The following is a 53,907-nucleotide window of genomic DNA, read 5'->3' on the forward strand; positions in this document are numbered from 1 at the left end:
CTTTATATCCGCCCCTTGCTTATCGGAACCGGTGCACAGGTAGGTGTACATCCTGCCAACGAATATATGTTTGTCGTATTTGTAACTCCTGTCGGTCCTTACTTTAAGGGAGGTTTCTCTACTAATCCATACGTTATTATCCGTGAGTTCGACCGTGCGGCTCCTTACGGAACCGGCCGTTACAAGGTAGGCGGAAACTATGCAGCCAGTTTGCTTGCCAACAAGAAAGCACATGATTTGGGCTACTCTTGCGAGTTCTATCTGGATGCAAAAGAAAAGAAATACATCGACGAATGCGGTGCCGCCAATTTCTTCGGAATCAAAAACAATACGTATATCACCCCGAAATCATCTTCTATCCTGCCTTCCATCACTAACAAGAGCTTGATGCAATTGGCAGAAGATATGGGTATAAAAGTAGAATGTCGCCCTGTTCCTGAAGAAGAACTGGAAACATTCGAAGAAGCGGGTGCTTGTGGAACAGCAGCTGTTATCAGCCCCATTCAGCGAATTGATGATTTGGAAAACAATAAATCGTATGTCATCTCGAAAGATGGTAAGCCGGGACCGATTTGCACAAAACTGTACACAAAGTTGCGTGCCATTCAGTATGGTGACGAACCTGATACTCATAATTGGGTCACCATTCTTGATTAATATTTGTGAGGGACATAAACTTCCTCTCAGTGAAAAGAATAATAAGGTTTGCAAGCGAATTGCAAGCCTTATTTTTTTTCTCTTTCTTAGATATTCCCTACCTTTGCCCGACAAAACAAATAATCATAAGAATTTGCATGGGAAAAGGAAAACTAGAGAAATTTGCAGATATGCGTGACTATCCGCACGTGTTTGAATACCCTTATTCGGTGACCGATAATGTTCCTTTTGAGATGAAAGGGAACTGGAACCGTGACTTTTTTAAAAATGATAATCCAATCGTGCTTGAATTGGGGTGCGGACGTGGGGAGTATACGGTAGGACTGGGGCGTATGTATGCCGATAAGAACTTTATCGGGGTAGATATAAAAGGAGCCCGTATGTGGACTGGTGCTACAGATGCGCTGAAGGCAGGCATGAAGAACGTGGCATTTCTGCGCACCAATATTGAGATTATCGAACGCTTCTTTGCTCCCGGCGAGGTAAGTGAAATCTGGCTCACCTTTTCTGACCCTCAGATGAAGAAGGCCACCAAGAGACTCACCTCTACCTATTTTATGAACCGTTATCGCAAGTTCTTGAAACCGGACGGATTAATCCATCTGAAGACTGACAGCAATTTTATGTTCACTTATACTCGTTATATGGTAGAGGAGAATCATTTTCCTGTCGAGTTCCTGACTGAAGACTTGTATCATTCAGGGCTTGTCGACGATATTTTGGGTATTCGCACTTATTATGAACAACAATGGCTCGACCGTGGTTTGAACATCAAATATATGAAGTTCCGCTTACCGCAAGAAGGGGAGTTGCGCGAACCCGATGTGGAAATCGAATTGGACGAATATCGCAGTTACAACCGTAGCAAGCGAAGCGGTTTGCAAACAAGTAAATAATAAATAATCTACATTATGACCTTATATCCAAAATTGATTCTAGACGCTCTGGCAACGGTGCGTTATCCCGGAACGGGAAAGAACTTGGTTGAAGCGGAGATGGTTGCCGACAATCTCCGTATTGATGGAATGTCTGTCAGTTTCTCTCTGATTTTTGAGAAACCCACCGATCCGTTTATGAAATCTATGTTGAAGGCTGCCGAAACAGCTATTCACACTTATGTATCTCCTGATGTTCAGGTTACTATCTCTACGGAGAGCCGTCAGGCGGCACGTCCTGAGCCGGGCAAGATGCTTCCTTTGGTGAAAAATGTCATAGCTGTTTCTTCAGGCAAAGGAGGGGTGGGTAAATCTACCGTAGCTGCCAACCTTGCAGTCGCATTGGCTAAGTTGGGCTATAAAGTGGGTTTGCTGGATGCTGATATATTCGGTCCTTCCATGCCGAAAATGTTTCAGGTGGAAGATGCTCGTCCATACGCCGAGCAGATTGACGGTCGCGATTTGATTGTCCCGATTGAGAAGTATGGCATCAAACTCCTTTCCATCGGTTTCTTTGTAGACCCCGACCAGGCAACCTTGTGGCGTGGCGGTATGGCGAGCAATGCCTTGAAGCAATTAATAGGAGATGCCAATTGGGGCGAACTGGACTATTTTATTCTCGATACTCCTCCGGGTACCAGTGATATCCATCTTACTTTGGTACAGACACTTGCCATTACGGGAGCCGTAATTGTCAGCACACCGCAACAAGTGGCATTGGCCGATGCGCGCAAGGGTATCAATATGTATACTAATGATAAGGTGAATGTGCCGATTCTCGGATTGATAGAGAACATGTCATGGTTTACTCCTGCCGAACTGCCCGAAAACAAATACTATCTGTTTGGTAAAGAAGGTGCGAAACAGTTGGCGGAAGAGATGAATGTTCCTTTGCTGGGACAGATTCCTATCGTGCAAAGTATCTGCGAGAATGGTGACAAGGGCACTCCCGCCGCTTTGGACGAAACGACCATTACAGGACGTGCTTTCTTGGAATTGGCGGAGAATGTGGTGAAGCAGACTGCGAAGCGCAATGCAGAACAGGCACCGACACATATTGTAGAGCTGAAAAAATAAGCTGATACTGGAGAAGGCTGTGTAAAAATGAAACCGGCCTGTCATACTGTAAGGGGATGTATCAAAACTTTCCTTTTATCGAAGAGGATGTGTCAAAACAAAAATGACCCTTCCGAAAAGTTACAGATTGTAACTACCACACTTAAAAGAGCCGTATCAAACTCTGTTTCGAGTAATGATACGGCTCTTTCAGGTTCAGTAGAAATCTTATGGTGATGACTTTCGGGCTCTCTGCCAACACTATGGAAGTGATTTTCTATAGTAGAAAATACTGATGTTGAAAGCAAAGGTATTTCATGGCTCTTCTTGTTATTTGGGTGGGAAATACACTGTGATAATGAAATTATTGGTTTTAATCGGTTCGTTCGCTTTATTTTTTGCCGGGTCTATTTGCTTGATACCTTTAACAAGCCGAAGGGCTTCCTCATCCAGTTTTTCTTCGCCGGATTTGCGGAAAAGCCGAATTTGGGATAGATGGCCTTGTTCATCTACAGCGGCTCTAATCATTACTGCTTTTTCGTTCTTTGCATCCCAGTCTTTGTATTTGTTGTTCTCTCGGAAATAGTTTTTCCATTCATAGAAGAATGGAGTGGTAACAACTACTGTATCTTTGGAATCGGATGTATCGATATGAGTCAGGGATGAGGCGGTCTTTTCCATCTCTTGATAGCCGGACGGTGCAATCACTTGCACTCCGGGAGTTGTTTGAGCGGGAGTCAGTGTATGGCTGTCTTTTATATCACCTATTAATATATAGTTGTTGTCGTCTTCCGAAAAACTATTGATTAATTGAGCCCATTTGCTCTGTTCATCTTCAGTCATGCCGGTAGCCGTAGACAATGCTGTTTCCATCTTTCCTTTCAGGTCGCCCGGGTCGAAGTTCTGCACGAAACGTCCTTCCATGAAAGCCAAGTCGGGGTATTCTATTTCGATATTTGCCAAATAATCATTGACAAACTTCACATAACTGCCTTTTAGGGTTGACTTGTCAATCAGAATGTAGCGGAATCCACCGGCTTTTGAGCCAAAGGCCTCTGTCGTCAGTTCTGTCATCAAACATACTATGTAGTAATCCTTCAATTCAGTAAAACTATGGCGGATGATTTCGCTGTTTTCAAAGTCTGTGGTGAAGACAGGATATAGTTTGTTTTCTTGGGCAGAATAATGATAGAGGGAGTCCTGGCGCGGCACCCATGAGAATTGCATAAAATCAAAAGACGTAGTGTTTTTCGTATTATATACTTCATTGCTATAATCATCGCCTACGTAGAACTGCTCACCGTTGACTTGTTGAAGTATATTTCCTTTAAAATCTTGTTGCCATACTGTCATATTGTTTTCCAACCATTTAAAAGGAATCATTCCCATGGTGAGTTGTCCTTTCTGCGTATCGATGTTGAATACTCCTTTGGGTATCCGGTTGGGAAGCGGAATGGGAGGAAGTGCATTTCCCTGCATGTCAAAAACCAGTATCTTGTTTGTTGTCCAAGGAAGCAGATAAATACGGTTGTTCTTTTCGTCTATTTGGTCGTCATACAGCACTTTATATTCGTTGGGTCCTTGTCCGAAGCTGCCTATCTGATGGATATATTTCCCTTTTTGGTCGAATAGTTTATAGGGTACTTGACCGAAACCATGGATGCCGATATAGTGCTCTGAAACGGAGATTCCTCCTTGCCTGACCAATGCCGCTTCTGTGTTTTCCAGTTTAATTAGCCGGAGGCTGTTTGTCAGTGCGCTGAGCGGTATGATTTGTTCTTTTTCTTTTACCTTGGAAAGGTGGAAAATGGTCAGGGTATCGTGGTTGTCAACTTGGCGGGAGGCCACAATGGGGCATTCATCAAGTAATCCGCCATCTGTTTGTTGGTTGTTTGAGGGATTGGAACAGGCGAATAAGCCGAACAATAATCCAATGTATAAAGAATAGATAGTGTATTTTTTCATCCGGATGTTATTAATAGGTTGAAGGAGGTGTGTCAAAACTAAAATGGTCTATCCAATCGTCAACTGTAGAGGCAGGGATTGCCTGCCCGAAGACACAAAGCAAACTGTTTTCGGGCGAGCGAACCTCGCCCCTACGAACTAAACGACAGTATTGTCCACATTTTGACACAACCCCATAGAGAGGTATTCTTATTGTATTTTGAATATAACCGGAACGGTATATCCTACGCGTACAACTTTACCCCTTTGCTTGCCGGGTTTCCATTTGGGCATAGAATTGACCACCCGTAATGCTTCGTCATTGAGCAATGGGTTGCCGCCTCTGATAATTTCGGGCGTACTGATAGAGCCGTCTTTTTCTATCACAAACTTAACTGATACCTTTCCCTCCACCTTTTTAGCTTTTGCTTCTTCAGGATATTTCATATTAGTCATGAGGAATTTCAAGCAAGCTGCCATACCGCCGGGGAACTCAGGCATTTCTTCTACAACCTGAAATAGTTGGTTATCATCGAAATCGGAGTTGGATTTGGCTTGCGTGCCATTGCTTTTGGTGTTGCCTTTAGCGGTATTCATTGCTTTCTGATAGCCGGTGCCGTCTAATGAAAAGATGAGCGGAACAGTGTAGTATACTCTTACTTCTTTCCCTCTTTGTTTTCCCGGTTTCCATTTGGGCATAGAATTGACCACTCGCAATGCTTCTTCATTGAATATTGAGTTGTCACTTCGTACAACTTTGGCATTTGTAATGCTTCCGTCCTTTTCTATAACGAATTTCACCGATACTTTACCTGTTATTTTGTCTTTCTTGGCTTGCTCGGGATACTTGATGTTATTGCTCAGGAACTTTAAGCATCCCATCATGCCGCCGTCAACGTATTCGGGCATTACCTCAACGATGCTAAATATCGGGTCATCGTCTTGGTAAACTGCCGGTGTATCAATGGCCTTGGTTTCAGGCGCTTGAATGGCTGTCACCGTCTCGACCACCTCACTGGTGATGCGTTCGGTAGTCCGTGCCACCGTTTCAATGTTGCTGACCAAGAGTAGAGCAGCGGTCAGCGGTGCAAACAGGGCATATTTGATACGTCCTGCTGTGCGGGTTCTTCTTTTGTTCATCATAATAATGCGTTTCTTTAAATGTAATAAGTTGAAGTTATTATATAAACCGGTTTGTTTGTGTTGGTTGGCAAGTCCCAGCAGATGATACTGGTACTGCTGCCTGTTGGTTCCCGACTCCATAACGGTGTGGTCGGCAAGATATTCCAAGTTCAGTCTGATTTCACCTTTCAACAACCACATGAAAGGATTCATCCAACAGATGATATTTACTATTTCACTGACAATGACATCAATGGAATGAAGCTGACGGGCATGTGTCAGTTCGTGTGTCAGGATGTCTTGTTTCTCATTTTCTTTTAGTTCCGGCAGATAGATAAAAATCCAGTGCCAGAATGAGAAAGGATTGTTCGGCGAAGGAAGGCTTTTTATCCGAATACCATTCACTGTTTCTTCTTTGCTTATCAAAGAGAGCCGGAAGATACTGAGCAATTGGATGATGAACCGGACGGAGAGCAGCACTACTCCGGTGAAATACACCCATGTAAACAGGGACATCAGTGTGGGAGTGGAGGCAGTAACCGTGGCGGTTGCTATTTCATTATTTGTGTTTGTGTCGTTGGTGATTAAAAGTGTATAATAGTCTGCCAGTTCGTATATGGCAGGCTGCTCTTTTACCCATGTCTGTATGTTGAGCAAGGGGTAAAGGAAAGAAAGCGTGAGAAAGCTAAGCAGAGCAATCCGGCGCCATTTAAAGAATGTGTCGCTGCCGCAAAACAGTTTGTAGAAAGCATAGAATAAGGCAATGCCTGCATTCACTTTCAGCATGTAGATAAGTTCGGGAGCCATAGTATTAACTGTTGATGAGGTTATTCTTCTTTTCCTTTTTCTATCAGGTCGATAATGTCTTTCAGGTCGTCTGTCGAAATCTTTTGTTCTTTGGCGAAGAAGGACACCATTTCCTTGTAAGAGTTGGCAAAGTAGTTTTGCACTACTCCTCCCATGAATGTACGCTTGTATTCGCTTTGCTTTATCAATGGAGTATATTGATAGGTGTTTCCAAAGCGCCGTGCGGCTACATATCCTTTACGCTTCAGATTATTGACAATGGAAGCGACGGTGGTGTAGGGCGGCTTTGGCTCCGGGAATTTTGAAACAATCTCTTTCACAAAGCAATCTCCTATGCTCCAGATGTAGAGCATGACTTCTTCTTCTTGTATTGTTAGTTTTTCCATAAGTATATGAGTTAATTACGATGTTTTCGCAAACTTACGAAATTGTCGTAATTAAACAATGCAAGGAGGGTTAATTAATGCAAAGAGGGTGCATTAAATTAGTGATTGGCTATTTCCGTGCCGGTGAGACAGTCCGGCGGGATGTCCGGACAGCTATACTTATGGTTTGTTGTGCTGAGGGTTAGCTCATTTGTTGCATATCACACAGTTTCTTGTAATATCCGTCCATGGCCAACAAGTCTTCGTGCTTGCCGCGTTCCACGATGCGTCCTTCGTGCAGAACGCAAATCTCGTCTGCATTGCGGATAGTGGACAACCGGTGTGCGATGGCAATGGTTGTTCTGTTTTTCATTAATTTCTCCAAAGCATCCTGCACCATTCGTTCGCTTTCGGTGTCGAGTGCCGAAGTTGCTTCATCTAAAATCAGGATAGGAGGATTCTTCAGGATAGCTCGTGCAATGCTGATACGTTGGCGTTGGCCACCTGAAAGTTTACCGCCTCGATCGCCAATCATGGTGTCGTAACCGTTTTCGCTTGCTATGATGAAATCGTGTGCATTGGCTATCTTGGCAGCTTCAACCACTTGTTCCATGGTGGCGTTTTCTACACCGAAGGAGATATTATTATAAAAGGTATCATTAAACAGGATAGCTTCCTGGTTGACATTGCCCATAATGCTGCGCAGGTCGTGCAGGGTTGTATCTTTTACATTTATGCCGTCTATCAGGACTTCACCCTGTTGCACGTCATAGTAACGGGGAATAAGGTCTACCATGGTCGATTTTCCGGACCCCGACTGTCCGACGAGTGCCACCGTCTTTCCCTTTTCTATGGTGAGGTTGATATTTTGAAGCACCCATTGGTTCTCATATTTAAAGCATACGTCACGAAATTCTATCTTATCTTTCAGTGGACCGACGGGAATCGGAGTCGGGCTTATTTTCATCTTGTTTTCTGCCATTAGGATTTTGTCTACACGTTCCATGCTGGCAAGCCCTTTGGGTATGTTATATCCGGCCTTCGAGAAATCTTTCAATGGATTGATAACACTGTAGAGGATGGTCAGGTAAAAGATAAAGGAAGGAGCGGTGATGGTGTTGTTGTTGTGTAATATCAGTGTGCCTCCAAACCACAATACGATGACAATGAGTATTGTTCCCAAAAACTCACTCATCGGGTGTGCCATTTGCTGGCGGATATTAACGTGATTGATGGTATTGCGGTATAGATTGTTGGACTCGGTAAAGCGGGCATTCATCTTCTTTTCGGCATTGAAAGCCTTGATGATGCGCAGACCGCCAAGTGTCTCTTCCAGTTGTGACATTAAATCACTCCATTGTCCTTGGGCGATAAGCGAGCCGCGTTTCAGTTTCTTTCCTACTGTTCCCATTATCCAGCCCATGATGGGGACAATGGCGATGGTAAACAAGGTAAGTTGCCAACTGATGATGATAAGCGTCGTGAAATAAGAGATAATAAGAATGGGGTTTTTGAGTAACATATCCAATGAGGACATGATGGAGTTCTCTATTTCATTTACGTCACCGCTCATGCGGGCTATGATGTCGCCTTTTCTTTCTTCCGAGAAAAAGCCGAGAGGAAGACTGAGTAATTTTTTATAAAGTTGAACCCTGATATCGCGGACAATACCGGTACGGATGGGAATCATGGTGGCGGAAGAGAGGAAATAACATCCTGTCTTTAAGAAAGTCATACAAGCCATGAATAACCCCAGTAGCAAAAGGGTGGTGCTGGGGCCGTACTGGTTGATTAGTTCTGTGATGTAATATTGGAAATTGTTGATTACAATATCCTTGATGGAAGCGTCGGCATTCCACGGCATGAAAGTATAAGTGGCTTTCTCCATCTGAAACAGGATGCTCAGTATGGGCACGATGAGTGAGAAGGAGAAGATGTTTAAAACAGCTGATAATATATTGAATAGAGTACTTAAAGCTAGGTACTTCTTATAGGGAGGTACGAACCGACGGAGTATCTGTATAAATTCTTTCATGATTAATCTGTTGATTGATGGGCGCAAAGGTAGTAAAAAGCCATGAATAAAATGGAGGAAAGTGATAAAAGATGGGAGAGGGGGCGGAAAATTCTGTCTGAGGGTATATCAAAAATCTAAGGTAGTTCTGATATGAGAAATACTTGGTTACTGATGCGGGCGTAAATTCTTTAGACAGAAGAATATTCTTCTGTCTAAAGGAATGATGCATGTTTTTTGCAATTATTGTTTTTTATGCAATATATAATGGTCAGCCAATTCACCGGTTATTTCTTGCTTGTCTTGGTCGAGAGCAGTCAGTGTATTTTCGTCCACTTTATAATAATTCTTTTCGTCTCCATTCTGCAGGGTTATCAGATTATCTTCAATGGTATAGTTTCCCTTATCGGTGAAAGTGGCATCTTTTCTGTCGATGTATTCTGAAACAAGAGTAAATGTCTTGTCCTTGTTCAGTGTAAGGGTGATGTTTATACCCGGGCAGTCGGCAGCAGGGAAAGTGCCGGTATAAGTTCCATTGTAGTCCAATGAATTTTCTGTATTATGCATGTCGGTGAGTTCGGTGTCTGCGGCTGTGGCAGTGTTGTCTGTACTCTTTTGGTTACTGTTGCATGCGGCAATCAATAGGCAGGCGCAGACCAGCATGAAAATTTTCTTCATAATGTTTTCTTTTTAGTTTTTAGTTAATAAAACAAATTTATAGCTCTTTTGGTTTATGTCTGTTTTTTATCTCTTTCAGCCTTGCATATACGTGCATGCGGCTGAGGGTTATCTGTCGGCGATAAACAATACAAGTGGTGAGGAAATAAATGCCGGTTTGCAGCCACAGGGCATGATACTCTGTTGCAACATCGGGCAGTGTGGCCCCCATATTATTGATTCGCACAAAGCCGTTGATGCCGAAGGTAGAGGGAAATATCCATGAAATGATTCTCCAAAACTCGGGGATGGCAGAGCCGGGCCATGAGATGCCTGAAATGAATAATAAGGGCACGGATGTGAACACGTATATCATCATGCAGGCTTCGCGGTGGTGAATAAAGATGGAACAGGTCATTGCAAAGAAAATGCATGCCGATATATAGGGAAGCACGAAAGCGAAGAGTGTGCTTGGCTGTGCTATCTGTACCAAACTGAATATTTGGGGTACCAGACAAAGCATATAGACTGACATGATAATGTAAATCATGAAATAGGTGAGTGACTTGCCCAGAACGATGCGGAGTGTGCCGTGATAATGGCGGCTTAAAGGAACTAAGTCGCGGAAACGGTTGGTCTCACGGGCTGTTCCGGCAGATAAACCGATACCCAGTAGCAGTGTTTGCTGAATGATAAGTATCAATACGGCAGGAATCAGAAAACTGGCGAATCCGTTTTGCGGGTTGAAGATAGAGACGTCTTCATACTCGATGGGCGAGGCACTGACTTCATCCTGACGGTTGGTGGTATTGCCGGAGCGTTCTATCTTTATTTGTTTGTTCATTGCCAGAGATGCATTGGTGTTGGCAGTCAACATGGCTTTGTAATACAACATTCCACTCATGTCACAGTAAAGTGTGACACGGGTTTGAATCCCTTTGGAAATGTCACGGCTGAAGTTTTCGGGAATATAGATGATTCCATAGGCTTTTCCGTCCTTCATCAATGTCTTGGCCTCTTCCATATCTGCACAATAAGAAATGATGTGGAGGTCGGGACCGGCATCAACCAACCGTAGATATTCCCGGCTGAGCGTGGAACGGTTGTTGTCTACTACCACTGCAGGTACTTCGCGAATGGTTTCGTTCGTATATATAAAGGTATAAAGTAATGGGTATCCCAGTGGAACCAAGATAAAGAAAATCAATACACCTTGGTCCTTTACCACCGCTTTCAGCTCTTGCCACCAAATATAGAACAGGTCTGAAATGCCTTCCGAAACGATCTCTTTGAATTTCTTTTCTTTCATGACAGATTTGTTTTAGGGGATATATACATAGTGCAGTAACACGGTGCGCAATCTTTTCAGGATGAAGAAGGGCAATAGCATGAACAGCATGAGTGCCACTACCGAATGCCATGCATAAATCAGAGGATAGCCGTTGAGTGCCAAATTGACGTAGATGAGGAAATAATGCCGTAAAGGAAACAGGTAGGCTAATCCTTGCAATACAGGATTCATAGCCATAACCGGAAAGCTCATTCCTGAGATGGAGAAAGAAATGACTCCCCATAGCGAAGCTGTGCTCAAGGCCAGTCGCATGGTAGTGAACAGTCCGAATAGGAAAATGCCAAAGGCTTGTGAGGACAATACCAGTAACAATCCTGCCAGAAGCATAGGGAGGATGCCGCTGTTGCATGGATAATGCAGGAAACCATACAGGTATACATTATAAAAGGTGGCCATGATAAAGAATACGATGGTCTGTGGCAACAGTTTGCCGGATAGAGCCAAAGTGACGGAATTATCGGCCATTTGCATCCATTCTTTCTGGGTATTGCCTTTTACTTCGCTTCCGATGGTATAGATGGTAGTCATGAATATCAGTAACATCAGGATACCCGGTATAATGGTATTGCTCAGGTAAACGGAATAGTTCAACCAAGGGTTGTTCAGAATGTGAGAATCAATGACAATAGGTTGCAGGAAAGCCACCGCTTGGTCGTCGGTAGCACCTTTGGCACGTAAAGTGGCGCGGCCGATGGCACCGCCTGCCAGTTCGGACATGGTGCGCTGGTCTTTATAAAGCAGTGACCCGGCTACCAAGTATGAGTAGTTGGTGTAAAACGAGACTTTGGGCTGACGACTGGCTAGCGCTTTTTCCGTCGTACCTTCGGGAATAAAATAAAAAGCATAAATCTTTCCTTCCTGCATGGCTTTGCGTGCATCGGCAAAGTCGGCATAATGCGCCACAATCTTGGTTTGCTGAAAAGCATCCAGATTGCGGATAATGCTGCGGGTGGTTGCCGTGTTGTCCAAATCGACGACACCTGCCGGCATATCTGTGGGAAGTCCGTTCCACATCAGCGTTGTGAAGAAGATGTAGCAGAACAAAGGAGCTATGACCATGCAAAACAGGTATAGCGGCCTTGTGGCAATGCGGAACACTTCGCGTTTGGCTATCTGAAAGATAATATGCGTTGTTTTCATTTATTTCTCTATAATGGCGCTCATCCCGGGACGTAAACCTTCTACCTTCTCCACAGGAACAGCTTTGACTTCGAATGTCTTTAAATCAAATTGTCCGGTTGTTTTTGTTGCTTTCCATGCAGCGTATGTGCCGAGGTCTTTCATATAGGTTACTCTGAACTTCACTTCTTTATCGAATGCAGGGATAAAAGCGTTGATTTCTTCTCCTACAGTGAAGTCTTTCAAGAAATCTTCGCGCACATTGAAAGTTACCCACATATCATCCAGTCGGGCAATATTCATAATCGGAGCACCGGTTCCGACCAGTTCGCCTACCTTGGGAAAGATTTCAGTCACCTCACCGTCTGCGGCGGCTGTGAGAATTGTTTCGTCTATATAAGAAGACACTTCGGCTACTGCTCCTTTGGCACGTTCCACTTGTGCGGCGGCAGCTGCTTTGTCTTCTTGTTGAGCACCGTTTTTAGCCATTTCGTATTGTGAACGGGCAGCTTTTTCGGTGGCTGTCATCGCGTCAAACTGTGCTTTGGCTTCATCGCGTTTTTGTGCGGACATTACACCTTGCTGGAAAAGGTTGTTTACACGCTTGTACGATACTTCGGCAATCTCTACTCCGGCTTTGGCTTTCTGCCACATTTCGAAGGCAGCCTGCAACTGTTCCCGGCGAGTTCCGCGCTGTGCTTTCTCGCTGATGGCCCGGGCTGCTTGTTCGGCGGCTTGTGCCTGTGATAGCTTAGCCATTACATCGGGAGCTTCGAGGATAACCAGTGTATCGCCGGCTTTAACCTTGTCTCCTTCTTTTACACGGAATTCAAGAATACGTGCCGGAACTTTACCGGATACACGGTATTCGTCTGCTTCTGCTTGTCCCTGAATGATTTCGGGGCCTTTGCCCAATGTGAAGAAACCTATCAGAGACACGACTACAATGACTGCCGTCAGTGAAATGAATGCCAGCAAAATGTTGCTGCGTTGTGTTCTTTCTGCCATATCTTGTTCTTATTTTAATGTTCCCATTGATTTGCGTAAATATACTTGAGTCAATTTCACGTCTATCTGTGCGTCTATCTTGTCCGATTGAGCCGACAGCCATGCTGTTTGTGCTTCCAGCACATTGCTGGTGGGGATGACACCTTCGCTGAAACCTAATTTGGCGTAACGAAGGTTTTCTTCCGCTTTTTCCATATTCTTGGTAGCCATTGCCAGTTTCTTTCCGGCTTCGTTTACTTTGAAAGTGGCTTGATTGACTTGCAGTTCTACCTTTTCTTTTACGTCTGACAACTGATAGCGGGCAATATTAGCTTCGGCTTTGGCTGCTTTTACTTTATACATTCCTTCGCCCCAGTTCCAAATGGGTATTTTTACCAATGCACCTACCGCCCACATACCACGGAATTTGTTTTCGAAGCCGTTGACTAACGAAGGGTTTGTCACCATATAATTGGCTGTCAGGGCCACAGTCGGCAAGAAGTCAGCGCGGGTGACATTGACTTTCTGTGCATATATTTTAGTAGCCAGATTGAGACTCCGCAATTCTTCGCGGTTGGCGAGGGCAGTGGCAACATTGTCGGCAACCTGTATTTCATCGGCAACCAAGAGATTTTCTACATTCTCGTCCGCCAATTGAATCTCCTCATCCAAAGGGATACCGCAGAGCTGGCACAATACCATTTTAGAAAGACTCAGTCCGTCTTCCACTTGTGTCAGTTTCATTTCAGCTTCGTTTACTTTCACCTTTACGCTGAGACCGTCAGCTTTGGTAGCCACTCCTTCGGCAATCATTTTGTCTACGTCACCATCCAGTTGTTGTACGAGCTTGAGATAACTTTCAGCCAGCTTTTTTTTGTTTATCAGCGAAATGACCTGCCAATAGGCTTGGTCGGTACTAAGAATGATATCTTGCATGCCGGTGGCATGTTGTGATTTGGCCAGTTGTTCGGCATATTGGGTTATCTTGTTGTAGGCCACTATTTTCCCTCCCATAAAGATAGGTTGGGTGAGGGTGACGGCACCTGCATACATATTGCGAGTGTCGGTGTGTAAAGCATCAACCAGCCCTTGTCCTATGCCATTCAGTTTGCTTCCTATGCCTGGAATGAGTGGAGCCAACGGTTGTAGCAGGGCACCCAGTTCGGGACTGGAAGCGGCCAGTTGTTGAAATGTTTCTTGGAGAGAGCCTTGAGCAACAGTCCCGATATTGCTGAGTGCTCCTTTTTGATCGTTACTTAATAAGGAGATTTCTTTTTGGGTACGCATATACGTTCCCATAGCAGCAATCTTGGGCAAATAGTTAGTAAAGGCAGCTTTCTTCTCATAATGCGCCACATTTATTTTCTCAGCGGATATGCGTAACTCTTTATTGTTTTTTAGTGCCATAGCACGACAACTATCCAGCGTCAGCATGTTTTGGGCTGAACCCCCGACTGATACCCCTATAAATAGGATAAAACCGAAAATTCTCTTCATTTTGGTGTTGTTGCTTATGTGTTTAAAGTTGCTTATGCAACGATGCAAAGATACGACTAAAATGTGAATAGGCAATATCAGCCGAATAAAAAGATATAAAAAAAGAGAAACCGGATAATCGGCTTCTCTTTTTTTATGATATGACGGGTAAAGGAATTTATTTCATGGTAAATGCCTGCTGGCCTATCATAGTGCCTTCGGCAAAGATATATACATGGTAAGTACCTGCCGGAAGGTATTCTTCCACATCCCAATAAACGGTCACGTTTTGTTCTTCTCCTGTATATTCGATATACTTCTTGATGGAATAAGTCAGTTCACGGTTTTCATAAGGGAATGTATTGGATGCATTCTTGGTCAATACATCGTTATCCGGTTTGGCAATGCGTATATATAATGTACGCTCGCCTGTCTTTGCAGTGATGTTCTTGACGATTGTGAAGGAAACAGCTATCTTCTTCACATCTTTCACCTTTTTGGCTTCTCTTCCCCGCTTGTTTTTGGGAAGGACAGTGATGGCGGTTGCATCCAGTTGTGATGCCAAGGTCACCTTTTCATTCAGATTCTTCTTTTCTTGAGACAGGTTGCTGATTTGGCGGGTTGCCTGCGTATATTTCTGTTTTACTTCATGGTTCTCTTCTGCCAAAGCCTGATTGAGCTTGTTCAGTGAATCGATTTGGATAACATAGGTGCGCAGTACGGCACGGACAGTTTTCAGTTCCTTTTTCAGTCGCATGATTTCAGCAGCATTGCTTGTTTTTACCTGGCGCAACTCTTCTAACAGTCGTTGAGTCTTCAATTTCTCACTTTCCAACCTTTCGCGCAGGGAGTCATTGCTGATTTGTACCTGAAGTTCATCATATTGAGTTGCAAAAGTGGTGTACTCATTCTCCATCTCCAGTTTCTCAACAGCAAAGAGTTCACTCATTTCTTTATTTTCCTTTGCCTGACGGAAAGCATAGAAAGAAACTCCGCCGATGATAACAATCAGCAGAATAATGACAATAATCAGTTTTTTGCTCTTATCCATAGTGTTACATTGATTTTTTGACAAAAGTACAATATTTTGCGCATACTGCCCGAAAATAATTACGGAAATTTTTCTCTAATTCGGAATATCATTGTAACTTTGCAGTGCTTTTAAGAAGACGATTTTATTATCAACTTTAAACAAAATATAGAGATTATGTCAAAAGTAACCGTAGTAGGCGCAGGTAACGTAGGTGCTACATGTGCAAATGTTCTTGCTTTTAACGAAGTAGCAGACGAAGTAGTAATGCTGGACGTTAAAGAAGGTGTATCGGAAGGTAAAGCAATGGATATGATGCAGACAGCTCAGTTGTTGGGCTTCGACACAAACATTGTTGGTTGCACTAACGATTATGAAAAAACAGCTAACTCTGACGTTGTTGTTATCACTTCAGGTATTCCTCGTAAACCGGGTATGACTCGTGAAGAACTGATTGGTGTTAATGCAGGTATCGTTAAATCTGTAGCTCAGAACATTCTGAAATATTCTCCTAACGCTATCATCGTAGTTATCTCTAACCCGATGGATACTATGACTTATTTGTCATTGAAAGCTTTGGGCTTGCCGAAGAACAGAATCATCGGTATGGGTGGTGCTTTGGATAGCTCACGTTTCAAATACTTCTTGTCTCAGGCTTTGGGTTGCAATGCAAACGAAGTAGAAGGCATGGTAATCGGCGGTCACGGTGATACTACTATGATTCCTTTGACTCGTTTCGCTACTTACAAAGGCATGCCTGTTTCTAACTTCTTGTCTGAAGAAAAGTTGCAGGAAGTTGCTGCCGCTACTATGGTAGGTGGTGCTACTCTGACTAAATTGCTGGGTACTTCTGCATGGTATGCTCCGGGTGCAGCTGGTGCATTCGTTGTTGAATCTATCATCCACAATCAGGGTAAGATGGTTCCTTGTTCAGTTTACTTGGAAGGCGAATACGGTGAATCGGATATTTGCTGTGGTGTTCCTGTAATCTTGGGTAAGAATGGTATTGAAAAGATCGTTGAATTGCCTTTGAACGAAGACGAAAAAGCTAAATTCGCTGCAAGTGCTGCTGCTGTTCGCAAGACTAACGCTGCTTTGCATGAAGTAGGTGCTCTTTAATCCAAACAATAAATATTAGTAAAAGGGACTGTCTGATAAAATGGACAGTCCCTTTTTGATAGTATTCTATCTCTGGGTCAGTTATTATTCCTGGGGATTTAACATATCAACCAAACACCTGTCCCCGGATGTTGTCTCCTCCGGTTTTTCAACCTCTGCATACGTTTTGAGTGCCCTAAGTCGTTTCATTAGTCGGACTAAGCGTTTTCGTCCTTTCGATTATGCCTGTCTGTCGGTCGAATTACTACAGTCTTCGGCAGCAGACTGTATAGTCCGTTGCAGTGGACCGTACAGTCTGCTATAGTGGACTGTACAGTCCATTACCGGAGACTGTAATAATCTGTCGCTCAAGAAGCCTTGGTTGTCCGTAAAAAATGGCTTAATCTTACTCTTGTTTGAGGTAAGTACCTCCTTCCCTTTATTTGATATCAATGAAGATAGCGGGAATCTCCTCGTTTCCACTTGTCCAATGCTTGAGTTCGTATTCGGGGTGGAGGAGAGAGTTTGTGTCTACCCATTCATTGAGAGAGGATAAAACGGATTTGCCATTGGTGTCGATGAAGTTTACATCATATTTTGTTAGATTTGTACCGTTGGTGACTCCGGTGGATAATCCTTCGTAATACCTGTAAAAGCAGTTTTCAATATAGCTTGAGGCATCTTGTCCGGTAATTATACCAAATGAGGTTTTATTAGAAGTATAGCAATCTACATAGCAATTAGAGACGGTTAGTGAACCGCTGCTGGAAGCTAGTATTCCTTTGCCATAAATTCCTCCTCTAGGGCCTCCGGATTTTGGTCTGACAAGTGTATTCTTAACGAAGAAACTATTTATTATTTTTCCACTTGCTTCTCCCGCTGCCCCTCCAATACATTGCGACTCTAGATGACAAGACACAACAGAACAGTTTACTATCGTCCCAGTTGAAAAAGCAGCTATACCACCTGCACGGTTACTAGATGTTCCTGCTGAGTTTAGAACTGAACAATTTATGATATACCCTTTATTATAACCTGCTAATATTCCGACATCTGATTTAGTTGTAGTATTGTTGTTTTTTGCTCCATTTATGCAAAGATTCTTAATGATTGCGTCTTCTGAGGTATATCCAAAGAGAGCACTTTTTTTATAATCGACTTGTGGTGTTAGATTATAGATAGTAAATCCTTGTCCATCAAATGTGTCATTAAAAGCATTACCATTTATTCCTATAGGCTTCATCCGTTTACAATCTTCGTCCGTCAATTCAATATCGTTCAGAAGTCTATAAGTGGTAATGCCATCTTTTGTGATGCCGAAGTCGCTCAGCGATTTACCATTGTATTCCTTATTGTTGATTAACAAACTGAATGCAATCAAATCTTCAGCAGAAGAGATTCCGATATTCGATTGTTCATCAAGAACTTTGATATTACATGCGTATTCGTAATTGCTTAAGAAGGCTTGTGGTTTTAGTTCTTTGATGAAACTTTTATGATTGGTGATAAGCTCGACTCTCAAACCGGTATTTTCGCTTGGAGGAATGATAAAGGAATAGCTTTCGGAAGAATCTCCGGCAGTGATGGTCGTATGGCTTTGCTCTGCATTGAGTTTCAGGTCTGCTGTGGCAGGAATAATCTTGTCAACAATGACAGGTGCCGTCAGTCTGATTTCTTTTATTTCTCCTTGTAATTCTTCGCTGATGTGAAAAGTGAGCCGGGAAAAGAGATGTTTAAACTGAAATTTGATTTCTTGGCCAGCCTCAAATTTGTCTTTTATGTAAAGGATATCCTCCAACTGCCCTTTCGAGTATAGGTCATCATACAGGTTGTCTGTATAAGTCGGGTATAGAGCAACAATATCGGTTGTTCCTGATAAATCAGTCCATACAATGGGCAAGTCGCTTTCCCATGTATTTCCCGAATAGGTGAAAATGCGGTTCTCTAATTGTAGACTTCCCGTGGCATTCAGCAGTGTCCGGCTGCCTGAAGGCAATGAAGTGGGAGGATTGTCTGTCAGGCTGTTAGTAAACCGGCAGCAGTTGCCTGTAATGATGCTTCTATCGCTTTGGATAAAATCGGTAAGGTTATCGGAACAGGCGCATACGACTGATACCGATAACCCTAATAGTAAATGAGTATATTTCAATTTGTTCGTTTATTTAGTCTGATTGTTGTCATGCTTCCTCCGGGATAGAAAACTCCTTGTCGGCAAACAGTTCCATTAATCCTGATATCTGTTTCAGGCGTAATAGTTCGTCGGCATCCATTCCGATATATTTCTTAATCCATTCATCGCTCATTCCGGCTTTAGTGAGCTCTGCTACAATGTCGACCATAAGTTCGACACTGTGGGTGCCGCGGGCACGGTTGTGGCGGATGGTACTTGCCATTCGGTTGGATAAGTCTTTCTCAATAACCACCACCGGCAATAACCCTTTTTCGCGTTCAAATACTCGTTTGGAAGTTCTGAGAACGCAGTAGCGGTGATAACCGTCTACGAGTTCGTAAACATCTTCATCCGGAATATAATAACAAACGCAAGGCATGGTGTATCCGTCTTCCCAAATACTAAGTTCGAGCAGCTTCATTTCGGGGGGCGCTACATGGTTGGGATTATAACTGTTGGCACGTACCTTTTCTACCGGTACACGGCGTACATGATATACAGGACTTTCGTATTCTTTTTTCATCTCATTATATTTTTGTATTTTTGCATCACTTTATCTCTTCTCTGTTTTTCCTTTTTGGTCAAGGCAAATCCCATGTATTTGCAAACGTGGTCATTCTTCAGAATACATATACACATACGTTTGTAAGTTGGAATTTCTTTGAATTCAGGGATGTCTATATCGTCCAGATAGTCCATTTGTACAGGCAGCTTGTCTGTCTTATAGTTGGTCGTTTTCTGCACATGTATATTTACGCCTAATTCATTTAATTTGCGTATGGTTTCCAGGCTGAGGCATCCTCCCCGATACTTCCAGAATTCTCTGCTGACTTTTAGTTTTTCAAGATAAGCGTTTTTCATATCTTCGGGGAGTGTCTCCAAAAGAAAATACATATACTCTTTCCATGTATAGCCTTTGGGCAGTTTTATGGTTTGCCACCCCATGGCACGGGTTCCTCCGTAGATGCCTGTAAAGTTCACGCCATTTACCCGGCCCAACATTCTTCCCCATGTGTTAGGGTCGATGGCTTTGTAAAGTTTCAGAGTTTCCTGAGCTGTACTTAAAAAAGGACTGGCAACACGTTGCTTGTCCAAGGGGACTCCTGCTTTATAATATAGTTCATAAAGTTGATTAAAGGGCCATTTGAAGCGTGCATAGGCCACCCATATATCCTCGGTGCGCCAATCATAGATGGGGTAAAGGTTAAAGAGGTCGTAGCCTATTCTGCGTGACCATTTTAAATTATGATATGTAAACAGGCGATTGTTGCTGTAAATCGTTCTCCAGCGGTCGAGGCTTTCTTGTGTCCGGATACCTACTAGACAGGCGGTGCGTACAGCATCCTTCTTTTTGTGATACCATCTTCCGAATTCCACTTGAAAATTATAATCCCACATTTCGTCGTTATAAAAAGGGAAGTCTTCCTTCTTATAGCAATTCTTTGGCATCGGACGCACCCAGTTGGCGTGCATCTCTTCATCCCAAGGGCGCCAGAACTGTTGATACATGGATGCACAGGTAACTACCTTGAATGGCACACATACATGGTAAATCTCCAGAATATCCAGATTCTGTCTGAATGTTTCTTCTACATAATCTGTTGTCATTTGGTATTGTGCCTCATAATCCATATGGAAGACACCAATTTTTCTATTCAGATTATGTTCTCTGATGTAATCAATGCATAGGTTAAGCAAGACTCCGCTATCCTTGCCTCCTGAAAAGGAGACGTAAATATTATCAAACTCAGCAAAAATAAATTTTAGTCGTTTCTGTATCAGCTCGTAAACATTCTCTGTGTTAGTTCCCTTTTTCTTCATTTTTATTTGTGTTGGTGTATATCATTTTAATATAATTGGTCCATTGGTGTTCCAGTTTGAACCCTAATTTCTTGAATATGTCCAGGTGTTTGGATAATACAATCGCAGTTATATCTTTTTCTACATCGATTTGGCTAAAAAGAAGTTTCAGTAATTCTCCGTCGTCTTCTTTGAGATAGTAGTTATTAATGACTGAAGTGTTTTTTTTGTCTTCCACAGGCAGAAAGCCCACTACTTCTTCTTGGTCGTCTACTGCAATATACCATTGATAATTTTCCGTAGTCTTGAATGGATAGTTGTTATTGGCCTTCAGTACTTTCGGATTCATTACTAGCGGACCTATTAATGGGTATAAATCGGCGTCCAAACCTTTTAGTTGTATTACTTTCATAGAATAATCAATTTATGAGCTTTTTCAAATTGGTACAAATTTATAAATAAACTTTGGAATTTTCAATAAAAAACGCTGCCATACCTTCACAGGCGGGCAGCGCAAGCTACAATACAAAATACAAATACAACTAAACGAGATATTTTTTATGCTAATAGAATGCTTTATACAATTCCTTGAGCCATCATTGCGTGAGCCACTTTCATAAAGCCGGCAATGTTTGCTCCTTTCACATAGTTGATGTATCCGTCGGGTTCTGTTCCGTACTTCACGCATTGTTCATGGATGCCATACATAATCTGATGCAATTTATCATCCACTTCTTTTGCGCTCCAACTCATGTGCATTGCATTTTGACTCATTTCCAAACCTGATGTTGCTACGCCACCTGCATTGACTGCCTTACCCGGTGCATAAAGCATCTTGTGTTCGATAAATGCATCAATAGCTTCGGGGGTACAACCCATGTTTGATATTTCTCCAATGCAAAGAACGGAATTTTTTATTAAATTGCAAGCATCTTCGCCATTTAATTCATTTTGAGTTGCACAGGGCAGTGCAATATCTACTTTTACTTCCCATGGACGACGTCCTGCAACGAATTTGGCGTTCGGATATTTTTCTGCATACGGAGCTACGATATCATTTCCTGATGCACGTAATTCCAGCATATAGTCTATTTTATCACCGCTGATGCCGTCCGGGTCATAAATATATCCGTCCGGGCCGGAGATGGTTACCACTTTTGCTCCTAATTCTGTTGCTTTAGTCACAGCACCCCATGCCACGTTGCCGAAACCGGAAACGGCTACAGTTTTACCTTTAATGTCGATACCTTTATTTTTAAGCATTTGGTTTACAAAGTACAGGCCACCGAATCCGGTTGCTTCGGGACGGATTAATGAACCGCCGAACTCCAATCCTTTACCGGTAAATGTACCCGTAAATTCGCGGGTGAGTTTTTTGTACATACCGAACATATAGCCGACTTCACGACCACCTACACCGATATCTCCGGCCGGTACGTCCATATCGGGACCTACATGACGCCATAATTCAAGCATAAATGCCTGACAGAAACGCATAACTTCAGCATCGCTCTTACCACGAGGTGAGAAGTCAGAGCCGCCCTTACCTCCGCCCATAGGCAGTGTGGTCAGTGCATTCTTAAATGTTTGTTCGAATCCTAAAAATTTCAGGATAGAGAGATTTACTGATGCATGGAAACGAATACCGCCTTTGTACGGACCAATGGCGTTGTTGAACTGCACGCGGTAACCTAAGTTTACCTGCACTTTGCCTTTGTCGTCCACCCAAGGCACCTTAAATGTAAAGATACGATCCGGTTCCACTAATCTTTCGATAAGTGATGCCTTTTCAAACTCCGGGTGTTGATTGTATATGTCTTGAATGGAGAGCAGCACCTCTTTAACTGCTTGCAAGTACTCTGATTCACCAGGGTGTTTGGCCTCAAGAGAAGCCATGATTTGATTGATATCCATAATAGTTTGCATTTAAGGTTTTGACAAAATGAAATTCATTTCTGATGCAAAGGTATGTTTTTATCCGACTTGGCAAAATATTTTTGCGAAAAAATTAGGGTTGCTATAATAAAAAGTTAATAGGAGGGTCTTTCCCTTAATTCCCAAAAGTTCTTTTTTCTTGCGAATAAGTTGCATAAGACAATATTATTAACGTATTTTGCTATTACATTATCTGTGTAAATCTAAGAATTATGCTCAGCAAGTTAAAATTAAATCAGCTGTATTTCAAGGATACTTCGTTTGTAAACCTTATGACCAAACGAATATTCAATGTCCTTTTGGTTGCCAATCCGTACGACGCTTTTATGTTGGAAGATGACGGGCGAATTGATGAAAAGATATTTAATGAATACATGAATCTCAGTCTTCGTTATCCACCTCGTTTTACACAGGTGTCTACCGAAGAGGAAACTTGGAAGCAGTTGGCGAATACCACATTCGACCTTGTAATCTGTATGCCTGGTTCCGACAACAGTGATACATTTGAAATTGCACGCAGCATTAAAAACAAGTATTCCCATATTCCATTGGTTGTGTTAACTCCGTTTTCTCATGGCATTACCGCACGTATGGAGCACGAAGATTTGAGCATCTTTGAATATGTATTTTGTTGGTTGGGGAATACTGACTTGTTGGTCTCTATCATTAAACTGATAGAAGACAAGATGAATTTGGAACATGACGTAAAAGAGGTTGGTGTGCAGATGATTATGCTGGTAGAAGACTCCATCCGTTTTTATTCTTCCGTGTTGCCTAATTTATATAAGTTTGTTCTGAAGCAGAGTCAAGAATTTGCTACTGAAGCATTAAATGCTCACCAACGTACACTTCGTATGCGGGGACGTCCCAAAATCGTTTTAACACGTACATACGAAGAGGCGATGGAGCTATATAATAAATATGAGAAAAATGTATTGGGCATCATTACCGATGCGCGTTATCCCCGTGGTGGAGTGGTAGACCCGATGGCAGGTATAAAGCTGCTTGCCGAAATTCGTTCTCGTGATCCTTTTATTCCTTTGATTCTCCAATCAGCAGAAGTCAATAATAAGGTATACGCCGGCAGATACGACGCGAGTTTTGTGGATAAGAACTCTAAAAAAATGAATATAGACTTGCGTGAAATCATTTCCGAGCATTTTGGTTTTGGAGATTTTATATTCCGCAATCCTGATACATTTGAAGAGGTGGCGCGTGTGCGCAATCTGAAAGAGTTGCAGAATATAATCTTTGCCATTCCGAAGGAGTCTTTGCTCTATCACATCAGTCGCAATCATGTCTCTCGTTGGCTCTACTCCCGTGCCATGTTTCCGCCTGCCGAGTTCCTGAAGCAGATTACTTGGAAGTCTTTGCAGGACATAGATGCGCATCGTCGGATTATCTTCGAAGCGATTGTAAAATATCGTAAGATGAAGAATCAAGGTGTAGTGGCGGTATTCCAGCGTGACCGTTTTGACCGCTATTCCAACTTTGCCCGCATCGGCGAAGGCTCTTTGGGAGGAAAAGGGCGCGGACTTGCCTTTATAGACAATATGGTAAAGCGTCATATAGAATTCGAAGAGTTTGAAAATGCCACTGTCGTTATCCCTAAAACGGTGGTGCTCTGTACTGATATCTTTGACGAGTTCATGGATACCAACGGACTGTATCAGGTGGCTCTGAGTGATGCGGATGACGACACGATATTGAAAGCTTTTCTTCGCGCCAAGCTGCCCGACCGTTTAGTAGAGGACTTTTTCGCATTCTTTGATGTGGTGAAGTCTCCGATAGCCATCCGTTCTTCCAGTTTGTTGGAAGACTCCCATTATCAACCTTTTGCAGGTATTTATTCCACCTATATGATTCCATACTTGGAGGACAAGTATGAGATGTTGCGTATGTTGAGTGATGCCATAAAAGGTGTCTATGCCTCGGTTTATTATAGAGACAGTAAGGCTTATATGCAGGCCACCAGCAATGTCATCGATCAGGAAAAGATGGCTGTCATCTTGCAAGAAGTGGTGGGAACACAATATGGCGACCGTTTCTATCCGTCTATTTCCGGTGTGGCCCGTTCGCTCAACTATTATCCTATTGGCGACGAGAGGGCGGAAGAAGGTACGGTGAGTCTGGCATTAGGCTTGGGTAAATATATTGTAGATGGAGGATTGACTTTGCGTATCTGTCCGTATCATCCGAATCAAGTTTTGCAAACCAGTGAAATGGAGATAGCCCTTCGCGAAACCCAAACACAGTTCTATGCACTTGATTTGAAGAATACAGGTCACAATTTTTCTTTGGATGACGGTTTCAACTTGTTGAAACTTCCGGTGAAAGAAGCCGATAATGACGGAGCTTTGAACTTTATAGCGTCCACTTACGATCCTTATGATATGGTGATTCGTGACGGTATTTATCCGGGAGGCAGAAAACTGATTACTTTTGCCAATGTATTGCAGCACGATGTTTTCCCATTGCCCCGCATATTGCAACTGGCTCAGGAATATGGGCAGAGTGAGATGCGTCGTCCTGTCGAGATAGAGTTTGCCGTAACGCTGAATGCGCAGAAGAAAACAGGTGTGTTTTATCTGCTGCAAATTCGTCCGATGGTAGATATCAAGGCTGTTCTGGATGAGGATTTGAACCTTATTAAGGATGAGAATGTTTTATTAAGGAGTAATAATTCATTGGGGCATGGCATTATGGAGGATATTTATGATATAATCTATGTGAAAACGGAAGGCTATACAGCTTCAAACAATCCTACCATTGCGTATGAAATAGAAAAAATGAACCGTAAATTCCTGGATGAAGGCAAACATTATATACTGGTCGGACCGGGACGCTGGGGAAGCAGTGATTCTTGGTTGGGTATTCCTGTGAAGTGGCCTCATATTTCGGCTGCCCGCATTATAGTGGAAGCCGGTTTGACCAATTATCGTGTAGATCCGAGTCAGGGAACACATTTCTTTCAGAATCTGACTTCTTTTGGAGTGGGTTATTTCACTATTAATTCGTACATGAATGATGGCATATATAATCAGGACATACTCAACGCACAACCGGCGGTAGAGGAAACTCAGTTTATCAGGCACGTCCGTTTTGATAATCCTCTGATAGTGAAGATGGACGGAAAGAAGAAACAGGGAGTGGTGATGTTGCCCGAATAGTGTTCCAAATTGCACAAAATGTGTTCTAAATATCGATAAGGGTAGTAGGACGTTTAACTTTTTACTATATTTGCACGATTTTTCGAGTATAAATTTAATTAACTAGACAATGAAAAAGAATCTTTTTTATTATTTGTTTGCTGTGATATGTTCAGTAACTTTATTCACAGCATGTAGTGACGATGATGAAGATACTACATGGCAGCAAATTCCGGAAATAACCAACGACAATGTAACTTTGAAGTTGAATGATAAAACACCGGCAGGTGCTACTGTAGGTTTTAAATTTATAAATGGTGAGAACGGTGAGTTAACATTGAATAATGCTATTTATGGTCATGATATGGTAAAAGTAGATGTTTCTTTGCAAAAGAAAGATGAAACTTCTTATACTTTTTCCGGTACTGCTGACTTGGAAGCAGCTAGACTTACTAGCATTTCGGATGGAGCTTTGAAGGTAACTGTCAGCGGTACTATTAATACAGCCGGCGAAATGACAGTAGATGTTATCACTTCCGGCTGGGCTGCTGTCAGTGGCGTATATGCTAACGATAGCTTGTCTATGACCCTGAACGGTGAAGCTCATTCTTCTAAATTTGCAGTAACGTTGACGGTAACAGCAGAGGATAAGGCAACTTTGGTTTTTGACAAGATAGTAAACGTGGCTGCCGGTTTTGAAATGGATGTTACTTTAGAGAATGGAAAGATAGAAGGAAACAAAGAAAAAGAAGCCGGTTATTTAATTTCGGTTTCCGGTGCTTTGACTGACGGTAAGCTAACTTTGGCGGTAATTACTTCCGGTTGGGGAACTGTTTCCGGTTCATATTATGGAAACGGTGAAAATAAGCTCATTTATCATGCAGATGAAGATAAGGAATGGCCTAGTGGGGCTTCTATCGGGATTAAAATGACGAGTGAAAATAAAGCAGATATTACATTTAGCAATCTGTTGTCTGGTTCACGTACCGGTGAATTGAAGGGAGTTGATGTGACTTCTAAAGATGGGGTCTACACGTTTAAAGGTGGAAAAACTAATGCTTATGGTTATGATTTGATATTTGATGGTACTTTCACTGCCGGCGCATTGACAGCTAAGGTTACTTATAAAACCAATTCTACGTTGGTTGGTACATGGGTTCCGAAAATGAATAATGGATTGGTGCAGATTGGAGGACAATTCAGAACTCATAACGGAAGTGTCACTTTCCCGAAAGAACTCATAGCAATGTTACCTGAAGAATTAAAACCGATGTTTCCCGAAACAATGTCGGATGAAGCATTGTTACAGGTTTTACAAGGACTTTTGGGTAAGTATGCTTCTTTCCTGAAGAGCGTAACGTTTACTGAAGGTGGTCGTCTTATTGCAACTTATGTTGATATGCCGAAAGATATGAATGGCGATGGCGTTATAGATGAAAATGATATGGTTAATGTTGAAGAGAAGAACTTTAGCTTGCTTCAATATTATCCTGATCCATTTGCTTCAGGTTCAAAGTTTTATTTGACAGTGAGTATTATGGACTTGATGGGAATGATACCTCAATCCGCTCCAAGAACCTGGGATCCGGGCACTTTATTGACAGAAGGGGCTCCTTTGTGTTATAAGGCAAGCGAAGATACTGCCAGTATTGCTATAACGGATGAAGTATTGAATGCCCAAACTATACAGATGATAAATGGAATGTTACAGATGTTTGGTCCAATGATTCCGGGATTTGCAGAACAACAAGAAATGATTAATGCTGTTATGGGGGCTTTGAATTCTATTTTGGGTGATGTTTCAGAATTGAATATAGAAATACTATTCGAGAAAAAATAAACAAGTGTATAATATTTAATAGATGTAACAATGAAAAAGAGTGTTTTTTATTATTTGTTTGCTGTGATATGTACGGTATGTCTGTTTACAGCTTGTAGTGATGACGATGATGATGACAACAAGAAAGCATTAACTGTAGATAACATTGTGGGCACTTATCCTGGTGATTTGGATATAACGCTTGCAGGCACGGAAGTGGCCAAAGATGTTGTTGCATCTATTGTTGTAACTAAAGTGAGCGATAGTAAAGTGAAGGTTTCTTTATCCAACTTTACTATTTCCGGTCTATTACCTGTTCCTATGACAATTGAGGCGACATGCGATGTGGTTCCTTCGACAGACGAATTGAAGTTAAATGGTCAAACTACGCTTGATATGAGTGCTCTTGAAATGGGAGAATTGGCTGTAGTCATTACAGGTGACGCTGACGGTAAAGAGCTTGATTTGGATATTGCAGTTACTGCAATGCAAGTTGTTGTTGATTTTGAAGGAAGAAAATAATAATTGTTCTTTCTGAAGAATATAATAATAAAGAAGGCATCCAATTTTCGGGATGCCTTCTTTTTTGTGCTATTATGAATCTTTTGGAAAAAGAAGCAAGCTTTTTACGAAATCCAAGGTCTTTTCTGAGAATAATTTATTCTTTTCGAAAAAGCCTGGTTTTTAGAAATGAACCTTAGAATGCATATCCGAATCCCACGTTCAGATAGACTGCATACATATCGAAAGTGATTGTTTTGAAATCTTTTTTAAAGATATCATTCATTCCCCAATTCAGGTCTGCATATACTTTCAAATGTTTGAACGCTTTCCAGTCTACTCCTAATTGTGCTCCCCATTGAAAATTGCGTAAATCAGAAGAAAAATCGTAAGAAGCAATTGCTCCGTTATTAAAGTTTACTTTTTCTCCTGTCGGATCATCTTTACGCAGATAACCTTCGTATACGTGGCCGCTGAAATCACCGTCCATCAGATAAGAAAAGTAAGCACCGGCTTTCAGGTTCACACGATGGTTCAATTTATAAGCAGCTAAGATTGGAATAGTGAGGTATGAGTTTTGCACTTTGGTGCGCACACCTCCTGTCCAGTTGCCTTTTAAACGATTACCATCCTCACCGATAATCTCCATGCCATAGTTCTTTACTCCAGCTTTTGTACGCATACCTTTATTTTCCAGGCGGAGTCCGGTGACGATACCCCAACGCTTTTGTTCCCCAAACCATTTAGTCATGTTTCCTTCGATGGTAATCGAAAGGGTAGGATTGTAGTTTTTGATGTCGCGTATCTCTTCGGGAAAAGGCAAAGGCAATGTTCCTCCAATGTTGAAACCGGCTTTCAATTCATATTCCCAACCGTGTAATGCGGCGTTTATCAAGGTCTTTGTTCTGTTTTCTTGAGCCCATGTGTGGAAGCTCACCAATGTGATAGCCAGAAGCAATATATATTTTTTCATATCGAAAATCTTTTAAGTTATTTGTACTCTATTTCCAAATCGTCAATAAGTAATGTGCTGCCGGGAGCACCTTTGAATTCATCTCCATTTTTGCTGGCAGACAGGATAATGCTGATGTTGTATTGTCCTTTGGCCAGTTTCTCCAAGTCGACGGTTTTGCCAAATCGTTCGTAGTCGAAAGGCAATTCAAAACGTTTCCATTGTTCTGTTTCCACGGCATCTGTCTGGTTTATTATTGCCAAAGCTACCATGTTCGGGTGTTCGTAATTGTTCGCTACGATATGTCCGTCTAAGGTTTGTACTTTAGCATCCTTTTCATAAAATAATGCATATATATTGAACACATCCTTTCGGTCAGTATATTCTCCGTTTTCATAGAATTTAGGCCCTGCCTTATACTTATAATAGCCGGTCAGTTTGGTAGGCTGATAATAGAACGTTGTTCCGAATTTGGTTGCTGCCAAAGCATCTCCCAATGCATTGAGTAGTTCAAATTTTCCTATAAATAAGTTACCTGCCGCAATAGGTTTTCCTACTTTATTGCCTAAGTCTCCGGTGGTATGAGTTACTAGCTTCAGACAATTGCCGGAGCGTCCTTCCGAGCTGATGGTAGTTGGGTAGTCCTCGGGAGAGTTACCTCCTCCTGTCAGTGCGAATCCTTGGTTTCCGCTAGCCCAGGTTAGGGTGGCATGTCCGGCTGCTTCTTCGTAGAAAACATAATAGTTACTTACTCTTTTCACTGTCTCAAAGTGGAAAGAAGTCGGGATGTTTGTTGTTGACGGATAATGCAGGTTGATGGCATAAGTGCGATGCCATTTTCCGTCTTCCGAAGTAGTGGTGTAGCGCACTGGCTTTGTAAAGTTGTGTGTCGTTCCACTGGCCGGATTAATAGTTGCTCCCGGAGTCAGTTCAAAAGTCGGTGCCAGTGCGGTCAAATCGGTCCCGTTGTTTACTTCTATATAAATAGGATAGGCATTTAGGCTTTCATCGAATGGTAGGTTGTAGTCAATCTCCGTACCTGAAAGAATGTCGGCGGGTAATATACATTTTTCGATATCAGCTTCCGCATTAGGTGCTTCGTCTTTGATGCACGATGTACAAAGGAATATGCCTATGGTACAGGTTAGTAAGTCTTTCAATCTCATGAATGGATAATTTTATAAGTTCTTTGATATTAAACACATATATAATTTACAAAGTTAAGGCTTTTCCTGAAATTTTTCTGATTATTACAATAAAATGAATGGGCCGTTTTTCTTTTTTTATGGTATAGAAGCAAAAAGGGTGCAAGAAATAAATTCCCCGCACCCTCTCTGCATGTTATGATATAATATAAAGGAATGGACTTTATTAAACGATGCCCTGAGCCATCATTGCTTTTGCCACCTTCATGAAACCGGCAACGTTTGCACCTTTCACATAGTTTACATATCCGTCTTCTTCCGTACCATATTGTACACAAGCTGCATGGATATTTTTCATAATGCTCTTCAGCTTTTCATCAACTTCTTCTGAGCTCCAGCCCAGCTTGATGGAGTTTTGAGTCATTTCGAGGCCGGATACCGACACGCCGCCTGCGTTGGCTGCTTTACCCGGAGCATATAGAATTTTGGCTTCTTGGAACACACGGATAGCTTCGGGGGTAGAAGGCATATTTGCACCTTCGCTGACAGCCATTACGCCGTTGGCAACCAATTGGCGCGCTTCGTCGCCGTTCAGTTCGTTCTGAGTGGCAGAAGGCAGCGCGATATCTGCTTTCTCTCCCCATGGACGAGCGCCTGCTACATATTTACAACCGTACTTTTCTGCATATTCGCGGATGCGTCCACGATATAAGTTCTTCAGTTCCATGATGAAGTCCAGTTTTTCGCGGTCGATACCGTCCGGGTCGTAGATGTAACCGTCAGAGTCTGACATAGTAACTACCTTACCACCCAACTCAATTACTTTTTCTACGGTATATTGAGCTACGTTACCTGATCCCGATACCAGGCAGGTTTTGCCTTTCAAATCGGTTCCTTTGGTTTTCAGCATTTCCATCAGGAAATAGATGTTACCGTAACCTGTTGCTTCCGGACGAATCAGCGAGCCGCCGAATTCGCGTCCTTTTCCGGTAAATGTTCCGGTGAATTCGTGAGACAACTTCTTATACATACCGAACATAAAGCCTACTTCGCGTCCGCCTACACCGATATCACCGGCCGGCACATCGGTTTCGGGACCGATATGACGCCATAGTTCCAACATGAAAGCTTGGCAGAAACGCATTACTTCCGCATTGGATTTACCGCGCGGAGAGAAGTCAGAACCGCCTTTTCCACCACCCATAGGCAGAGTGGTCAATGAGTTTTTGAATGTCTGCTCAAAGGCAAGGAATTTTAGAATTCCCAGGTTCACAGAAGAGTGGAAACGGATACCGCCTTTATATGGGCCGATGGCGTTATTATGCTGTACCCGATAGCCCATGTTGGTTCGGATATTGCCTTTATCGTCCATCCAAGTGACACGGAATTGGTATACGCGGTCGGGAATGCAAAGACGCTCAATCAAGTTTACCTTATCAAATTCAGGGTGTTTGTTGTATTCTTCTTCGATTGTACCAAGCACTTCTTCTACCGCCTGATGATATTCAGGCTCATTAGGGAATCTTCTTTTTAATTCGTCTAATACCTTAGCTGCATTCATAATCTATTTCTTTTATAGTTATTAATTAATTTCCATTGCTTTATTGACGATGCAAAAATATAGATAAGAATTGAATTATGCAACAAATTATAAAGGAAATGCTATAAAAAATATCAGATTGTACAAAATGTAAGCGAAAATATGAATAAAAGATTATTTTACCCTGTTCTTTAAATACTTTAGTAAAGGAATAAAGACTAAAGCGCCCGAAATGATAATGGATAAGATTAGCGGCCCGTCAATTTGTTCGCTTCCGGTGAGGATGATATAGCATATTGCTACCCATAAAAGGGCAAGAATTACAATTTGGGGAAGGGATAGTGGTTTTCGGCTCATGGTGATATACAGGTGTTTTAATGACAGATTTTATCGGGTTGAAGAACAAAAGAACAAATTAAGTGTATGCAGATTGCAGCACTAAGAAAATTTGTCCTTTTGTTCTTTATGGCCTGAAACAGGTTGTTATTTATTAGCCTTTTTCTTCTTTTCTACGATGGCGTCAATCACTGCTACAGCGGTGATGTTCACAATGTCGCGTACCGACGCTTCGCAGTCGGTGAAATGGATAGGCTTGTTCAGTCCCATTTGAATCGGACCGAGCACTTCTGTTTCACTACTCATGGACTGAATCAATTGGTACGTGGCATTGGCCGAGCTTAGGGTGGGGAATACCAATGTATTCACTTCTTTGCCTTTCAGACGGGTAAATGGATATTTTTCGTCACGCAGTGTTGTGTTCAAGGCAAATTTTACTTGCATTTCGCCGTCGATGGCGAGTTCGGGATACTTCTTCTGCATATAGTCTACTGCTTCATGCACTTTGGCGGGACTGCCTTCCGTGTCCGAACCGAAGTTGGAGTAAGAAAGCATTGCCATTGCCGGCGTGTGATTGAAAAATTCCACAGTCTTCTTTGACAGTTTGGCAATATCAATCAGCGTATCCGTGTCCGGATGGCGGTTAATCAGGGTATCAGCCACAAAGTAAGTACCTTTTTTAGAATTCAGGATATGCATGGTTCCGAAGTGTTTATATTCCGGTTGGATGCCTATCACTTCTTTTGCTACTTTGATGGTATTGGAATATTTGGTATACAAACCGGTGATAAATGCATCGGCTTCTCCTATTTCCACCATCATCATGCCGAAGTAGTTGCGCTCGAACATCTTGTCGTTTGACTCTTGGAGATTAGCTCCTTGGCGGGCACGTTTTTCCGAGAGGATACGCGCATAGCGTTCGCGGCGTTCGGCTTCGCGATCGTGGCGGAGGTTGATAATCTCGATGCCTTCCAAACTTAAATCAAGCTCTTTTGCCAATTTCTCGATGCGTTCGTCGTTACCTAGCAATATTGGATGGCAGATACCTTCCGCTTTGGCTTCGACAGCAGCTTTCAGCATAGTGGGATGGATGCCTTCGGCAAAAACAACTCGCTGGGGGTCACGGCGTGCCGTTTCGTACAGTTGGCGGGTGAGTTTGCTTTCCTGGCCCATCAACTCGCGCAGGCGGGTTTTGTAAGCTTCCCAATCTGTAATGTGTTTGCGGGCAACACCTGAGTCCATAGCAGCTTTGGCGACTGCCATCGAAACTTCAGTTATCAAACGGGGGTCTACCGGCTTCGGAATGAAATAATCGGGACCGAAAGTGAAGTTGTTTACGTGGTAGGCCTCATTTACTACATCGGGTACGGGTTGCTTTGCCAAATTAGCAATGGCACGGACAGCAGCCAGCTTCATTTCTTCGTTGATGGCTTTGGCCTGCGTGTCGAGTGCTCCGCGGAATATATAGGGGAAACCGATTACATTGTTTATTTGGTTGGGGTAGTCCGAACGTCCGGTAGACATCAATACATCCGGGCGGGATGCCATTGCATCCTCGTAAGAAATTTCGGGAGTGGGGTTGGCGAGGGCGAATACAATCGGATGGTCGGCCATGCTGCGCACCATGTCTTGTGTCAGTACGTTTCCTTTGGACAGGCCGAGGAATACGTCTGCACCCTTAATGGCTTCTTCCAGTGTGTGCACATCCCGGCGGTCGGTGGCAAAGAATTTTTTGTTTTCGGTCAGGTTGGGGCGGTCACTGGTGATGACGCCTTTACTGTCGAGCATAAGAATATTTTCTTTGCGTGCGCCGAGGGCTACATATAGTTTGGTACAGGAAGTAGCTGATGCACCTGCACCGTTTACTACGATTCTTACGTCTTCTATCTTCTTTTCTGCTACTTCGAGGGCGTTCAGCAGTCCGGCAGAAGAGATGATTGCTGTTCCGTGCTGGTCATCGTGCATCACCGGGATGTCCAGTTCTGCTTTCAGGCGATTTTCTATTTCAAAACATTCGGGAGCCTTGATATCTTCCAGATTGATGCCTCCGAAAGTGGGGGCAATGGCTTTAACGGCTTGGATGAACTTTTCAGGGTCTTTTTCATTGACTTCGATGTCGAATACGTCGATGCCTGCATAAATTTTGAACAACAGCCCTTTGCCTTCCATGACCGGCTTGCCGCTAAGGGCGCCGATGTCGCCTAGTCCGAGGACGGCGGTGCCATTGGAAATAACGGCTACCAGGTTACCTTTTGCTGTATAATCATAAGCTGTCTGCGGGTCTTTTTCTATTTCCAGACACGGTTCTGCCACTCCGGGCGAATAGGCGAGTGACAGGTCTGTCTGTGTGCTGTACGGTTTGGTAGGTACTACTTCAATTTTTCCGGGCTTGCCTTGTGAGTGATAGAGTAAGGCAGCCTCTTTGGTAATCTTAACCATAATGTTTTCCTATTTATTAGTGTTATTGTTTTAAATTGGTGGCAAAAATACAAATAAAATTATAAAATGACGCTTTTGCGCCATGAAATGATGTCGAATTGTTGATTTTTTAAGTGTAATATTTGACACGGATTCGTTTAATTGTGGGAGTAAAGGTACGAAATCCTGAGTAATCTCTCTGTTTTTACTGCTTAATTATAATTTAAAAATAAATAAAAAAAAGACCATGCTGCCACCCGTTATATACCGACATGCAGGATTGTGTCTATTGTTTATTTAACACCTTTCCAAACACTTTTTAGTTACGCGTTATTTATAGTTAAAGCTCACTGAATAAGGATATAAATGGCGAAAAAATGACTATTTTTGCGCCGTTAAAAACTTAATTGGGTTAGAAAGTTTTCTAATAACCCCGACTTCTTTTGCTAAATAATAAAGTTCAATAATATTAGTTATGAAGATGACAGTAAACAAAATGAAATGCATTTCATTGAGCCGCGCAGCGATTGTTATGGCGGCGATGGCCGTTTTAAGCAGTTGCGGAGGCGGTCAGAGTGGTATGAAATTGGGTGATGACGAATTCACCGTTGTGACGGTACAGTCCACGGCCAGCCAGCAATCCACTTCATATCCGGCTACTATCAAGGGTATTCAGGATATCGAGGTACGTCCTCAGGTGTCTGGCTTTATCGTGAAACTGTGTGTGGATGAAGGTGCAACAGTTCGCAAGGGACAGGCGTTGTTTCAAATCGATCCTACGCAGTATGCGGCTGCCAAACGTCAGGCAAGTGCAGCTGTGGAGATGGCAAAATCGAATGTCAATACTTTGACGCTGAACGAACAGCAGAAGAAGAACCTGCATGATAAGAATATTATTAGTGATTTTGAATATCAAAGTGCAGTAGATCAGTTGCTCTCTGCCAAGGCTAGTTTGGCACAAGCACAGGCACAATTGACAAGTGCCACGCAGAATTTGGATTTCTGTACTGTGACAAGTCCTTCCAATGGGGTGGTCGGAACTTTCCCTTATCGCGTGGGAAGCTTGGTGAGCCCGTCGGTGGCTCAGCCTCTCACCACTGTGAGCGAAATCGGTGACATGTATGTGTATTTCTCAATGACTGAGAAACAATTGCTGGCCATGACCAAGGCGGGCGGTACGCTGAAGGAGCAGTTGGAAAAGATGCCGGCCGTGAAGTTGGAATTGGCTGATGGTTCGGTATATGCGGAAGAGGGTCGAATTGATGCGGTCAGTGGTGTTATCGACCAGTCTACCGGCTCCGTAAGTATGCGTGCTATTTTCCCCAACAAGCAGTCGGTATTGCGCAGTGGTGGTATGGCCAATGTGATATTCCCTTATACAATGGAAAACATTATTTTGATTCCGCAGTCGGCCACTCAGGAAATTCAGGATAAGAAGTTTGTGTATGTGCTTCAGTCGGACAATGCGCTGAAACATACCGAAATTCAGATTTCAAACTTGAACGATGGCAAGAATTATATCGTGACAGGTGGTTTGAAACCCGGTGACAAGATTGTGATTGAAGGTGTTCAGAACTTGAAGGACGGACAGGTCATCACTCCGATTTCTCCCGAACAGAAAGAGGCTAAATATCAACAGCACTTGAAAGACCAGAAGGAGGGCAACATTGCCACAGCCTTTAAATAATTAATGAGTATTGAGTGAGCGAATTTATGTCGTTTATATAATAAGGTATATAGAAGAATGAAATTAGATAGATTTATTAATCGTCCGGTGCTGTCAACGGTTATCTCCGTGTTGATTGTCATCTTGGGTGTAATCGGACTTGCTACATTGCCGGTGACACAGTACCCGGACATTGCACCGCCTACCGTATCGGTTAGAGCGAATTATACAGGTGCGAACTCAACTGCTGTATTGAATTCTGTCATTGCGCCGTTGGAAGACCAGATTAATGGTGTGGAAAACATGATGTATATCCAGTCTACAGCGTCAAACAACGGTTCGGCTGATATTAATGTCTACTTCAATCAGGGCACTGACCCGGATATGGCAGCCGTCAATGTGCAGAATCGTGTCTCTATGGCACAGGGCTTGTTGCCTGCCGAAGTAACAAAAGTCGGTGTGACTACTCAGAAACGCCAAAACTCCATGTTGATGGTGTTCTCCCTGTATGATGAGACCGACTCGTATAATATTGAATTTATTGAGAACTATGCTAATATCAACTTGATTCCTGAAATCAAGCGTGTAAAGGGTGTAGGTGACGCTAATGTGTTGGGACAGGACTATTCTATGCGTATCTGGCTGAAGCCGGATGTGATGGCGCAGTATAAACTGATTCCTACCGATGTGTCGGCAGCTTTGGCCGAACAGAATATTGAAGCGGCTCCGGGACAGTTCGGTGAACGCGGTAACCAGACTTTCCAATATACCATCCGTTATAAAGGACGTCTGCAGCAGACCACTGAATTTGAGGATATTGTCATCAAGGCATTGCCCGATGGTAACGTGCTTCGTTTGGGTGATGTGGCAGATATTGAGTTAGGACGTTTGGCTTACACTTTCAACAATATGGTAAACGGCCATAAAGCGGTATCTTGTATCGTTTATCAGATGGCAGGTACCAATGCTACCGAAACGATTTCCAATTTGGAGGAAGTACTTGCAAAGGCGCAAGAGTCGCTGCCTACCGGTTTGAGCATCAATATTGCTCAAAATGCCAATGACTTCTTGTTCGCTTCTATCCATGAGGTTATCAAGACATTGATTGAAGCGTTTATCCTGGTGTTTATCGTGGTATATATCTTCTTGCAGGATATGCGTTCTACGTTGATTCCGGCCATTGCCATTCCGGTGGCGCTGGTTGCTACTTTCTTTGTGTTGAAACTGATTGGTTTCAGTGTGAACTTGCTGACACTTTCGGCGATGGTGCTTGCCATTGCGATTGTGGTGGACGATGCCATAGTCGTCGTCGAGGGCGTCCATGCCAAGTTGGACCAAGGTTATAAATCTTCTCGTGAGGCTTCTATCGATGCCATGAGCGAACTGGGTGGTGCCATCGTTTCTATTACATTGGTTATGATGTCTGTGTTTATTCCGGTAAGTTTCATGGGAGGTACGGCCGGTACGTTCTATCGCCAGTTTGGTATCACCATGGCTATTGCTATCGGTTTCTCGGCTTTGAATGCGTTGACTCTGTCACCGGCATTGTGCGCCATCTTCCTGAAACCGCACGATGAAGGACACGGAACGAAGAAAATGACCCGTGTGGAACGTTTCCATACTGCTTTCAATGCTGCATACGATTCTCTGTTGAAGAAATATAAGAAACACGTCGTGTTCTTTATCCATAAGAAATGGTTGTCGTTCGGATTGGTTGCTGCTTCTATCATCTTGTTGGTATTCTTTATGAAGACTACTCCGACCGGTATGGTGCCTAATGAAGATACCGGTACGATTATGGGTGCGGTGACATTGCCTCCCGGCACTTCGCAGGAGCGCGCCATGGAAATCTTAAACCGTGTAGACAGTCTGGTAGCTGCCGAACCTGCGGTAGGTTCGCGTACCGTGATTTCCGGTTTTGGCTTTATCGGCGGACAGGGTCCTTCTTACGGTTCTTTGATTATCAAGTTAAAAGACTGGGAAGAACGTTCCATGATGCAGAATTCGGATGTTGTGGTAGGTACTTTATTTATGCGTGCGCAGAAGATTATCAAAGATGCGCAGGTATTGTTCTTCGCTCCTCCTATGATTCCGGGTTATTCGGCATCCAGCGATATCGAGTTGAACATGCAGGATAAGACAGGTGGTGACCTGAACCACTTCTATGATGTGGTTTTGAACTATATGGATGCATTGAAGGCACGTCCCGAAATTAATTCGGCTCAGACCACCTTCAACCCGAATTTCCCTCAATATATGTTGGACATTGATGCTGCCGCTTGTAAGAAGGCAGGTATCAGTCCTAGTGACATTCTGACTACCATGCAGGGATATTTCGGAGGTTTGTATGCTTCTAACTTCAACCGTTTCGGTAAGATGTATCGTGTAATGATTCAGGCAGAACCCGAAGCGACTAAGAATTTGGAATCGCTGAACAGCATCAAGATACGCAATGGTAATGAAATGGCTCCTATCTCTCAGTTTGTATCTATCAAAAAGGTGTATGGTCCGGACGTTATCAGCCGTTTCAACCTTTATACGGCTATCAAGGTGATGGTGGCTCCTGCCAGTGGTTATACTTCAGGACAGGCTTTGCAGGCTATCGCGGAAGTGGCAAAAGAGAATCTGCCTACCGGTTACGGTTATGAGCTGGGAGGTATGGCCCGCGAAGAGGCATCTACCAGTGGCAGCTCTACAGGTCTCATCTTTATCTTGTGTTTCGTATTCGTTTATTTGTTGCTGAGTGCACAGTATGAAAGTTATATCCTGCCGTTGTCCGTATTGCTTTCAGTTCCGTTCGGTCTGTTGGGTAGCTTCTTGTTCGTAAACGGATTTGCGGCATTGGGAAATATCCCGGCACTGAAGATGATTTTGGGAACCATGTCAAATGACATCTATATGCAGATTGCATTGATTATGTTGATGGGTCTGTTGGCAAAGAATGCCATCCTGATTGTAGAGTTCGCTTTGGACCGCCGTAAGCAGGGAATGAGTATTTCATGGGCGGCAGTGCTGGGTGCGGCTGCTCGTTTGCGACCGATTCTGATGACCTCATTGGCCATGATTGTCGGTTTGATTCCGTTGATGCTGGCTATGGGAGTAGGTGCGCATGGTAACCGTACATTGGGAGCTTCGGCCATTGGTGGTATGTTGATTGGTATGATTTTCCAGATATTCATCGTACCGGTGTTGTTCGTGGTATTCCAGTGGTTGCAAGAGAAATTCAAACCGATAGAATGGGAGAATGTGGACAATACAGAGGTTGAACCCGAAATAGAACAATACACCCGTAAATGAATAGAAGAACAATGAAAAAGATAATAGGACTATGTTGTGCAACGCTCTTACTGAGCAGTTGCCACATCTATAAATCATACGACCGTCCCGAGTCGATAGATGCCGCCGGCATCTATCGTGACCCGGTTGCGGCTAACGATACATTGGCTGAAAATGATACAACCAATATGGGCAACTTGTCATGGAAGGAAGTGTTCCGTGACCCGAAATTGCAGGCTTTGATTGAAGAAGGACTGGCAAACAATGTGGATATGCAGACAGCCGTGCTGCGTGTGAAGGAGGCGAAGGCGCTGTTGACATCAGCCCGTTTGTCTTATTTGCCTTCGCTGGCACTTGCTCCGCAAGGTTCGTTGACCAGTGTGGATAAGGCTACTCCTGTTAAGAACTATACTTTGCCTGCTTCTGCAAGCTGGGAAGTGGATTTGTTCGGCAAACTGCTGAATGCACACCGTGGGCAGAAAGCTTCTTATTTGCAGAGTAAAGCTTACCAGCAGGCCGTACGCTCACAGTTGATTGGCGGCATTGCCAATGCTTACTATTCACTGTTGATGCTCGACCGTCAGGTGAGTGTTACCGAACAGAACGTGGCTTTGATGAAAGAAACTGTTCGTACGATGGAGGCTATGAAGGAAGCCGGTATGACTACCGAAGCAGCTGTAGCACAGAGCAAAGGAGCCTATCACCAGACAGAGGCTTCGCTGGCCGACCTGAAACGCCAGGTGCGCGAGACGGAAAACTCAATTTCTGTATTGCTGGCCAAGGCTCCCCAAAATATAGAACGCGGAACATTGGAAGAACAAGTAATGCCCACAGAACTGGCAGTGGGTGTGCCTTTGCAGTTGCTTGAAAACCGTCCGGATGTGAAGGCGGCTGAACTGGCATTGGCAAGTGCTTACTATACCACAAATCAGGCTCGCTCGGCTTTCTATCCGGGTGTTAATATCACCGGAACATTGGGATGGACGAATGGTTCCAATGGCACCGTTATCTCTAATCCTGCAGTGATGCTTTGGAATGCCATCGGTTCATTGACTCAGCCTATTTTCCAGCGCGGTAAACTGGTTGCCAACCTGAAAGTATCGAAAGCGGAAGAACAGATTGCCAAGATGAACTATCAGCAGACTATCCTGGAAGCAGGTAAGGAAGTGAGTGATGCTTTGTTCCTTTATGACACGGCAGACAAGAAACTGTCCGAACATCAGGCACAAGTTTCGGAAATGCAGAAAGCGGTAGAGATGAACAAAGATTTGTTTCAGGCGGGAAAAGCCACTTATCTGGAAATCATCACTGCCCAGCAGTCATTGCTAAGTGCTCAGTTGAACGAAGTTTCCGATACTTTCCAGCGTATGCAGGCTGTTATCAATCTGTATAGCGCATTAGGTGGTGGACGCGAATAATTAACCTTAAAAATGATACGAATATGATTAGTTCGTTGGCTTATGTAGACCCGTCAGCAAAAATCGGGAAAAACGTAACGATTCACCCGTTTGTCTACATCGACAAGAATGTGGAGATAGGTGATAATAATGTCATCATGCCCAACGCCAGCATAATGAGTGGCGCACGCATCGGTAACGGAAACACGATTTATAACGGAGCTGTTATTGCAGCAACTCCGCAAGATTTCAACTATAAAGGTGATGAAACCATTGCCCGTATAGGTGACAATAATACGATTCGTGAGAATGCTGTAATTATCCGTGCCACTTTTGCCGGTGATGAAACAGTGGTTGGAAACAATAACTTCATCATGCAGGGAGCGCGTATCTCGCATGATGTGACTATCGGTAACAATTGCATCATCGGTAACGGTTCGCAGGTGTCGGGATGTTGTGTCATTGAAGATTATGCTATCCTGACTTCCAATGTGTTGATGCAGGGACACACTCGTTTGGGGACTTATGCAGCGGTGCAGGGCGGATGCCGTTTCACTAAGGATATTCCTCCTTATTGTGTGGCAGCTCATGAACCGACCTCGTTTTACAGCATCAATACGCTGGTGTTGCAACACGAAGGATTTTCTGAAACGGTTCTTAAGCATATAGCCCATGCTTTCCGTATTCTCTATAAGGCAAATACATCTATCGAGGATGCATTGCGCCGTATCGAGGAACAAGTACCTTCCAGCCCTGAAATAGTGCATCTGGTGGAATTTGTTCGGAATTCGAAGTTGGGTATTATAAAATAAGTGTATCTTTGTCTTCTCTCTTTATGATGAATAGCGTTAAGAAGAAAAAAACAGATAAAACGATAGTAAGGGAGCATGTTGTTCAAGCAGCTGCAAAGGCATTTACCCGAAAAGGGGTAAAGACAGTCAGAATGGATGATATTGCCGCTGACCTGTCGATATCGAAAAGAACGCTGTACGAGTTGTTTCATGACAAAGAAGATTTGTTGCTCGATGTGATGAGGCTGCATCGGGAGGAGATGAAGAAATCAATGGAAGAGATAGCTTCCAAGGCAGAGAATGTCTTGGAAGTTATTCTCCGTTTCTATCAGAAGAGTGTACAGGACTTTCAGAATACAAACCGGAAGTTCTTTGAGGATATGGAGAAGTATCCTAAGGTGGTGGCTTATATTGCCGAGAGCCGCAAAGAGAACTTGGATGCCGCAATGGAGTTTTATCAAAAGGGAGTCAATCAAGGAATATTCCGCAAGGACGTGAATTATGCTATTGTTCGTGCAATGGTAGGCGAACAGATGGATATATTGCTTCGCTCTGAAATATGTAAATCCTATTCGCTGGCTGAAATATATGAAACTGTTGTTTTCATGCATATGCGGGGCATTTCTACAGAAAAGGGGTTGAAGATTGTAGATGATTTTCTGTATAACCAGAAACGGGAGGAGCATAACAAGAATGGATAGAACTAAATTAGTCACTTAATAATAAAGAGTAAACAGTAAATGAAGTTTTTTTTAAAGCCTAAGTTAGCCTTGTTGTTGCTGGCAGTGGCAGCAACACAGAGTGCACGAGCACAAGATACATTAAGGGTTACTTTACAGGAAGCGGTCAGGATAGCGTTGAGCGAGAATCCGACCATTAAAGTAGCCGGTCAAGAAATCAAACTCAAGAAGGAAGCCCGCCGGGAAGCCTACTCAGGCTTGTTTCCCGAAGCCAATTTAGTGGGAAGTTATTCACGAGCCATCAAAAAGCAATCTTTCGCTATGGAGGGAAAGGTGATTGAAGTGGGAACGGACAACACGTATAGCGGCGGTTTGTCTGTGAGTCTGCCTGTCTTTGCACCTGCACTTTATAAGAGTATCAGTCTGACAAAGACGGATGTGGATTTGGCAGTGGAAAAAGCGCGGTCTTCGCGTCTCGATATGGTGAACCAGGTGACAAAGGCCTTTTATCAGTTGCTTTTGGCGCAAGATAGTTACGAGGTGCTGCTGAAAAGTTATAAGCAGAGCGAAGACAACTATCATGTGGTGAAAGCCAAGTATGAGCAGGGCTCTGTCAGTGAGTACGATAAAATCAGTGCGGAAGTGCAGATGCGCAGCCTGAAACCGACGGTCGTGTCTGCTCGTAACGGGGTGAATCTGGCTACTCTGCAACTGAAAGTTTTGATGGGAATGGAAGCGGAAGTAAATGTAGCAGTGGACGGTAACCTGAAAGATTACGAAATGTCCATGTTTACTCGTCAGGCAATGCCGCGGCCTAATAATCTGATAAACAACAGTACATTGAAGCAGTTGGAACTGAATGCGTTGCAACTGAAACAAAATCTGAAGTTGCAATATACCAATTTCATGCCTACACTGTCTGCCAGCTTTCAGTATATGTACACTTCTATGAATGATAACTTTAAATTCAAGGAGTATGACTGGCGACCTTATTCAACTCTTGGGCTGAATCTGACTATCCCTTTGTTTAAGGGAAGTAACTTCACTAAGTTGAAACAAACCCGTATTCAGATGAAACAGCTCGAGGAGAATCGTATCAATACGGAACGCCAGCTCACCATGCAGGCTACCAGTTATCTGGACAATATGGCGGCAAGTACCGAGCAGGTAGTCAGCAACAAAGAGGCCGTATTCCAAGCAGAAAAGGGACGGACTATTGCTGAAAAAAGATATGAAGTAGGTAAGGGGACTATCTTGGAGTTAAATAGTTCGGAGGTAGCTCTGACAGAAGCGAAACTCACCTATAACCAGTCCATTTATGACTACTTGGTGGCAAAGGCTGACCTTGATTTGGTGATGGGCGAAGAAGTGGTAACAGAATAATAACAACATAACATAAAGATAACAGTATGAAAAAAAGTTTTCAAATAGCAGCTTTGTTGGTGGTCGCTTTGCTGAGCGCTTGTTCAGGCGGGGCAGAGAAGAAAGAAGGAGCACAGGAAGGGGTCGCACAGGTAGATAAACCGGTGGTGAAATTGGCATCTGTGACTTCGCGTGAGGTGGAGCAAATAGAAGAATATACCGCCACCGTGGAAGCTGAAGCAAAAAACAATATAGCACCGACCTCTCCGGGGCGCATTGATAAAATATTTGTCGAAGTGGGCGATTATGTTTCCAAAGGTCAGAAACTGGTGCAGATGGATGCTGCCAGTCTGAAGCAGTTGAAGTTACAACTGGAAAATGAGGAAACGGAGTTTAAACGTGTGGATGAATTGTATAAAGTGGGTGGCGCTTCCAAGTCGGAATGGGATGCCGCCAAGACTACATTGGATGTACGTCGTACTTCTTACAATAACTTGCTTGAAAATACGCAGTTGTTGAGCCCTCTGAATGGTGTGGTGACTGCGCGTAATTTTGATAATGGTGATTTGTATTCGTCTGCTGCTACCCCTGTATTGGTGGTTGAACAGATAACTCCGGTTAAACTTCTTATTAATGTATCCGAACCTTATTTCCCAAAAGTGAAGAAAGGAATGGATGTGAACGTGAAGTTCGATGTTTATGGCGATGAAGTATTCGAAGGAAAAGTAAGTCTGGTATATCCTACTATTGATGCGGCGACTCATACTTTCCCGGTCGAGGTGAAACTGACCAATACCAACCAGCGAGTACGCCCGGGTATGTTCGGACGTGTGACGCTCAGCTTCGGTACGATGAGTCATGTCGTGGTTCCCGACCAAGCTATTGTGAAGCGTGCCGGTTCGGGTGACCGTTATGTATATGTATACAAAGACGGTAAGGTATCTTATAATAAGGTAGAGCTCGGACGTCGCATGGATACCGAATATGAACTGCTTTCGGGAGTAGATGATAACTCTCAGGTAGTTGTTGCAGGCCAGACCCGTCTGGCCGATGGAGTAGAAGTTGAAGTAAGTAAATAATTAAAGAGTATAATTATATGAGTTTATACGAAGGAGCAGTTAAGAAACCGATTATGACCTCACTTTGCTTCCTTGCGGTGGCAATCTTTGGTCTTTTCTCACTGTCTAAACTTCCGGTAGACTTGTATCCGGATATTGATACCAATACCATTATGGTAATGACATCTTATCAGGGTGCCAGTGCTTCCGATATAGAAAATAATGTGACTCGCCCGTTGGAAAATACATTGAACTCGGTGAGTAACCTGAAACATATCACGTCTAAGTCTTCCGAGAATATTTCAGTGATAACCCTGGAATTTGAATACGGTTACGATATTGATGTGCTGACGAATGATGTTCGCGATAAACTGGATATGGTGAGCTCGCAACTTCCTGATGAAGTGAATACACCGATAATCTTTAAGTTCAGTACGGATATGATTCCTATCCTGCTGCTTTCCGTTCAGGCGGAAGAAAGCCAGCCTGCACTCTACAAGATATTGGATGATAATGTAGTGAACCCTTTGGCGCGTGTTCCCGGTGTGGGTACCGTGTCTATTGCCGGTGCGCCCAAGCGTGAGGTAAATGTTTATTGTGATCCGAACAAACTGGATGCTTACGATTTGACTATCGAAACAATCAGTTCTATTATCGGTGCCGAGAATAAGAATACGCCGGGCGGTACGTTCGATGTGGGTAGCAATACTTATTCATTGCGCGTGGAGGGAGAATTTAAAGACCCGCGCGAGATGGCGAATATTGTGGTGGGTACACACAATGGTGCATCTGTCTATCTGCGTGATGTAGCAAAGATTGTGGACTCAGTGGAAGAACGGGCACAGAAAACTTACAACAACGGCGTGCAAGGTGCCATGATTGTTGTTCAGAAGCAGTCAGGAGCCAATTCGGTAAATATTTCCAAGAAGGTAATGGAACAGTTGCCTAAGCTGCAGAAGTCACTTCCCAGTGATGTGAAACTGGGTGTGATTGTCAATACATCAGATAATATATTGAATACCATAGACAGTTTGTCGGAAACCATTATGTACGCCATTCTTTTTGTGGTGTTGGTTGTATTTATCTTCTTGGGACGTTGGCGTGCTACAGTGATTATCTGTATCACTATTCCGATGTCGTTGATTGCCTCTTTTATCTATTTGGCTATTACGGAGGGGGGCTCGTTGAATATCATTTCGTTGTCCTGTTTGTCTATTGCTATTGGTAACGTAGTGGATGACGCCATTGTGGTTTTGGAGAATGTGACTACTCACATCGAACGTGGTTCCGAGCCCAAACAGGCAGCTATTCATGGTACGAATGAGGTGGCTATTTCTGTTATCGCATCTACGCTGACCATGATTGCCGTGTTCTTCCCGCTGACTATGGTAAGCGGTATGTCGGGGGTATTGTTCCGTCAGTTGGGATGGATGATGTGTGTGATTATGACTATTTCTACCATTTCAGCTTTGTCGTTCACTCCAATGATGTGTGCCCAAATGCTTCGTTTGCAGAAAAAACAAAGCAAGTGGTTTATTGCTTTTTATAAACCGATTGAACGTTCGTTGGACGCACTGGACGGTTGGTATCAGCATCGTTTGAATTGGGCGGTACGCCATCGTAAGACGGTGATTGCAGGATGTTTCGGATTCTTTGTGCTCAGTTTGATTTGTGCAAAGGGTATCGGTACGGAGTTTTTCCCGTCACAGGACAATAGCCGTATTTCCGTACAGCTTCAGTTGCCTATCGGCGCACGTGTGGAACGTGCACAGACATTGGCTCAAGAGCTGACTGAGAAGTGGCTGAAAAAATACGATGGAGTGATGCGTGTCTGCAACTACACAGTGGGACAGGCGGATGCCGATAATACTTGGGCTTCTATTCAGGACAACGGCAGCCATATTATTTCGTTTAATATCAACCTGTATAATCCTGCCGACCGCGAGATGACACTGGCAGAAGTCTGTGACGGTATGCGTGAGGACTTGAAAGCATATCCCGAACTTGATAAGGCACAGGTAATCCTGGGTGGTAATAGTGGCGGTATGGGCGGACAGTCTACAGCAGATTTTGAAATTTATGGTTATGATTTTACGGATACCGATAAAGCGGCTGCTGATTTGAAGGCTGCCTTGCTGAATGTAAAAGGTGTATCGGAGGTCAACATCAGTCGTCAGGATTATCAACCGGAATATCAGGTGGATTTTGACCGTGAGAAACTGGCTTTGCAAGGGCTGAATCTTTCTACTGCCGCCATGTATTTGCGTAACCGTGTGAATGGTGCTTTATCGTCTTACTATCGTGAAGATGGTGACGAATATGATATCAAGGTGCGTTATGCTCCTGAATTTCGTACCAGCATTGAAGATTTGGAGAATATCCTTATCTATAATAATGCCGGAAAAGCTGTTCGTGTAAAAGATGTGGGAAAAGTGGTTGAACGTTCGGCTCCGCCTACCATCGAGCGTAAAGACCGTGAGCGTATTGTTACGGTGTCTGCGGTAATATCGGGTGCTCCTTTGGGTAGCGTGGTGGCAGAAGGCAATGCTATTATCGACAAGATGGATTTGCCTAGCGGAATCAGTATCCAGGTAGCAGGTTCGTATGAAGACCAACAGGATTCGTTCGGTGATTTGGGTACATTGGCAGTACTGATTATCATCTTGGTATTTATTGTGATGGCGGCTCAGTTTGAATCACTTACTTATCCGTTCATTATCATGTTCTCTATCCCATTCGCATTCAGTGGTGTGTTGATGGCGCTCTTCGGAACGGGAACAACGCTGAATGTTATGAGCTTGTTGGGTGGTATCATGTTGATTGGTATCGTGGTAAAGAACGGTATCGTATTGATTGACTACATTACACTGTGCCGTGAGCGTGGTATGGCGGTTATCCATTCGGTGGTGACAGCCGGTCGCAGTCGTCTGCGCCCTGTGTTGATGACTACGCTGACTACTATCTTGGGTATGGTGCCGATGGCTATCGGAGGTGGAGAAGGTTCTGAAATGTGGCGTCCGTTGGGTGTTTCCGTAATCGGTGGTCTGACTGTATCAACGGTGTTGACATTGATTTTGGTTCCTGTGCTTTACTGCTCATTTGCCGGTACAGGCATTAAGCGTGCCCGTAAGAAAATGAAGTCAAGCCGTGAGCTGAACGATTACTATCAGTCACACAAAGAAGAGATGACTAAAGGAAAAAATATATAAATCATAAATTCAAAGATATGAAATCAGTATTCATCACATTCGACCAAGCCTTTTATGAGCGTATCCTGGCATTGCTCGACCGTCAGAACTGTCGTGGGTTCAGTTATTGGCAGCAGGTACAGGGACGCGGTAGCGTCAAGGGCGAGCCTCATTATGGCAGTCATGCATGGCCGAGTATGTGTTCGGCTATCATTACTGTTGTAGATGATGCGAAAGTAGATCCTTTACTTGATGCTCTGCACAAAATGGATAAGGAGACCGAACAATTGGGACTCCGTGCCTTTGTGTGGAACATAGAAAAGACAGTTTAAAATATGCATTGCCGGGAGTGTGTCAAAAATCTAAAGTAACAGACACACTCCCGGCTAACATTTTCTTTTTTATCCTTCTTCATACAGATTCTCGTCTAAAAAATCACTACTTTTGCGCCTGATTCACAAATAGCATAGTATGAAAAATTATATATCAGCCACTTTCTTTCTCACACTTCTGGTAGTAGGAGCCTTATTGGGGCTGTATTTTCTTCCGCCGATGAAATTGAACGGTGAGCAGCTTCGTAAAGTCGACTTGCTGGCCGATATTCGTCCTGATATAGAAGAAGTGGCCGATTCTGACACTATCGTTCTTCCTCCTCCTGTGAAACCGATTTTTGTGGATACCTGCAAAACAGGGATGACTTGTATAGAAGATTATTCCGATTCTACCATGAGGGGAATGAAGCATTTTTATGAAGCGCTTTCTTCCATAAAAACAATGAAACGTCCTGTCCGCATTGCTTATTTTGGTGATTCTTTTATCGAAGCGGATATTTTTACGGCCGATTTGCGTGAGAGACTTCAGAATGAATTTGGAGGCTGCGGAGTAGGCTATGTACCTATAACCAGTTCTATCAGTGGCTATCGTCCCACAGTCCGTCACTCTTTTGGCGGTTGGAGTAGCCACTCGAGCAATGATTCCATAGGCTTCGACAGGAGTCAGCAAGATATTTCCGGACATTACTTTTTTGCTCGCGAAGGAGCATACGTGCAACTGAAAGGCCAGTCTAAATATGCTTCTCGTTTGGATACGTGTGAAGTGTCCACTCTCTATTACTTAAACAAAGGATTTGCCGGCATTCGCTCTCAAATAAATGGGGGAACAGGCGTTTTACACGAAGAGCCGGGAGACGATAGATTACAGATGCTTTCTGTAGAGGGACGGATAGGACAAGTAAAATGGAGTGTGGAACAGTCTGATTCTGTTACTTTCTTTGGAGTGGCAATGGATGGCAAGCGAGGGGTGGTTGTAGACAATTTCAGTGTGCGCGGCAGTAGCGGTTTACACTTGCGGAGTATCCCTTTGAAAACATTGAAAGCGTTTCAGCGTGTGCGTCCTTATGATTTGGTCGTTCTTCAGTATGGACTGAATGTGGCAACCGAACGCGGTGTGAATTATGAGAATTATAAAAAAGGTATGCTTACGGTGATAACTCATCTCAAAGAGGCTTTCCCCGAAGCTGCTATTTTATTGGTGAGTGTGGGTGATCGCGAATTTAAGGATGAAAAACGAAATGGAGAATTACGTACTATGCCGGGGGTGAAGAACTTGATTCGTTATCAACAGTCTATTGCAGCCGATAGCCGGATTGCTTTCTGGAATATGTATGAGGCTATGGGCGGGGAAGGAAGTATTCTTGATATGATAGACCGGAAGATGGCAAATCTCGATTACACGCATATCAATTTCAAAGGAGGAAAACATCTGTCGGGCATTTTGTTTGAGACATTGATGTATGGTAAGGAACAATACGAAAAGCGGAAGGCTTATGAAGCGGAATAAAACAAACAGATGCCTGGTCGTGGTAGTGACAGTGGTATTTATGCTTTGTCCGTCTCTTTCCGGTCTTTATGCTCAAGATCCACTTCCGCCGATAGCCCGTGTATTGGAACCATTGCATTTGCCGGGGCAGACTAAAGAAATGCATTCGTCCGGCCGGCTTATTGTATGTCACGATTCTTTGCCTGACAATTTTAAGCATACGGCAGACAATGTGATAGAGGACAGTACGCGTTCACTGCTTCCATTTTTTCGGAAACTGAATGAGATGAACGGACCAGTACGTGTCGTTCATATTGGTGATTCTCATGTGAGGGGACACGTTTATCCTTTGGTTACTCGTCGTCGGTTGGAAAGTGATTTCGGTGCTGAGGCTGTTTATCCCGATAGTATAACCTACCGCACGGATGGGCTGGCACACGAAACGGGCGAGCCCGGACTTGTTTATCATATAATGGGGGTGAACGGGGCTACCTGTGTCACCTTTACCACAGAAGATAAGATAAAAAAAATAGCTGCTCTTCAGCCCGATTTAGTTATTCTTTCTTTTGGAACAAATGAGGCACACAGCCGTCGCTACTTGGCTCCGGCACACGAAATGCAGATAGATCGTCTGCTTTCAATGTTGAAAAAGGCTTGTCCCGAAACGGTTTTTCTTTTAACTACTCCTCCGGGAGCGTATGTAGGACGTCGTCGTTCACGGGTTATCAATCCGAGGACAGTGACTGTGGCGCGTATCATCCGGGAATATGCATGCAAGCATGGGATGGCTGTGTGGGATATGTATACCGTGGTGGGAGGGAAGACCGACGCTTGCAAAAATTGGACGCGTAATCACCTGTTGAGGGCGGATGGCATTCATTTTACTCCCGAAGGATATCGGCTGCAAGGTAACTTATTACATCAAGCATTAATTAAAGCGTATAACGAGTATGTGGCAACTGGATTGGAATAAATTGGCAGAGCTGTTGACTTATAATGCCAAACAACCGATGATATTTAGTAGCGGATTGTTTTTGTTTCTGTTTTTGGGCTTCAGCCTAATATATTTGTTATTGCAGAAGAAGGACACGGCGCGCATTTTGTTTGTATCTCTGTTTTCCTATTATTTTTATTATAAGAGCAGTGGCTTTTATTTCTTTTTATTGGGAGTAGTGACGGTTACAGACTTTTTTTTGGCAGGACGCATGGCTGTGACGGAAAGTAAATGGGGCAGGAAAGGGCTTCTGTTGTTGAGCTTGTCTGTCAATTTGGGACTGCTTTGTTATTTTAAATATACCAATTTCTTTTATGAGATACTGGCTCCGTTGTGGAACGGTAAGTTTCAGCCGTTGGATATCTTTCTGCCGGTAGGTATTTCGTTTTTTACTTTCCAGTCATTGAGTTATACCATTGATGTATATCGTCGGCAGTTGCAGCCGCTGAATCGTTTGTTGGATTATGTGTTTTATGTCTCTTTCTTTCCTCAGTTGGTGGCAGGTCCTATTGTTCGTGCGCGTGATTTTATTCCTCAGATTCGTGAGCCGTTGATGGTTTCACGAGAGATGTTTGGTATGGGGGTATTCTTCGTTGTCAGTGGTTTGTTTAAGAAGGCAGTCATCTCTGATTATATTAGTGTGAATTTTGTTGAGCGCATTTTCGACAATCCCGCTTTGTATTCGGGAGTAGAGAATCTGTTTGGAATTTATGGTTACGCGTTGCAAATTTATTGTGATTTTTCAGGTTATAGCGATATGGCAATCGGCATCGCCTTGCTGCTCGGTTTTCATTTCCCGATGAATTTCAATTCCCCTTACAAGGCGGACAGTATCACTGATTTTTGGCATCGCTGGCATATTTCTCTGTCCACTTGGCTGCGTGATTATTTGTATATTTCATTGGGAGGAAATCGCAAAGGGAAAATCCGTACCTACATCAATCTGTTTCTCACCATGTTATTGGGAGGACTGTGGCATGGGGCATCTTGGAATTTTGTTATTTGGGGTGGCTTTCATGGCGTGGCATTGGCTGTACACAAGTTTTGGCGTAATCTTTTGGGCAAACCCAAGACTGCTGTGAGTCATGGTATCCGAAAGTTTTTTGCCGTGATTCTTACGTTTCATTTTGTTTGTTTCTGTTGGATATTCTTCCGTAACAGTACTTTTGAGGCGTCGGTAACGATGATAAAACAAGTATTTACCGCTTTTCATCCCGAAGTATTTGTGCAGCTTATCGAAGGATATTGGAAAGTCTTTGTGTTGATGGGAGTAGGTTATTTATTGCATTTTGCTCCTGATAATTGGCAAGACACTTGTTGTCGCGGAGTGGTTAGGCTGCCTTTATTGGGAAAGGCGTTATTGCTGGTAGCATTAATTTATTTGGTTATTCAGATAAAGAGCAGTGATATACAACCGTTTATTTACTTCCAATTTTAGCTCGTTGTTTAAATTTCAAATTCTTCCTTCCTCCTTTCATTGACCGCTGAAACACCCTGTTGATAGGGGTTTCGGTAGTGAATGGACATCTCGTCACCACCCTTTCAGCCTCCTTTTATTTGTAAAGCTTCTTCCGGCTTTAGAACTTTTTCGATAACACTTTACGGTAGGGGCGGACCCATGTGTCCGCCCAATGACCCCAATAACTTAAAGTGAACTGTTCTCAGGCAGACACATGGGTCTGCCCCTACAGAAAACGGCAGGCTGAAAAGAGGTGTAGAAAGTACACAAGGGATTGTGAAGGGACTTGGAAAGCGCGGCTGAAGGGAGGAGGAGGGGATGTGCTGTCATTCTTAACCGACTGATTATGTGAGTGTTTTAATTAAAATGTAAGGATGAACGGAAAAGAAGGATAATCGGCTTAATGAGGGGATGATGCAATCTGCCCCTACATGAAAAACATACCGAGCTTTTTTAAAAAGATGCCGAGCTTTTCTGAAAACACAACGACCTTTTTAAAAAACATCAAGGTCTTTTTGGAAAACCTCAAAGTCTTTTTTGCAGCATGGGAGTGTGTCAAAACTAAACCGGGCTATCCCATCGTCAGTTGTAGGGGCAGGGTTTGCCTGCCCGAAGACACAAAGCAAACTGTTTTCGGGCGAGCAAACCTCGCCCCTACGCACGAAACGACAGCATTATCCACATTTTGCACCCCCCTGTTTGTAAAGTGTGTAGTGTGTACGTACGCATCTGTCTACACATACGGTGGCATAAGCCCACACGTACGTACGCATCGGCCTACACGTACGTACGCATGAGCCTGCACGTATATATGTCATTGTGTCAGGCTCCGTCATATTGAAGTGCCGGGATTGGATTAGTTTGTCTTCCCTCTTGACAAAGGCTTTTTTATGTTGTATATTTGTAGTTCGTCAAATCTAAAAAGAAGTGCTCATGAATGTATTCGCCACTCTCAAAACAGTCTTCTTCGGAAGCAAATTCCTGTCAGCTCCTGTTCCCTCCGACGGAACACCACGCCGTGACCTCGTATCCGCCCTCAACGGACTGATGCCGCTTTGTCGGACCATGCCCGGTGTGCACCTGGCAGTGGATATCCGCGAAGGCCGGGTAGCTTTGGTGCTGGACTGGACTCCGCGCACCGACAGAAATGCGCTGGCGGGCAGTTACCACTATATCGTTTCTGATGAAGACGGAGTGAAGGAAGTGGACAAATCACAGGTTCTTCTTGCTGAAAACGGCAAGGGAAATTTGTTGGAAAGCAGAAACGGTTTTTCCGGATGTCCGACAGACTTAACGGAAGAAACGGAGGAAGATTCCGTGCGACCGGGAAGCGTTCGAAAGGTCATGAATACTGTAGGCTCGAAAGACATTAAAAAGGAAGTCGAACCAACATCTTTGGAAGATATCCGAAAGGAACTCAGAGTGAAGTCCTCGAAATATATTGAAAATAAAATCGGAGTGATATCTTCGAAAGACATCCGAAAGGAGCCCGGACTGAAGTCCTCGAAAGATATTGAAAAGGAAGTCGGACCGATATCTTTGAAAGACACTGAAAAGGAGTCCGCGCCAATATCTCCGGAAGAAACTGTTAAGAAGGCGAAATCACGCTCCTTGATGCAGGAAGTGACCGCTTTTCTCACCTCCCGCTACCACTTCCGGTTTAACGTGCTGACCGAGGAGACCGAGGTGGCGGGCGTGGAACACGGTATTCCTGATGACCACTTGCGCTACGCCAAGGTGGACGAACGGTGGATGAACTCGCTCAGTCTGGAGGCCATCGAAGCGGGCATAGACTGCTGGGACAGGGATATCCAACGCTTTGTGCGCTCGCGCCG

General features: G+C 43.5%; 39 protein-coding genes and 1 pseudogene (1 of these 40 cut by a window edge). 20 read left to right on the plus strand and 20 right to left on the minus strand.

The genetic code is table 11. The features are described from left to right. The 3 genes from IR173_RS12985 to IR173_RS12995 all read left to right on the plus strand — a co-directional run. Positions 1-657 carry the 3' portion of a branched-chain amino acid aminotransferase gene (locus IR173_RS12985; protein WP_237040023.1) on the plus strand. Its footprint begins 363 nt before the window's first position, so the window shows 657 of its 1,020 coding nt (coding positions 364-1,020); its start codon lies off the left edge, out of view; its stop codon occupies positions 655-657. A 137-nt stretch (positions 658-794) separates the two neighbouring features. Further along, positions 795-1,553: a tRNA (guanosine(46)-N7)-methyltransferase TrmB gene (gene trmB, locus IR173_RS12990; protein WP_237040024.1), complete on the plus strand. Its 759-nt coding sequence runs from the start codon at positions 795-797 to the stop codon at positions 1,551-1,553. 15 nt (positions 1,554-1,568) lie between these two features. After that, entirely contained in the window at positions 1,569-2,669 is a 1,101-nt protein-coding gene (locus IR173_RS12995) for an Mrp/NBP35 family ATP-binding protein (protein WP_237040025.1), read from the plus strand. 309 nt (positions 2,670-2,978) lie between these two features. Here the strand turns inward: IR173_RS12995 and IR173_RS13000 are convergent, their stop codons facing one another. From IR173_RS13000 to IR173_RS13045, 10 genes are all read right to left on the minus strand, one after another. Then, positions 2,979-4,613 carry a 6-bladed beta-propeller gene (locus IR173_RS13000; RefSeq protein WP_237040026.1) on the minus strand — a complete coding sequence of 545 codons (1,635 nt, stop codon included), beginning with the start codon at positions 4,611-4,613 and terminating at the stop codon, positions 2,979-2,981. Between the two features lie 189 nt (positions 4,614-4,802). Continuing rightward, positions 4,803-6,521, minus strand: coding sequence for a M56 family metallopeptidase (locus IR173_RS13005; RefSeq protein WP_237040027.1), 1,719 nt, complete (start codon positions 6,519-6,521; stop codon positions 4,803-4,805). 20 nt (positions 6,522-6,541) lie between these two features. Further along, positions 6,542-6,907 (minus strand): BlaI/MecI/CopY family transcriptional regulator, encoded by a 366-nt coding sequence (locus tag IR173_RS13010; protein ID WP_237040028.1) that lies wholly within the window; start codon positions 6,905-6,907, stop codon positions 6,542-6,544. A 181-nt stretch (positions 6,908-7,088) separates the two neighbouring features. After that, the gene (locus IR173_RS13015) at positions 7,089-8,921 is read right to left on the minus strand and encodes an ABC transporter ATP-binding protein (protein WP_237040029.1); all 1,833 of its coding nucleotides are present in this window, start codon (positions 8,919-8,921) and stop codon (positions 7,089-7,091) included. Between the two features lie 222 nt (positions 8,922-9,143). Then, on the minus strand, positions 9,144-9,578 hold the full coding sequence (locus IR173_RS13020) for a copper resistance protein NlpE (RefSeq protein ID WP_237040030.1): 435 nt from the start codon (positions 9,576-9,578) through the stop codon (positions 9,144-9,146). 37 nt (positions 9,579-9,615) lie between these two features. Next, positions 9,616-10,866 (minus strand): ABC transporter permease, encoded by a 1,251-nt coding sequence (locus tag IR173_RS13025; RefSeq protein WP_237040031.1) that lies wholly within the window; start codon positions 10,864-10,866, stop codon positions 9,616-9,618. Positions 10,867-10,878: 12 nt separating this feature from the next. Further along, positions 10,879-12,048 (minus strand): ABC transporter permease, encoded by a 1,170-nt coding sequence (locus IR173_RS13030; protein ID WP_237040032.1) that lies wholly within the window; start codon positions 12,046-12,048, stop codon positions 10,879-10,881. After that, on the minus strand, positions 12,049-13,035 hold the full coding sequence (locus tag IR173_RS13035; RefSeq protein WP_237040033.1) for an HlyD family secretion protein: 987 nt from the start codon (positions 13,033-13,035) through the stop codon (positions 12,049-12,051). A gap of 9 nt (positions 13,036-13,044) precedes the next feature. After that, a complete protein-coding gene (locus tag IR173_RS13040; protein WP_237040034.1) occupies positions 13,045-14,511 on the minus strand; it encodes a TolC family protein in 1,467 nt (488 codons plus the stop codon). 157 nt (positions 14,512-14,668) lie between these two features. Continuing rightward, positions 14,669-15,541 carry a hypothetical protein gene (locus IR173_RS13045; protein ID WP_237040035.1) on the minus strand — a complete coding sequence of 291 codons (873 nt, stop codon included), beginning with the start codon at positions 15,539-15,541 and terminating at the stop codon, positions 14,669-14,671. Positions 15,542-15,697: 156 nt separating this feature from the next. Between IR173_RS13045 and mdh the strand changes: the two genes are divergently transcribed. After that, a complete protein-coding gene (gene mdh / locus IR173_RS13050; RefSeq protein WP_237040036.1) occupies positions 15,698-16,639 on the plus strand; it encodes a malate dehydrogenase in 942 nt (313 codons plus the stop codon). Positions 16,640-17,057: 418 nt separating this feature from the next. On the opposite strand, the gene IR173_RS13055 is transcribed toward mdh, so the two are convergent. The 5 genes from IR173_RS13055 to gdhA form a co-directional block, all read right to left on the minus strand. Continuing rightward, a complete protein-coding gene (locus IR173_RS13055; protein WP_237040037.1) occupies positions 17,058-18,767 on the minus strand; it encodes a fimbrillin family protein in 1,710 nt (569 codons plus the stop codon). 28 nt (positions 18,768-18,795) lie between these two features. After that, a complete protein-coding gene (locus IR173_RS13060; RefSeq protein ID WP_005935734.1) occupies positions 18,796-19,311 on the minus strand; it encodes an IbrB-like domain-containing protein in 516 nt (171 codons plus the stop codon). Continuing rightward, positions 19,308-20,609, minus strand: a complete 1,302-nt coding sequence (locus IR173_RS13065; RefSeq protein WP_237040038.1) for a DUF3440 domain-containing protein — start codon at positions 20,607-20,609, stop codon at positions 19,308-19,310. The genes IR173_RS13060 and IR173_RS13065 overlap by 4 nt, the downstream gene beginning before the upstream one ends. After that, positions 20,590-21,000, minus strand: coding sequence for a hypothetical protein (locus tag IR173_RS13070; protein WP_237040039.1), 411 nt, complete (start codon positions 20,998-21,000; stop codon positions 20,590-20,592). The genes IR173_RS13065 and IR173_RS13070 overlap by 20 nt, the downstream gene beginning before the upstream one ends. Positions 21,001-21,164: 164 nt before the next feature. Further along, positions 21,165-22,502, minus strand: coding sequence for an NADP-specific glutamate dehydrogenase (gdhA, locus tag IR173_RS13075; RefSeq protein ID WP_237040040.1), 1,338 nt, complete (start codon positions 22,500-22,502; stop codon positions 21,165-21,167). Between the two features lie 233 nt (positions 22,503-22,735). Here gdhA and IR173_RS13080 point away from each other — a divergent pair, with 233 nt between their 5' ends. The 3 genes from IR173_RS13080 to IR173_RS13090 all read left to right on the plus strand — a co-directional run bounded on the left by IR173_RS13080 (position 22,736) and on the right by IR173_RS13090 (position 28,013). Next, positions 22,736-25,693, plus strand: a complete 2,958-nt coding sequence (locus tag IR173_RS13080) for a PEP/pyruvate-binding domain-containing protein (protein ID WP_237040041.1) — start codon at positions 22,736-22,738, stop codon at positions 25,691-25,693. 109 nt (positions 25,694-25,802) lie between these two features. Continuing rightward, entirely contained in the window at positions 25,803-27,512 is a 1,710-nt protein-coding gene (locus tag IR173_RS13085) for a DUF4925 domain-containing protein (protein WP_237040042.1), read from the plus strand. A 30-nt stretch (positions 27,513-27,542) separates the two neighbouring features. Further along, positions 27,543-28,013: a calycin-like domain-containing protein gene (locus tag IR173_RS13090; protein ID WP_237040043.1), complete on the plus strand. Its 471-nt coding sequence runs from the start codon at positions 27,543-27,545 to the stop codon at positions 28,011-28,013. A 175-nt stretch (positions 28,014-28,188) separates the two neighbouring features. Here IR173_RS13090 and IR173_RS13095 read toward each other — a convergent pair whose 3' ends face one another. The 5 genes from IR173_RS13095 to IR173_RS13115 form a co-directional block, all read right to left on the minus strand. Then, on the minus strand, positions 28,189-28,965 hold the full coding sequence (locus IR173_RS13095; protein ID WP_237040044.1) for a porin family protein: 777 nt from the start codon (positions 28,963-28,965) through the stop codon (positions 28,189-28,191). 17 nt (positions 28,966-28,982) lie between these two features. Then, the gene (locus IR173_RS13100) at positions 28,983-30,110 is read right to left on the minus strand and encodes a PCMD domain-containing protein (protein ID WP_237040045.1); all 1,128 of its coding nucleotides are present in this window, start codon (positions 30,108-30,110) and stop codon (positions 28,983-28,985) included. Positions 30,111-30,315: 205 nt separating this feature from the next. Continuing rightward, complete coding sequence (locus IR173_RS13105; RefSeq protein ID WP_237040046.1) at positions 30,316-31,650, minus strand: NADP-specific glutamate dehydrogenase; 1,335 nt, start codon at positions 31,648-31,650, stop codon at positions 30,316-30,318. Positions 31,651-31,803: 153 nt separating this feature from the next. Further along, positions 31,804-31,986, minus strand: coding sequence for a hypothetical protein (locus IR173_RS13110; RefSeq protein WP_237040047.1), 183 nt, complete (start codon positions 31,984-31,986; stop codon positions 31,804-31,806). A 126-nt stretch (positions 31,987-32,112) separates the two neighbouring features. After that, complete coding sequence (locus IR173_RS13115; protein WP_237040048.1) at positions 32,113-34,404, minus strand: NADP-dependent malic enzyme; 2,292 nt, start codon at positions 34,402-34,404, stop codon at positions 32,113-32,115. A 454-nt stretch (positions 34,405-34,858) separates the two neighbouring features. Here IR173_RS13115 and IR173_RS13120 point away from each other — a divergent pair, with 454 nt between their 5' ends. The 13 genes and pseudogenes from IR173_RS13120 to IR173_RS13180 form a co-directional block, all read left to right on the plus strand. After that, entirely contained in the window at positions 34,859-36,070 is a 1,212-nt protein-coding gene (locus IR173_RS13120) for an efflux RND transporter periplasmic adaptor subunit (protein WP_237040049.1), read from the plus strand. A gap of 57 nt (positions 36,071-36,127) precedes the next feature. After that, positions 36,128-39,346: an efflux RND transporter permease subunit gene (locus IR173_RS13125; RefSeq protein ID WP_237040050.1), complete on the plus strand. Its 3,219-nt coding sequence runs from the start codon at positions 36,128-36,130 to the stop codon at positions 39,344-39,346. Positions 39,347-39,357: 11 nt separating this feature from the next. Continuing rightward, entirely contained in the window at positions 39,358-40,743 is a 1,386-nt protein-coding gene (locus IR173_RS13130; RefSeq protein ID WP_237040051.1) for an efflux transporter outer membrane subunit, read from the plus strand. Between the two features lie 23 nt (positions 40,744-40,766). Further along, positions 40,767-41,534 carry an acyl-ACP--UDP-N-acetylglucosamine O-acyltransferase gene (gene lpxA, locus IR173_RS13135; protein WP_237040052.1) on the plus strand — a complete coding sequence of 256 codons (768 nt, stop codon included), beginning with the start codon at positions 40,767-40,769 and terminating at the stop codon, positions 41,532-41,534. Between the two features lie 26 nt (positions 41,535-41,560). Further along, positions 41,561-42,214 (plus strand): TetR/AcrR family transcriptional regulator, encoded by a 654-nt coding sequence (locus IR173_RS13140; protein ID WP_237040062.1) that lies wholly within the window; start codon positions 41,561-41,563, stop codon positions 42,212-42,214. Positions 42,215-42,253: 39 nt separating this feature from the next. Continuing rightward, the gene (locus IR173_RS13145; protein WP_237040053.1) at positions 42,254-43,576 is read left to right on the plus strand and encodes a TolC family protein; all 1,323 of its coding nucleotides are present in this window, start codon (positions 42,254-42,256) and stop codon (positions 43,574-43,576) included. A gap of 26 nt (positions 43,577-43,602) precedes the next feature. Next, positions 43,603-44,634 (plus strand): efflux RND transporter periplasmic adaptor subunit, encoded by a 1,032-nt coding sequence (locus IR173_RS13150; RefSeq protein ID WP_237040054.1) that lies wholly within the window; start codon positions 43,603-43,605, stop codon positions 44,632-44,634. Between the two features lie 17 nt (positions 44,635-44,651). Beyond that, positions 44,652-47,822 carry an efflux RND transporter permease subunit gene (locus tag IR173_RS13155; RefSeq protein WP_237040055.1) on the plus strand — a complete coding sequence of 1,057 codons (3,171 nt, stop codon included), beginning with the start codon at positions 44,652-44,654 and terminating at the stop codon, positions 47,820-47,822. Positions 47,823-47,839: 17 nt separating this feature from the next. After that, the gene (locus IR173_RS13160) at positions 47,840-48,133 is read left to right on the plus strand and encodes a PG0541 family transporter-associated protein (protein ID WP_237040056.1); all 294 of its coding nucleotides are present in this window, start codon (positions 47,840-47,842) and stop codon (positions 48,131-48,133) included. A gap of 139 nt (positions 48,134-48,272) precedes the next feature. Further along, the gene (locus tag IR173_RS13165) at positions 48,273-49,640 is read left to right on the plus strand and encodes an SGNH/GDSL hydrolase family protein (protein ID WP_237040057.1); all 1,368 of its coding nucleotides are present in this window, start codon (positions 48,273-48,275) and stop codon (positions 49,638-49,640) included. After that, positions 49,627-50,592, plus strand: coding sequence for a GDSL-type esterase/lipase family protein (locus tag IR173_RS13170; protein ID WP_237040058.1), 966 nt, complete (start codon positions 49,627-49,629; stop codon positions 50,590-50,592). Before IR173_RS13165 ends, IR173_RS13170 begins: the two co-directional genes overlap by 14 nt. Beyond that, complete coding sequence (locus IR173_RS13175) at positions 50,570-52,051, plus strand: MBOAT family O-acyltransferase (protein WP_237040059.1); 1,482 nt, start codon at positions 50,570-50,572, stop codon at positions 52,049-52,051. Before IR173_RS13170 ends, IR173_RS13175 begins: the two co-directional genes overlap by 23 nt. Positions 52,052-53,005: 954 nt before the next feature. Continuing rightward, positions 53,006-53,907: pseudogene (locus IR173_RS13180) on the plus strand (VapE domain-containing protein); the annotation flags it as partial.

Source organism: Phocaeicola faecalis (assembly GCF_021730445.1).
In the GTDB taxonomy this organism is placed as follows: Bacteria; Bacteroidota; Bacteroidia; order Bacteroidales; family Bacteroidaceae; genus Phocaeicola; species Phocaeicola faecalis.

What these genes read in the sequence shown, in the direction of transcription:
- IR173_RS13065 (WP_237040038.1), bottom strand. Translation starts at nt 20,609, where the DNA reads ATGAAGAAAAAGGGAACTAACACAGAGAATGTTTACGAGCTGATACAG.
- IR173_RS13090 (WP_237040043.1), top strand. Translation starts at nt 27,543, where the DNA reads ATGAAAAAGAGTGTTTTTTATTATTTGTTTGCTGTGATATGTACGGTA.
- IR173_RS13105 (WP_237040046.1), bottom strand. Translation starts at nt 31,650, where the DNA reads ATGAATGCAGCTAAGGTATTAGACGAATTAAAAAGAAGATTCCCTAAT.
- IR173_RS13160 (WP_237040056.1), top strand. Translation starts at nt 47,840, where the DNA reads ATGAAATCAGTATTCATCACATTCGACCAAGCCTTTTATGAGCGTATC.
- IR173_RS13095 (WP_237040044.1), bottom strand. Translation starts at nt 28,965, where the DNA reads ATGAAAAAATATATATTGCTTCTGGCTATCACATTGGTGAGCTTCCAC.
- IR173_RS13120 (WP_237040049.1), top strand. Translation starts at nt 34,859, where the DNA reads ATGAAGATGACAGTAAACAAAATGAAATGCATTTCATTGAGCCGCGCA.
- IR173_RS13030 (WP_237040032.1), bottom strand. Translation starts at nt 12,048, where the DNA reads ATGAAAACAACGCATATTATCTTTCAGATAGCCAAACGCGAAGTGTTC.
- IR173_RS13070 (WP_237040039.1), bottom strand. Translation starts at nt 21,000, where the DNA reads ATGAAAGTAATACAACTAAAAGGTTTGGACGCCGATTTATACCCATTA.
- IR173_RS13010 (WP_237040028.1), bottom strand. Translation starts at nt 6,907, where the DNA reads ATGGAAAAACTAACAATACAAGAAGAAGAAGTCATGCTCTACATCTGG.
- IR173_RS13025 (WP_237040031.1), bottom strand. Translation starts at nt 10,866, where the DNA reads ATGAAAGAAAAGAAATTCAAAGAGATCGTTTCGGAAGGCATTTCAGAC.
- IR173_RS13150 (WP_237040054.1), top strand. Translation starts at nt 43,603, where the DNA reads ATGAAAAAAAGTTTTCAAATAGCAGCTTTGTTGGTGGTCGCTTTGCTG.
- IR173_RS13100 (WP_237040045.1), bottom strand. Translation starts at nt 30,110, where the DNA reads ATGAGATTGAAAGACTTACTAACCTGTACCATAGGCATATTCCTTTGT.
- IR173_RS13015 (WP_237040029.1), bottom strand. Translation starts at nt 8,921, where the DNA reads ATGAAAGAATTTATACAGATACTCCGTCGGTTCGTACCTCCCTATAAG.
- gdhA (WP_237040040.1), bottom strand. Translation starts at nt 22,502, where the DNA reads ATGGATATCAATCAAATCATGGCTTCTCTTGAGGCCAAACACCCTGGT.
- IR173_RS13110 (WP_237040047.1), bottom strand. Translation starts at nt 31,986, where the DNA reads ATGAGCCGAAAACCACTATCCCTTCCCCAAATTGTAATTCTTGCCCTT.
- IR173_RS13020 (WP_237040030.1), bottom strand. Translation starts at nt 9,578, where the DNA reads ATGAAGAAAATTTTCATGCTGGTCTGCGCCTGCCTATTGATTGCCGCA.
- IR173_RS13130 (WP_237040051.1), top strand. Translation starts at nt 39,358, where the DNA reads ATGAAAAAGATAATAGGACTATGTTGTGCAACGCTCTTACTGAGCAGT.
- IR173_RS13175 (WP_237040059.1), top strand. Translation starts at nt 50,570, where the DNA reads ATGTGGCAACTGGATTGGAATAAATTGGCAGAGCTGTTGACTTATAAT.
- IR173_RS13115 (WP_237040048.1), bottom strand. Translation starts at nt 34,404, where the DNA reads ATGGTTAAGATTACCAAAGAGGCTGCCTTACTCTATCACTCACAAGGC.
- IR173_RS13000 (WP_237040026.1), bottom strand. Translation starts at nt 4,613, where the DNA reads ATGAAAAAATACACTATCTATTCTTTATACATTGGATTATTGTTCGGC.
- IR173_RS13005 (WP_237040027.1), bottom strand. Translation starts at nt 6,521, where the DNA reads ATGGCTCCCGAACTTATCTACATGCTGAAAGTGAATGCAGGCATTGCC.
- trmB (WP_237040024.1), top strand. Translation starts at nt 795, where the DNA reads ATGGGAAAAGGAAAACTAGAGAAATTTGCAGATATGCGTGACTATCCG.
- IR173_RS13060 (WP_005935734.1), bottom strand. Translation starts at nt 19,311, where the DNA reads ATGAAAAAAGAATACGAAAGTCCTGTATATCATGTACGCCGTGTACCG.
- IR173_RS13080 (WP_237040041.1), top strand. Translation starts at nt 22,736, where the DNA reads ATGCTCAGCAAGTTAAAATTAAATCAGCTGTATTTCAAGGATACTTCG.
- IR173_RS12995 (WP_237040025.1), top strand. Translation starts at nt 1,569, where the DNA reads ATGACCTTATATCCAAAATTGATTCTAGACGCTCTGGCAACGGTGCGT.
- IR173_RS13085 (WP_237040042.1), top strand. Translation starts at nt 25,803, where the DNA reads ATGAAAAAGAATCTTTTTTATTATTTGTTTGCTGTGATATGTTCAGTA.
- IR173_RS13035 (WP_237040033.1), bottom strand. Translation starts at nt 13,035, where the DNA reads ATGGCAGAAAGAACACAACGCAGCAACATTTTGCTGGCATTCATTTCA.
- IR173_RS13145 (WP_237040053.1), top strand. Translation starts at nt 42,254, where the DNA reads ATGAAGTTTTTTTTAAAGCCTAAGTTAGCCTTGTTGTTGCTGGCAGTG.
- IR173_RS13155 (WP_237040055.1), top strand. Translation starts at nt 44,652, where the DNA reads ATGAGTTTATACGAAGGAGCAGTTAAGAAACCGATTATGACCTCACTT.
- mdh (WP_237040036.1), top strand. Translation starts at nt 15,698, where the DNA reads ATGTCAAAAGTAACCGTAGTAGGCGCAGGTAACGTAGGTGCTACATGT.
- IR173_RS13045 (WP_237040035.1), bottom strand. Translation starts at nt 15,541, where the DNA reads ATGGATAAGAGCAAAAAACTGATTATTGTCATTATTCTGCTGATTGTT.
- IR173_RS13170 (WP_237040058.1), top strand. Translation starts at nt 49,627, where the DNA reads ATGAAGCGGAATAAAACAAACAGATGCCTGGTCGTGGTAGTGACAGTG.
- IR173_RS13040 (WP_237040034.1), bottom strand. Translation starts at nt 14,511, where the DNA reads ATGAAGAGAATTTTCGGTTTTATCCTATTTATAGGGGTATCAGTCGGG.
- IR173_RS13125 (WP_237040050.1), top strand. Translation starts at nt 36,128, where the DNA reads ATGAAATTAGATAGATTTATTAATCGTCCGGTGCTGTCAACGGTTATC.
- IR173_RS13140 (WP_237040062.1), top strand. Translation starts at nt 41,561, where the DNA reads ATGAATAGCGTTAAGAAGAAAAAAACAGATAAAACGATAGTAAGGGAG.
- lpxA (WP_237040052.1), top strand. Translation starts at nt 40,767, where the DNA reads ATGATTAGTTCGTTGGCTTATGTAGACCCGTCAGCAAAAATCGGGAAA.
- IR173_RS13165 (WP_237040057.1), top strand. Translation starts at nt 48,273, where the DNA reads ATGAAAAATTATATATCAGCCACTTTCTTTCTCACACTTCTGGTAGTA.